Source organism: Pseudomonas sp. AMR01, from assembly GCF_041946035.1.
In the GTDB taxonomy this organism is placed as follows: domain Bacteria; phylum Pseudomonadota; class Gammaproteobacteria; order Pseudomonadales; family Pseudomonadaceae; genus Aquipseudomonas; species Aquipseudomonas antarctica_B.
In genome coordinates this window covers 1-41,525 of record NZ_JAUTYR010000043.1, presented here as the reverse complement: position 1 = coordinate 41,525, position 41,525 = coordinate 1, and the positions used below count along the sequence as shown (strand labels likewise).

At 60.4% G+C, this 41,525-nt stretch carries 38 protein-coding genes and 1 pseudogene; 20 read left to right on the top strand and 19 right to left on the bottom strand.

What is annotated here, in order from left to right; all coding sequences use genetic code 11:
- The first annotated feature begins 230 nt into the window (after positions 1-230).
- Together rhtA and Q7C20_RS23840 are read left to right on the top strand one after the other, a co-directional pair.
- Entirely contained in the window at positions 231-1,118 is an 888-nt protein-coding gene (rhtA, locus tag Q7C20_RS23845; protein WP_375070730.1) for a threonine/homoserine exporter RhtA, read from the top strand.
- Positions 1,119-1,284: 166 nt separating this feature from the next.
- Positions 1,285-1,566, top strand: coding sequence for a hypothetical protein (locus tag Q7C20_RS23840; RefSeq protein WP_348059893.1), 282 nt, complete (start codon positions 1,285-1,287; stop codon positions 1,564-1,566).
- Positions 1,567-1,695: 129 nt separating this feature from the next.
- Here Q7C20_RS23840 and Q7C20_RS23835 read toward each other — a convergent pair whose 3' ends face one another.
- The 3 genes from Q7C20_RS23835 to Q7C20_RS23825 form a co-directional block, all read right to left on the bottom strand.
- Entirely contained in the window at positions 1,696-3,504 is a 1,809-nt protein-coding gene (locus Q7C20_RS23835; RefSeq protein WP_375070729.1) for an aminopeptidase P family protein, read from the bottom strand.
- A gap of 49 nt (positions 3,505-3,553) precedes the next feature.
- A complete protein-coding gene (locus Q7C20_RS23830; protein WP_375070727.1) occupies positions 3,554-4,714 on the bottom strand; it encodes a cysteine desulfurase family protein in 1,161 nt (386 codons plus the stop codon).
- Positions 4,715-4,948: 234 nt separating this feature from the next.
- A complete protein-coding gene (locus Q7C20_RS23825; RefSeq protein ID WP_375070725.1) occupies positions 4,949-5,218 on the bottom strand; it encodes a hypothetical protein in 270 nt (89 codons plus the stop codon).
- A gap of 345 nt (positions 5,219-5,563) precedes the next feature.
- Here Q7C20_RS23825 and ssuD point away from each other — a divergent pair, with 345 nt between their 5' ends.
- From ssuD to Q7C20_RS23810, 3 genes are all read left to right on the top strand, one after another.
- On the top strand, positions 5,564-6,703 hold the full coding sequence (gene ssuD, locus Q7C20_RS23820) for an FMNH2-dependent alkanesulfonate monooxygenase (protein WP_375070723.1): 1,140 nt from the start codon (positions 5,564-5,566) through the stop codon (positions 6,701-6,703).
- A 148-nt stretch (positions 6,704-6,851) separates the two neighbouring features.
- Positions 6,852-7,055 (top strand): hypothetical protein, encoded by a 204-nt coding sequence (locus tag Q7C20_RS23815; protein WP_375070721.1) that lies wholly within the window; start codon positions 6,852-6,854, stop codon positions 7,053-7,055.
- An 11-nt stretch (positions 7,056-7,066) separates the two neighbouring features.
- A complete protein-coding gene (locus Q7C20_RS23810; protein WP_375070719.1) occupies positions 7,067-8,170 on the top strand; it encodes a sigma-54 interaction domain-containing protein in 1,104 nt (367 codons plus the stop codon).
- On the opposite strand, the gene Q7C20_RS23805 is transcribed toward Q7C20_RS23810, so the two are convergent.
- Entirely contained in the window at positions 8,159-8,524 is a 366-nt protein-coding gene (locus Q7C20_RS23805) for an antibiotic biosynthesis monooxygenase (RefSeq protein ID WP_375070717.1), read from the bottom strand. The two genes, Q7C20_RS23810 and Q7C20_RS23805, sit on opposite strands and share 12 nt — an antisense overlap.
- Before the next feature lie 99 nt (positions 8,525-8,623).
- Here Q7C20_RS23805 and soxR point away from each other — a divergent pair, with 99 nt between their 5' ends.
- On the top strand, positions 8,624-9,073 hold the full coding sequence (gene soxR, locus Q7C20_RS23800) for a redox-sensitive transcriptional activator SoxR (RefSeq protein ID WP_375070715.1): 450 nt from the start codon (positions 8,624-8,626) through the stop codon (positions 9,071-9,073).
- A gap of 117 nt (positions 9,074-9,190) precedes the next feature.
- Here soxR and Q7C20_RS23795 read toward each other — a convergent pair.
- Positions 9,191-9,268: pseudogene (locus Q7C20_RS23795) on the bottom strand (methionine ABC transporter substrate-binding protein); the annotation flags it as partial.
- Positions 9,269-9,496: 228 nt separating this feature from the next.
- Between Q7C20_RS23795 and olsB the strand changes: the two are divergent.
- Complete coding sequence (gene olsB / locus Q7C20_RS23790; protein ID WP_375070713.1) at positions 9,497-10,252, top strand: L-ornithine N(alpha)-acyltransferase; 756 nt, start codon at positions 9,497-9,499, stop codon at positions 10,250-10,252.
- Positions 10,252-11,043 carry a lysophospholipid acyltransferase family protein gene (locus Q7C20_RS23785; protein ID WP_348059873.1) on the top strand — a complete coding sequence of 264 codons (792 nt, stop codon included), beginning with the start codon at positions 10,252-10,254 and terminating at the stop codon, positions 11,041-11,043. The genes olsB and Q7C20_RS23785 overlap by 1 nt, the downstream gene beginning before the upstream one ends.
- A 111-nt stretch (positions 11,044-11,154) precedes the next feature.
- Here the strand turns inward: Q7C20_RS23785 and Q7C20_RS23780 are convergent, their stop codons facing one another.
- Positions 11,155-11,739 (bottom strand): ACP phosphodiesterase, encoded by a 585-nt coding sequence (locus Q7C20_RS23780; RefSeq protein WP_375070711.1) that lies wholly within the window; start codon positions 11,737-11,739, stop codon positions 11,155-11,157.
- A gap of 154 nt (positions 11,740-11,893) precedes the next feature.
- Between Q7C20_RS23780 and Q7C20_RS23775 the strand changes: the two genes are divergently transcribed.
- The 3 genes from Q7C20_RS23775 to Q7C20_RS23765 are packed head-to-tail and all read left to right on the top strand — an operon-like array spanning position 11,894 to position 14,487.
- Complete coding sequence (locus Q7C20_RS23775; RefSeq protein WP_375070709.1) at positions 11,894-12,220, top strand: ArsR/SmtB family transcription factor; 327 nt, start codon at positions 11,894-11,896, stop codon at positions 12,218-12,220.
- Between the two features lie 13 nt (positions 12,221-12,233).
- On the top strand, positions 12,234-13,400 hold the full coding sequence (locus tag Q7C20_RS23770; RefSeq protein WP_375070708.1) for an MFS transporter: 1,167 nt from the start codon (positions 12,234-12,236) through the stop codon (positions 13,398-13,400).
- 31 nt (positions 13,401-13,431) lie between these two features.
- The gene (locus Q7C20_RS23765) at positions 13,432-14,487 is read left to right on the top strand and encodes an alkene reductase (protein ID WP_375070706.1); all 1,056 of its coding nucleotides are present in this window, start codon (positions 13,432-13,434) and stop codon (positions 14,485-14,487) included.
- A 295-nt stretch (positions 14,488-14,782) separates the two neighbouring features.
- Here Q7C20_RS23765 and Q7C20_RS23760 read toward each other — a convergent pair whose 3' ends face one another.
- The gene (locus tag Q7C20_RS23760; protein ID WP_348059863.1) at positions 14,783-15,415 is read right to left on the bottom strand and encodes a TetR family transcriptional regulator; all 633 of its coding nucleotides are present in this window, start codon (positions 15,413-15,415) and stop codon (positions 14,783-14,785) included.
- 265 nt (positions 15,416-15,680) lie between these two features.
- On the opposite strand from Q7C20_RS23760, the gene Q7C20_RS23755 reads away from it, so the two are divergent.
- The 7 genes from Q7C20_RS23755 to Q7C20_RS23725 all read left to right on the top strand — a co-directional run bounded on the left by Q7C20_RS23755 (position 15,681) and on the right by Q7C20_RS23725 (position 27,628).
- Complete coding sequence (locus Q7C20_RS23755) at positions 15,681-16,826, top strand: efflux RND transporter periplasmic adaptor subunit (protein WP_375070704.1); 1,146 nt, start codon at positions 15,681-15,683, stop codon at positions 16,824-16,826.
- 3 nt (positions 16,827-16,829) lie between these two features.
- Entirely contained in the window at positions 16,830-19,991 is a 3,162-nt protein-coding gene (locus Q7C20_RS23750) for an efflux RND transporter permease subunit (RefSeq protein ID WP_375070702.1), read from the top strand.
- Positions 19,988-21,445 carry an AdeC/AdeK/OprM family multidrug efflux complex outer membrane factor gene (gene adeC / locus Q7C20_RS23745; RefSeq protein ID WP_375070701.1) on the top strand — a complete coding sequence of 486 codons (1,458 nt, stop codon included), beginning with the start codon at positions 19,988-19,990 and terminating at the stop codon, positions 21,443-21,445. Before Q7C20_RS23750 ends, adeC begins: the two co-directional genes overlap by 4 nt.
- Positions 21,446-21,927: 482 nt before the next feature.
- Positions 21,928-23,625, top strand: a complete 1,698-nt coding sequence (locus tag Q7C20_RS23740) for a molecular chaperone HscC (RefSeq protein WP_375070698.1) — start codon at positions 21,928-21,930, stop codon at positions 23,623-23,625.
- Positions 23,626-23,636: 11 nt separating this feature from the next.
- The gene (locus Q7C20_RS23735; RefSeq protein ID WP_375070697.1) at positions 23,637-25,241 is read left to right on the top strand and encodes a J domain-containing protein; all 1,605 of its coding nucleotides are present in this window, start codon (positions 23,637-23,639) and stop codon (positions 25,239-25,241) included.
- Positions 25,242-25,394: 153 nt separating this feature from the next.
- Entirely contained in the window at positions 25,395-26,645 is a 1,251-nt protein-coding gene (locus Q7C20_RS23730; RefSeq protein ID WP_375070695.1) for an OprD family porin, read from the top strand.
- Positions 26,646-26,728: 83 nt separating this feature from the next.
- Positions 26,729-27,628 (top strand): polysaccharide deacetylase family protein, encoded by a 900-nt coding sequence (locus Q7C20_RS23725; RefSeq protein WP_375070693.1) that lies wholly within the window; start codon positions 26,729-26,731, stop codon positions 27,626-27,628.
- Positions 27,629-27,658: 30 nt separating this feature from the next.
- Here the strand turns inward: Q7C20_RS23725 and pcaC are convergent, their stop codons facing one another.
- From pcaC to pcaR, 11 genes are all read right to left on the bottom strand, one after another.
- Positions 27,659-28,051 carry a 4-carboxymuconolactone decarboxylase gene (pcaC, locus tag Q7C20_RS23720; RefSeq protein ID WP_060753777.1) on the bottom strand — a complete coding sequence of 131 codons (393 nt, stop codon included), beginning with the start codon at positions 28,049-28,051 and terminating at the stop codon, positions 27,659-27,661.
- 324 nt (positions 28,052-28,375) lie between these two features.
- A complete protein-coding gene (gene pcaD / locus Q7C20_RS23715; protein WP_375070691.1) occupies positions 28,376-29,167 on the bottom strand; it encodes a 3-oxoadipate enol-lactonase in 792 nt (263 codons plus the stop codon).
- 10 nt (positions 29,168-29,177) lie between these two features.
- Entirely contained in the window at positions 29,178-30,542 is a 1,365-nt protein-coding gene (locus Q7C20_RS23710; RefSeq protein ID WP_375070689.1) for a 3-carboxy-cis,cis-muconate cycloisomerase, read from the bottom strand.
- A gap of 10 nt (positions 30,543-30,552) precedes the next feature.
- The gene (locus tag Q7C20_RS23705; protein ID WP_375070688.1) at positions 30,553-31,845 is read right to left on the bottom strand and encodes an MFS family transporter; all 1,293 of its coding nucleotides are present in this window, start codon (positions 31,843-31,845) and stop codon (positions 30,553-30,555) included.
- Positions 31,846-32,031: 186 nt separating this feature from the next.
- The gene (pcaG, locus tag Q7C20_RS23700) at positions 32,032-32,598 is read right to left on the bottom strand and encodes a protocatechuate 3,4-dioxygenase subunit alpha (protein WP_375070686.1); all 567 of its coding nucleotides are present in this window, start codon (positions 32,596-32,598) and stop codon (positions 32,032-32,034) included.
- A gap of 1 nt (position 32,599) precedes the next feature.
- Positions 32,600-33,304 carry a protocatechuate 3,4-dioxygenase subunit beta gene (pcaH, locus tag Q7C20_RS23695; RefSeq protein WP_375070684.1) on the bottom strand — a complete coding sequence of 235 codons (705 nt, stop codon included), beginning with the start codon at positions 33,302-33,304 and terminating at the stop codon, positions 32,600-32,602.
- A 17-nt stretch (positions 33,305-33,321) separates the two neighbouring features.
- Positions 33,322-34,524: a 3-oxoadipyl-CoA thiolase gene (gene pcaF / locus Q7C20_RS23690; RefSeq protein WP_375070732.1), complete on the bottom strand. Its 1,203-nt coding sequence runs from the start codon at positions 34,522-34,524 to the stop codon at positions 33,322-33,324.
- Positions 34,521-35,300, bottom strand: coding sequence for a CoA-transferase subunit beta (locus tag Q7C20_RS23685; protein ID WP_375070682.1), 780 nt, complete (start codon positions 35,298-35,300; stop codon positions 34,521-34,523). Before Q7C20_RS23685 ends, pcaF begins: the two co-directional genes overlap by 4 nt.
- Positions 35,300-36,157 carry a CoA transferase subunit A gene (locus Q7C20_RS23680; RefSeq protein ID WP_375070681.1) on the bottom strand — a complete coding sequence of 286 codons (858 nt, stop codon included), beginning with the start codon at positions 36,155-36,157 and terminating at the stop codon, positions 35,300-35,302. Before Q7C20_RS23680 ends, Q7C20_RS23685 begins: the two co-directional genes overlap by 1 nt.
- Before the next feature lie 286 nt (positions 36,158-36,443).
- The gene (locus tag Q7C20_RS23675) at positions 36,444-37,784 is read right to left on the bottom strand and encodes an MFS transporter (RefSeq protein ID WP_375070679.1); all 1,341 of its coding nucleotides are present in this window, start codon (positions 37,782-37,784) and stop codon (positions 36,444-36,446) included.
- Between the two features lie 147 nt (positions 37,785-37,931).
- Positions 37,932-38,774: a pca regulon transcriptional regulator PcaR gene (pcaR, locus tag Q7C20_RS23670; protein WP_145162733.1), complete on the bottom strand. Its 843-nt coding sequence runs from the start codon at positions 38,772-38,774 to the stop codon at positions 37,932-37,934.
- A 550-nt stretch (positions 38,775-39,324) separates the two neighbouring features.
- On the opposite strand from pcaR, the gene Q7C20_RS23665 reads away from it, so the two are divergent.
- Together Q7C20_RS23665 and Q7C20_RS23660 are read left to right on the top strand one after the other, a co-directional pair.
- Complete coding sequence (locus tag Q7C20_RS23665; protein ID WP_003189295.1) at positions 39,325-39,525, top strand: hypothetical protein; 201 nt, start codon at positions 39,325-39,327, stop codon at positions 39,523-39,525.
- A 324-nt stretch (positions 39,526-39,849) separates the two neighbouring features.
- Positions 39,850-41,325, top strand: coding sequence for an inorganic phosphate transporter (locus Q7C20_RS23660; RefSeq protein WP_348060225.1), 1,476 nt, complete (start codon positions 39,850-39,852; stop codon positions 41,323-41,325).
- On the opposite strand, the gene Q7C20_RS23655 is transcribed toward Q7C20_RS23660, so the two are convergent.
- Positions 41,281-41,525, bottom strand: a 245-nt coding sequence (locus Q7C20_RS23655; protein WP_375070676.1) for a hypothetical protein, incomplete at its 5' end; no start/stop codon positions are given. The genes Q7C20_RS23660 and Q7C20_RS23655 overlap by 45 nt on opposite strands.

Here is a 41,525-nt window from a genome sequence, read left to right as displayed (position 1 = left end):
CAAGGAGTTTTCCGTTTCGACTGCGCCGGAAGTGGGGCGAATTATAGACTTCCAGAATCTGCCGTCAACCCTTAATTTGAATTTTCTATCCATCAGACTGAAATGCCGCAATTCCTTCCTATATAGAGAGTAGCGCCTAGACAAATGAGCAATATATTGCCCAAAGGCTAACAGTTAAGCATCATAGCGGCCTCTGCTTCTCTACCATGACTTCGGACGCCCCCCCCCCAATGACCACCACCTCCCGCAGCCTGGCTTCGGCATTATTCCCTGTCGGCCTGCTGCTGATCGCCATGGCGTCCATCCAAACCGGGGCATCACTGGCCAAAAGCATGTTCCCCATCGTCGGCGCTCAAGGCACGACAACCCTGCGCCTGATCTTTGCCAGCGTGATCATGCTGCTTATATTGCGCCCCTGGCGTGCCACGCTGACGGCCAAATCCCTGCGCACCGTGCTCATCTATGGGATGGCGCTGGGTGGCATGAACTTCCTCTTCTATATGTCGTTGCGCACCGTCCCCCTGGGCATTGCGGTAGCGCTGGAATTTACAGGCCCACTCGCCGTCGCCCTCTACGCCTCGCGCCGAGCGGTGGACTTCCTGTGGATCGCGCTCGCGATCACAGGCCTGCTCTTGTTGATTCCGATGGGAGAGGCCAGCAGCGGCATCGACTTGACCGGTGCCGCCTACGCGTTGGGCGCAGGAATATGCTGGGCGCTTTACATCCTGTTCGGCCAAAAGGCTGGCAACGACAACGGCGTGCAAACCGCAGCCCTCGGCGTAATGATCGCCGCTCTGTTCGTTGCCCCTATCGGTATCGTCCACGCGGGAGCGGCGCTACTCACGCCCGCGCTCGTTCCCATCGCGATTGGCGTTGCCGTACTGTCCACGGCCTTGCCCTACACCCTGGAGATGATCGCCCTCACTCGTCTACCTGCCCGCACCTTTGGCACGCTGATGAGTATCGAACCTGCATTCGGCGCCCTGTCCGGCTTGTTCTTCCTGCAGGAACACTTGTCCCTCGCACAATGGCTGGCCATCACCTGCATCATTCTGGCGTCGGTAGGTGCGACGCTGACCATGCGCAACGAATCAAAACCATTGGTACCCGCTGATTAACCCTCTTTAAAGGTAGCTCTGGTATTTGCGGTTCATTTAGGCCATGTTTAGGCCGTGCACGAATGTCATTCATGGAGCGTGTCGACAAGGACAGCATGAACGCTACAATCGAGAGCGAGTAAAGCCGGCTTCGGGCGTTTTTGCGAAGCGGCTATTAAGGATAGGAATGAAACGAATTTTGATACTGTTAATGATCGTGGCCATTGCTGGCTGTGCTGCGACCACCAAGACAGAAGTGAAACGCGGTAAAAAAGGGCTGCACATCAACTGCTCTGGCCTGTCCTCCTCCTGGGACGAGTGCTACACCAGCGCAGTCAATTCCTGCGGCGCCAAGGGCTACCGGGTTATCGCAAAATCCGGTGACAACTCCGAAGAGCCTGGGGATTACCCTTTCGGCCTCAACCCTGCCGGCTACACCAGCCGCAGCATGATCGTCATCTGTAAGTGACGTCCCGAGCAGTCACCCGCGACTGCTCATTAAATTCCAGACTTGCGCCTATGCCTTCGCACCCCTGCGTCCAGCCCCCCGCTCGACAACCGAGCCAATGGAGCTCCCAAGACGCAGAACTGCAGTCGATTAAATAGCCGCCGTTCGCACTTGCAACCACGCTAATGCAGCGCCACTGAGCAACGGGCTCAGACGTTCACGCACCTCGGCGTGGTAGGCGTTGAACCACTCACGCTCGTCAACCGTCAGCAGCGACGGCTCCAGGCAGCGCGTGTCGATGGGGCACAAGGTCAGGGTTTCAAACTTGAGGAACTCGCCAAACTCGGTTTTGCCCGCTTCACGGTTCAGCACCAGGTTCTCGATACGAACCCCCCAACGGCCCGGACGATAAGTACCCGGTTCAATAGACGTAATCATGCCTGGCTGCATCGCGGTCTGCGGCGCGGCAGCAGCCTGGTAGGCAATCACCTGCGGACCTTCGTGCACGTTCAGAAAATAGCCTACGCCGTGACCAGTGCCGTGACCGTAGTCCACGCCTTCAGCCCAGATCGGCGCACGCGCAATCGAATCCAGCAGCGGCGACAGAATACCTTTCGGGAAGTGCGCACGGGACAAGGCAATCACACCCTTAAGCACGCGCGTGCAGTCGCGCTTCTGCTCTTCGCTCGGCGTACCGATTGGCACCATCCGGGTGATGTCCGTGGTGCCGCCCAAGTACTGGCCACCGGAGTCGATCAGCAACAAGCCATCGCCTTCAATCAGCGCGTGCTCTTCTTCGGTGGCGTGGTAATGCGGCATCGCACCATTGGCGTTGAACGCCGCGATGGTATTGAAACTCAGCGACACATAATCCGGACGACGGGTACGCGCAGCAGTCAGGTGCTCATCGATAGTCAGTTCAGTGATGCGCTCGCGGCCCAAAGCACTGTCCAGCCAGGCAAAGAATTCGCACAAGGCCGCACCATCCTGCTCCATGGCTCGGCGGATATGCTCGGCGTCCGCCAGGCTTTTGCGCGATTTGGCCAGTGTGGTCGGGTTCAGCCCTTCGATCAGCTTGACGCCGGCGTCGAGGTTTTCCAGCAGGCCCGCCGTGACGCGCGCCGGATCGATATGCAAATTCGCGCCCGACGGCACGTCACGCAATGCGCCCGCTACTTCGCTGTAATCGCGCAAGGTCACGCCGTCACTTTCAAGCACGGCACGTAGCTCAGCATCGACTTTGCTCAGCGCCACAAACAAGGTGGCCTGTTGTTGATTGATCAAGGCAAAGGACACGAACACCGGGTTGAACGACACGTCACCGCCGCGCAGGTTGAACAACCAGGCGATGTCATCCAGGGTGGCGATGAAGTGCCAGTCGGCGCCCTTGTCTTTCAGGCTGGCGCGCAAGGCAGCGAGTTTTTCGCCACGACTCACGGTCGCCTGTGGCGGCAAGTGTTGATAGATCGGTTGGTTCGGCAAGGTCGGCCGGTCTTGCCAAACTTCATTGAGCAGGTCGATATCGGTACGCAAGCGCGCGCCGCGCTCTTCGAGCTTGCCGCCCAGGGTGCGCGCTGAAGCCACGGCCATCACCGCACCGTCCACCGCCACCACACCGCCTTGCGGCGTTTGCTCGGCCAGCCATTCCAGCGGGCCGGGTTGGCCAGGCTGCAATTTCACCAGCTCGATGCCGCTGCCTTTGAGTTCCTTGGTCGCTTGCTCCCAGTAACGGCTGTCAGCCCACACACCGGCGAAATCTGCGGTGACAATCAGCGTACCCACCGACCCATGAAACCCCGACAACCATTGCCGGCCCTGCCAATAGCCCGGCAAGTATTCGGACAAATGCGGGTCGGCCGACGGCACCAACAGGGCGTGAATGCCCTCGCGGCTCATCAGTTCACGGGTCTGCGCCAGGCGCTGGGGAACCGTTCCATGGGTCAAAGGCTGCGTACTCATCATGTCTCCTGCTAACGGCTAATAATTGTTATGTAACGCAAATAAAAAATCAGACGGCCCAGAACGCTGGTGCGCTGGCAGAAGCCGTTTTGATGAGTCTCACGGCTTCGTCGATATCCTGCTCGGTGGTGAACCGACCCAGGCTCAAACGGATGGTGCGACCGGCGCTGCGGGCATCATGGCCCAACGCCAGAAGGACGTGGGACGGTGCATTACTGGCCGAATTACAGGCAGAGGTCGCCGAAAATGCGATACCCGCGCTCAACGCAACCGAATTGAATTCGCCCTCGCCAAACGTGAGGCTGAGGGTATGGGGAATCCGCTGGGTCTTGCTGCCATTGAGGCGCACGCCCGCAACCGACTCCAGTTGATCCAGCAGACGCTGACGCAAGGCCACAATCCTGGCCTTTTCTTCGGCGAAAGATTCTGCCGCCAAGGCGAACGCCGTGCCCATGCCCGCAATTTGATGCGTTGCCAGGGTGCCGGAACGCAAGCCGCCCTCATGGCCACCGCCATGAATCTGCGCCAACACTTTCTGTTGTGCCCGTGGGCCAACGTACAACGCGCCGATACCTTTGGGGCCATACAGCTTGTGCGCAGAAAACGACATCAGATCCACCGGCCATTCAGCCAGGTTGATCGCGACCTTGCCCGCGCCTTGCGCGGCGTCCACATGCAACAACGCGCCATGCTCACGCACCCGTGCGCCGATGGCGGGGATATCGTTGAGGGTGCCCAGTTCGTTATTCACCAGCATCAGCGACACCAGAAAGGTGTCTTCACGCAAGGCTTCACTGACCGCCTCGGCGCTGATCAAACCGTCGGCATCCGGCACCAGATAGGTCACCGCCACACCGGCTTCCTGCAACTGCCGCGCGGTATCAAGCGTGGCCTTGTGTTCGATCTGGCTGGTGATGATATGGCCGCCCGCCACGCCGCGCGCCTGGGCAACGCCTTTGATAGCGAGGTTGTTGGATTCTGTGGCACCTGAGGTCCAGACGAGTTGCTCGGGGCTCGCACCGACCAGTTCAGCCACCTGACGGCGCGCCTGTTCAACCGTTTGCCGGGCCGCTTGGCCGAACGCATGGGAACTGGACGCCGGGTTACCGAAATTGGCATTGAAGCCCAGGCACTCGACCATCACCTGGATGACCCGCTCATCCACCGGCGTGGTGGCGGCGTAGTCGAAATACAACGGACGTTTATTCATGACGTTAGAGACTCGCAGAGCGTATTCCCGAGAACTGCGTCTCAGGGGGCGTCGACCGGGGCAGAGGTTGTCAGATTTAACCAATCGAAGGCCATTAAAGAAGAACCACTTTATGTAAATGTGCGTAGGAACGCTCCTGAAATTCAGCTTAACAGGCTGAAGTGACGCCATGGCAAACAAAAAGCCCGAGATTCCTTGTGGGAAACCTCGGGCTTTTTGCCACTGAGCGCCGGCTCAACTGGGACGACCATGCAAGACCACGCTGCGTTCGGCGTTCATTTCGCCGTGGTGATCGAAACCGAAGGGCTTCTGTGGCTGCCCGGTCAGCGCGGCACGCTGCTGTTGATACTCATCAAACGACAGCCCGCGACGGCTCAACGCCTCCAGGGCGAGTTGCCTGGTTTCTTCTGCGGTGTAAGGACGCGACTCCGGCGAGGGGTGTGTGGCACATCCGGCAAGGACGGAGCTGACAACTAACAACGAAACAGCGAGAAAACGGTTCATGGCGATGCCCTGCGAAGGAGGTTTCAAGTCAATGAACACAGGCTACTCCCGCCCTTTCAAAGTGAGAAATCACCCCCCGTGATAGTCGCTATCAACCGTTCAGACACCTTCGATAGGCCGGCATTCATATTCATTTATGATCTATAAATATGGAAATACGTTCATTTACGGAATAAATCTTACCCTCTATAAATGACCCCACGGCGAATCGCTACTGTTGGCAGCGCAACAGCCACTCAACAAAACACCGGGCGCGCAACAGCTTCATTTATCAGCAGTGAGCGCGCGGCGCCTTTGTTTGCCGCGCATGCCCCTTCTCTGCTGAAGACCGTATAAGGATTTGTCATGAATGTTTTCTGGTTTCTACCCACCCACGGCGACGGCCATTACCTGGGCACCACCCAAGGTGCACGCCCGGTCACCCTCAATTATCTGAAGCAAGTTGCGCAGGCGGCTGACAGCCTTGGTTACTACGGCGTGTTGATTCCGACCGGGCGCTCGTGCGAAGACTCCTGGGTAATTGCCTCGGCGCTGGTGCCATTGACCGAGCGCTTGCGTTACCTGGTAGCGATTCGTCCGGGCATCATTTCGCCGACAGTTTCCGCGCGCATGGCAGCCACACTGGACCGTCTGTCCAACGGCCGTTTGCTGATCAACGTGGTGACCGGTGGCGACCCCGATGAAAACCGTGGCGATGGCAGTTTCCTCGATCACAGCGAACGCTACGAAGTGTCCGACGAATTCCTGCAGATTTGGCGCCGCGTGTTGCAGGGCGAATCCGTAGATTTCGAAGGCAAACACCTGCGCGTGCAAAACGCCAAGGCGCTTTATCCACCGGTGCAGAAACCTTATCCGCCGCTGTATTTCGGAGGTTCCTCGGACGCTGCCCACGACCTCGCCGCTGAGCAAGTCGATGTGTACCTGACCTGGGGCGAGCCGCCCGCCGCCGTCGCGGAGAAACTCGCGGACGTGCGTGAACGCGCCGCACGCCATGGCCGCACGGTCAAGTTCGGCATTCGCCTGCATGTGATCGTGCGCGAAACCGAAGAAGAGGCCTGGAAAGCCGCCGACAAACTGATCGAGCACATCAGTGATGAAACCATCGCCGCGGCGCAAAAATCCTTCTCGCGTTTTGACTCCGAAGGGCAGCGCCGCATGGCCGCCCTGCATGGCGGGCGCCGCGACAACCTGCAAATCGCCCCCAACCTGTGGGCCGGCGTCGGCCTGGTGCGCGGCGGTGCAGGAACCGCGTTGGTGGGCAACCCGCAACAAGTGGCCGAGCGCATCAAGGAATACGCCGACCTTGGCATCGAAAGCTTCATTTTCTCCGGCTACCCGCATCTGGAAGAGGCGTATCGCTTTGCCGAGCTGGTGTTCCCGCTGCTGCCGGAACCCTATGCGAGCCTCGCAGGGCATGGTGTGACCAACCTCACGGGCCCGTTTGGCGAAATGATTGCCAATGATGTGCTGCCAGCCAAGCCGTGAGAACGATGAGGTCTGCTTTATGTGGGAGCGGGCTTGCTCGCGAAGCCGGTAGATCAGTCACAGCTGTATCAACTGAAACACCGCATTCGCGAGCAAGCCCGCTCCCACATTTGGGCTTCATTGCCAAAAAGACACTGAGGAGCCCCGTGTGACAGCCAAACCCCACAGCGTGATGCCCTTGCCCTTGCAGACCGCCAAACTGCTGGCCGCGGAATTTGCCCTCACCGAGGTCGACAGTTCCAGCGGGCACAGCGGCATCACCTTGCACAACGACTGGAACAATATCGGCCAGCGCCAGACCGACGGCTGGGCGTTGAACCAATCCCTGCCCATTCCGACGTTCTACTCCTGAGAGAGGTGCCCATGCAGCTTTTGACCCTACCGCCCTCGCCCGCCCTCGCGACGTCGATCCGCGCCACGGCCCAGGTCTTCGAAGACCCTAAATCCCAGGCATTGCTCGACCATATCCAGCAAGTGGCGCCCAGCGAAGCCAGCGTGCTGATCATCGGCGAAACAGGTACCGGTAAAGAGCTGGTGGCGCGGCATATCCACAACCTCAGCGCGCGGCGCAACCGGCCGTTCGTGGCGGTGAACTGCGGCGCGTTCTCTGAATCGCTGGTGGAGGCCGAGTTGTTCGGCCACGAAAAAGGCGCGTTTACCGGCGCCCTCAGCGCCAAGCCGGGCTGGTTCGAAGAAGCCGACGGCGGCACTTTGTTCCTCGACGAAATCGGCGATTTGCCGATGGCCATCCAGGTCAAACTGCTGCGCGTCCTGCAGGAGCGCGAAGTGGTGCGCCTGGGGTCGCGCAAGAGCATTGCGATTGATGTGCGGGTACTCGCGGCGACCAATGTGCAGCTGGAAAAAGCCATCAACGCCGGGCATTTCCGTGAAGATCTCTATTACCGTCTCGACGTGGTCAGCCTGGAGCTCAGCCCGCTGCGCGATCGCCCGGGCGATATCCTGCCGCTGACCCGGCACTTCATCCAAGCCTATAGCCAACGCCTGGGTTACGGCCCGATTACCATCAGCCGCGAGGCCGAGCACAAGCTCAAGAGCTACAGTTGGCCGGGCAATATCCGCGAGCTGGAAAACGTGATTCACCACACCCTGCTGATCTGCCGTAACGGTGTGATCGAACGTGATGATTTGCGCCTCTCGAACCTGCGCATCGAGCGCGCGGACGACAGCCAGCACGGCATCGACAACAGCGCCGAAGCCCTGCTGGAGCGCGCCTTTCAGAAGTTATTCGAGGAACAGGCCGGCGCTCTGCATGAGAAGGTCGAGGACGCGTTATTGCGCGCTGCCTACCGCTTCAGTCATTACAACCAGGTGCACACCGCCAACCTGTTGGGCCTGAGCCGCAACGTCACACGCACACGCCTGATCAAGATTGGCGAGCTGGCGGTGAACAAACGTCGTCCCGGGGAAAACGTACAAGGCGAACGCATGCTGCACCTATCCATTTAGGCGGCAGTGCAACGCGTTGTCATGGCTGCGCTCAAAACTGCGCAGCACCTGAAACGAACCGAAGGTCACCGCCGTGGCCCGGTGCGCGCGGATCAGTGTCCAGAAATCTTCCTCGCCCTTCTCAAAGCTCTGGAACGCCGCTTCGCCCTCTTCCCGCGATTGCCACTGCAGGTAATTGAGCACCCGCCGTCCGTCATCGCTGACCTGCACGCTGGCACTCAAAAAACCGCGATGGCCTTGAGCCAGGCGCTCGCTTTGAGTGGACAAGGCCGCCACCAAGGCATCTTGCTGCCGGGGCTCGATCTGAAACTCGATCAATTGAGTGAAACTGCGATTCTTCTCTAATACCTGCATGAACACTCCCCTTTCTCTGTAGGCAAAATCTTGCGATTCAATGCCACGCAGGGTAAAACCTCTAGTTAAGTCAAGGTCAAGCAGTGTTTTGGAGTGTTCATGCTCAATAAAGAACTTACCGTCGGCCAGTTGGCCGCACGCAGTGGCGTCGCGGTCACGGCGCTGCATTTTTACGAATCCAAAGGCTTGATCAACAGCAACCGCAGTGCCGGCAACCAACGGCGCTACCCAAGGGATGTGTTGCGTCGGGTGGTGGTGATCAAAATCGCCCAGCGCTTGGGGATTCCACTGGCGACCATTGGCGAGGCCTTGCAGACATTGCCGCACGGCCGCACACCGACGAAGTCGGACTGGGAGCGTTTGTCGGCGCTGTGGCGAGAGGATCTGGATGACCGCATCAACAAGCTGGTGCTGCTGCGGGACAAGCTGAGTGGCTGTATTGGCTGTGGGTGTTTGTCGCTGGAGGCTTGCCCGTTGCGCAACAGCGGCGACCGGCTCGGCGAGCATGGGCCAGGGGCGCAGCTTCTGGAGCCCACCACACACTCCTGATCTGGCGATACTGCCGAAGTGCTGGCTTGTTTGGGATGCGGGCAACGCGGTGTCTCTACAACACTGAGGTGACGCTATCGCAGGCAAGCCAACTCCCACTTTTGATCCTCGTTAACCTTAGAAGCCTGTGGCGACCTGGCCTTTGTACCGGGTCAGAATGAAACGGCGTACTTCTTTGGAATTCAGCGCCTTGGCGAATGCCGAGCATCCAAATCCAATGCCCGTTTCACAGCGCCCGTACTGGCATGTCGAAAGCTCGTCTGCGCATAAAAGTGATCGGAGCAACGGGTATTCACTCCTGCGCCAAACCCCTGTCATCCAACCGTCACCGTAACTTCATGGAGATGACACCGGGCCTCCATAGCCTGACTTTGCACAACAAAGTCGCCCGCCCGATACGTGGCCGGCACTCGGAGACTCGCCATGACTCAGATCGCCCGCATCAGCGACACCGGCAATGACCGCCGCCTGCAAGCCGAACGCCTGATCGGCGCGAAAGCCTTGCAGGAAGCACAGGCCCTGCGGTTCAACGTGTTCAGCGGCGAATTCAACGCCAAGCTGAAAGGCGCGGAACTGGGCCTGGACATGGATGACTATGATGTTCACTGCAGCCATATCGGCGTGCGGGATTTGAACAGCGGTCGATTGGTAGCCACCACCCGCTTGCTCGACCATCAGGCCGCCAGCACTCTGGGCAAGTTCTACAGCGAAGAAGAATTCAGCCTGCATGGCTTGCTCCACTTGCAGGGCCCGATCCTGGAAATCGGCCGCACCTGCGTCGACCCGGCCTACCGCAACGGCGGCACTATCGCGGTGTTGTGGGGCGAGTTGGCCGAAGTGCTTAACCAGGGTGGCTACAGCTACCTGATGGGCTGCGCGAGTATTCCGATGCATGACGGCGGCATCCAGGCCCACGCGATCATGCAGCGTCTGCGCGAACGCTACCTGTGCAACGAACACTTGCGCGCCGAACCGAAAAAACCACTGCCGGCGCTGGATCTGCCGTCCAACGTGATCGCCGAAATGCCGCCCCTGCTCAAGGCTTATATGCGCCTGGGCGCAAAGATCTGTGGCGAGCCGTGCTGGGATGAAGAATTCCAGGTGGCCGACGTGTTCATCCTGCTCAAGCGCGATCAGTTATGCCCGCGTTACGCGCGCCACTTTAAGGCGGCCATGTGATGAGCCGTCTTCGGGTGTACGGGCGCATTGCCCGCGTGCTGTTGGTGGTGGCGCTTGGGTTGAGCATGGCTACTGTGTTTGGATTGTTTGAACGCATGGGCGTGGCCAACTCGATGGTGCGCCGCCAGCGCTGGTCGCGGTTTTTCATGGCGCGGCTGACCAATGCCCTGCCGTTTCGCGTAACGGTACACGGCGAATTGCCGACGCAGCCGATGCTGTGGGTGAGCAATCACGTGTCCTGGACCGACATTCCTCTGCTGGGTGCGGTGGCGCCGATGTCGTTTCTGTCCAAGGCCGAAGTGCGCACCTGGCCGGTGGCTGGCTGGTTGGCGGCCAAGGCGGGTAGCCTGTTTATCCGCCGGGGTTCGGGCGACAGCCAGTTGATCCGCAAACAGATGACCCGTCATCTGGAGCAAAGGCACCCGATGCTGATGTTCCCGGAAGGCACCACCACCGACGGTCGCAGCCTGCGTACGTTTCACGGGCGTTTGCTGGCCAGTGCGATTGACGCGCAGGTGCCGCTGCAACCGGTGGCGATTCGTTACCTGCGCGACGGGCAAGTGGATCCGCTGGCGCCGTTCATTGGCGATGATGATTTGCTGTCGCACTTGATGCGCTTGTTTGGCAATGATCAGGGCGATGTGGAAATCCATGTGCTCAAACCGATTGCCTGCGCGGGGCAAGAGCGCGCGGCGCTGGCGTATCAGGCGCAGCAGGCGGTTCAGAAGGTGTTGTATGGGCCGTTGCCGGAAACAGAACAAGTGGATGCCAGACCTGCGTTCGCCGCCTGAAATCAAGTGAACACAGTTCAATGTGGGAGCTGGCTTGCCTGCGATAGCGGTGGGTCAGCAACACATGTATCAACTGGCAGACTGCAATCGCAGGCAAGCCAGCTCCCACATTTAAACCTGTGTTGTGAGATGGGCCTGTGCAAATTTCTGCAACTCGGGATAGAACACCCGGAAGTCTTCACTCAGCGGCTCATACAGCTCACGCAACTCCTGCATCGCATACCCCAACTCCTGGGGCTGCGTCAGCCGCCGGGAAATCCCGCGTAACACCTGATCCATCACCGCAAACTCGCGGTAAGACCCCAACCAATCATCAGCCGCCATGTACGGCGCAATCTGCGCCAGTCGCCCGGGCAACTGCGGCTCATCGGCCAGCACGCGGTACACCTGCGCAGTAAAACGTTCCAAAGGCTGCTCGGCATACAACGCCCAGTCCCGCGCCAGGCAGTGATCGAAAAACACATCAAGGACGATCCCCGCGTAGCGCTTGCGGGTCAGGCTAAAGCGCGACAACGCCTCCCCCACCAGCGGATGGCTGTCGGTGAAGCTGTCGATGGCGCGATGCAACTGAATCGCCGACTCGATTTGCGGACTGAACTGGCCCTGCAGGCGGCCTTTGACGAAGTCACCATAAAGGCTGCCCAGCAGTTGCGCAGGTAGTTGGCCGCCCAGGTGCAGATGTGCGAGATAATTCATGGCGCGCAGTCTATCACTGCCGTCAACGTATCGTTATAACCCGATATACCGATTCGGCCTGAATTAAGACCAAAATCATATTGGTATATCGGGATACAACGATTTAAGGTTCGCTTCATCGCGATATAACGTTTCTTGAAACCGAGCACCTGCCATGTCCATTGACCTCGACGAAATAATAAAAGCCCTGGCGCACCCAGTACGACGAGACATCCTCACCTGGCTGAAAGACCCGAAAGTGCAATTTCCCGAACAACTGCACAACCACGAATACGGCATCTGTGCCGGGCAGATCGACCAGCGCTGCGGCTTGTCCCAGTCGACCGTGTCAGCGCACCTGGCCACGTTGCAACGTGCGGGGTTGATCAGCAGCCAGAAAGCCGGGCAGTGGCACTTTTTCAAACGCAACGAGGACACCATCCAGGCCTTCCTCGCCGCGCTCACCACCGAACTCAGCGCTGAACTCAGCGAACCGCTGTAACAAGGAAACGAAAATGCCCCTCTCGCTACTCATACTGGCCCTGAGCGCCTTCGCCATCGGCACCACCGAGTTCGTCATCATGGGCTTGCTACCCGATGTGGCGGCGGACCTCGGCGTGTCGATCCCCGGCGCCGGCTGGCTGGTCACCGGCTACGCCTTGGGCGTGGCCATCGGCGCGCCCTTTATGGCACTGGCCACCGCCAAGCTGCCCCGCAAGGCCGCGCTGGTAGCGTTGATGGGTATCTTTATAGTCGGCAACCTGCTCTGCGCCCTGGCCACTGACTACAACGTGCTGATGTTCGCCCGCGTGGTCACCGCACTGTGCCACGGCGCCTTCTTCGGGATCGGCTCAGTGGTGGCCGCCAACCTGGTACCCGCCAACAAGCGCGCATCGGCCGTGGCGTTGATGTTCACCGGTTTGACCCTGGCCAACGTGCTCGGTGTGCCACTGGGTACCGCACTCGGTCAGGCCGCCGGCTGGCGTTCCACCTTCTGGGCCGTGACGGTGATAGGTGTGGTTGCGCTGATCGGCCTGATCCGCTTCCTGCCGACCAAGCGTGACGAAGAAAAACTCGACATGCGCGCCGAACTGAAAGCCCTCAAGGGCGCCGGCATCTGGTTGTCGCTGACCATGACCGCGCTGTTCGCCGCGTCCATGTTCACCCTCTTTACCTACGTGGCGCCGCTGCTGGGTGATGTCACCGGTGTTTCGCCCAAAGGCGTGACCTGGACCCTGCTGCTGATCGGCCTGGGCCTGACCGTGGGCAACATCATCGGCGGCAAGCTGGCCGACAAACGCCTGGCCGCCACCCTGATCGGTGTATTCATCAGCATGGCGGTGGTGTCCACCGTATTGACCTGGACCAGCGTCGCGCTGATCCCGACTGAAATCACCCTGTTCCTGTGGGCCACCGCGTCGTTCGCCGCCGTGCCTGCGCTGCAAATCAACGTGGTGACCTTCGGCAAGGCGGCGCCGAACCTGGTGTCCACCCTGAACATCGGCGCCTTCAACATCGGCAACGCCCTCGGCGCCTGGGTCGGCGGCAGCGTGATTGCCCACGGCTTCGGCCTGACCAGCGTGCCGCTGGCTGCCGCAGCCCTGGCGATCCTTGCCCTGCTGGTGACCCTGATTACTTTCCGTCAGAGCGGCGATGCCGACCTGGCCCCTGCGACCCACTGATCAATCCACTTAAAGAGAAGGGTGTTATCCCATGACGACTATTTTCGATCCAATCAAACTGGGCGACCTGGAACTGTCCAACCGCATCATCATGGCGCCGCTGACCCGCTGCCGTGCCGACGACGGTCGCGTGCCCAACGCGCTGATGGCCGAGTACTACGTGCAACGCGCTTGCGCCGGGCTGATCCTCAGCGAAGCCACTTCCGTGACGCCGATGGGCGTAGGCTACCCGGACACCCCGGGCATCTGGTCCAACGACCAGGTGCGCGGCTGGGCCAATGTCACCAAGGCTATTCATGGCGCGGGCGGCAAGATCTTCCTGCAACTGTGGCACGTGGGCCGCATCTCCCATGAGTCCTACCTGAACGGCGAAACACCGGTGGCGCCCAGCGCCATCCAGCCTGAAGGCCACGTCAGCCTGGTTCGCCCAATGGCCGACTACCCGACCCCGCGCGCCCTGGAAACGGATGAAATCGCCGACATCGTCGACGCTTACCGCACCGGCGCTGAAAACGCCAAGGCCGCAGGCTTTGACGGCGTGGAAATCCACGGCGCCAACGGTTACCTGCTTGACCAGTTCCTGCAAAGCAGCACCAACCAGCGCACCGACAACTATGGCGGCTCCCTGGAAAACCGCGCGCGCCTGCTGCTGGAAGTGACCGACGCCGCTATCGACGTCTGGGGCGCAGGCCGTGTGGGTGTGCACCTGGCACCGCGCGCTGACTCCCACGACATGGGCGACGACAATTTGGCGGAAACCTTCACCTACGTCGCCACCGAACTGGGCAAACGTGGCATCGCCTTCATTTGCTCGCGCGAAAAGGAAGGCGCCGACAGCCTCGGCCCGCAACTGAAAAAAGCCTTCGGCGGCCCGTACATCGCCAACGAACGCTTCACCAAAGACAGCGCCAACGCCTGGCTGGCGGCGGGCAAAGCTGACGCGGTGGCCTTCGGCGTGCCGTTTATTGCCAACCCGGACCTGCCAGCTCGCTTGAAGGCAGATGCGCCGCTGAACGAAGCGCACCCGGAAACCTTCTACGCCAAGGGCCCGGTCGGCTACATCGACTATCCGACGATGGCGCTGTAATCGCCTGAAAAACAAAAAGCCCCGGTTGGAGATAACCGGGGCTTTTTTACATCGGCTTGAAAACGCGGCAGAGCCAGTGTGGGAGCGGACTTGCCCGCTCCCACAGGTGAATCAGCGTGAGCCAAGAAACACGCCTTCACAGTGTTGCAACAATATTGCTACAAAATACTTAGGCGCCTACCTATCAACCGCCCGCCAGCCCGTATATAAAGTCACCCACGATTCAGGCGAAGGGACGATTGACCGTCTCTGGTGTTTACTGTTGACACAAGTAGACTCAATTACGCATTTTGTCTCAATTGCGCAGGCTGGGGCTCAGGCGCAGCATGTCCAGCCCTGCATCCACCCAACGCTCGGCTTCCTGGTGCAGTTGGAAACTGTCGGGCACCAGCAGCCACTGGCCAATCAGCCCGTTGATATAGGCATGCATACACACCGCTGATCGGGTCGTGTCGAGATTTTCCGGAAGCTGCCCGCGATGGACTGCGTTACGCAATGTCAGGCCGATCCGCAAATTACACTCCAGGCTGTGAGTCTGGCGCTGACGGCGCATGTCACACATTTCATCGGTGAATTCGCACTTATGGAACAAAATCTCATTGATGCGCCGGGTTTTCGGGTCCAGGGCGACTTGGTGAAATAGATGAATCAACAGCTTGCGCATACAGCCCAGCGGGTCGACTTCATCCTCGCTTTCACTCGCCCGGGCCAACTCGTCCAACGGCTCGTGCAGCGTGTCGAGCAGTGCCTGCAACAGGTCGGACTTGTTGCTGAAATGCCAATAAATGGCACCCCGCGTCACGCCGGCCAGCGCGGCAATGTCTGCCAGCGTGGTCCGCGCAACGCCGCGGTCATAGAACGCCTGCTCGGCGGCATCGAGAATCTGGCTGCGCGTTTCCTGAGCTTCCTCTTTGGTGCGACGAACCATGGCAGTAAAACCTCAATCAGGACACTGTGGATGGTGCTTGAGCATCATCTGAATAATTGTGGGACGGCACCGTCAAGGGCACCGAACGTACTAAAATCGAGGCTTCGAGGGCTGCGTTGTCAATACTTCCCGAAGCCTGTCAAGAGTTTACAAACAACCATGAACGTAAGTATATTGCGTAGCAAGCTACTTATCTACTCATGGCTTGTTTTTTACCCTTCCACACTTCTTGTGCGCATTCTGCGCGCCTGACCCGAGGATCTTCATGCAACTTAAGCCAGCTGTTACCGCTCTGGTCACTGCCGTCGCCCTGGCATCGCTGCTCAGCGGATGTAAAAAGGAAGAAGCGGCTCCGCCCGCTCAAACCCCTCAGGTCGGCGTGGTCACCATTCAACCGCAAGCCTTTACCCTGACGACCGAGCTGCCAGGCCGCACCACCGCCTATCGCATCGCGGAAGTTCGCCCTCAGGTCAACGGCATCATTCTCAAGCGCCTGTTCAAGGAAGGCGCCGACGTGAAGGAAGGGCAGCAGCTCTACCAGATCGACCCGTCGGTGTACGAGGCCACGCTGAAAAGCGCCCAGGCCACCCTGACCCAGACCAAGTCAATCACCGACCGCTACAAGCAGTTGGTCGATGAGCAAGCCGTCAGCCGTCAGGAATACGACACCGCCGTCGCCAATCGCATGACCGCCGAAGCCGATGTTCAAACCGCCCAGATCAACGTGCGCTACACCAAGGTGTACGCGCCGATTTCCGGGCGTATTGGCCGCTCCGCCTTTACCGAAGGCGCACTGGTCAGCAATGGCCAGACCGATGCCATGGCCGTGATCCAGCAACTGGACCCGATCTACGTCGACGTCACACAGTCTTCGGCAGAAATGCTGAAACTGCGCCGCGACCTGGAAAGCGGCCAGCTGGAAAAAGCCGGTGCCAACGCGGCCAAGGTCAAACTGACCCTGGAAGACGGCAGCGACTACGGCAAGGACGGCACGCTGGAATTCTCCGAAGTGTCGGTCGACCAGACCACCGGTTCCGTGACCCTGCGCGCCGTGTTCCCCAACCCTGACCACACCCTGCTGCCAGGCATGTTTGTACACGCCCAGTTGCAAGCCGGTGTGAACAGCAAGGCGATCCTTGCACCACAGCAAGGCGTAACCCGCGACCTCAAGGGCACGCCAACCGCGCTGGTCGTCAACGCCGACAACAAGGTCGAGCAGCGTGAACTGGTGGCCAACCGTACGTACGGCGCCTATTGGCTGGTGGAAAAAGGCTTGAACGCCGGTGACCGTGTGATCACCGAAGGCTTGCAGTACGTCAAGCCGGGCGCCCAGGTCAAGGTCAAGGAGGCCGACAACGCCAAGCCTGCCGGTGCTCCTGCTCCAGCTGCCGCTGCTGGCAAAGGGGAGTAATCCATGTCGAAATTTTTTATCGACCGTCCCATTTTCGCCTGGGTTATCGCCCTGGTGATCATGCTGGTCGGGGCACTGTCGATCCTGAAGTTGCCCATCAACCAATACCCGGCCATCGCGCCAACCGCCATCGACATCCAGGTGACCTACCCAGGCGCGTCCGCACAAACCGTGCAGGACACCGTGGTGCAGGTGATCGAGCAACAGCTCAACGGTATCGACAACCTGCGTTATGTTTCCTCGGACAGTAACTCCGACGGCAGCATGACCATCACCGTGACGTTCAACCAGGGTACCAACCCGGACATCGCCCAGGTTCAGGTGCAGAACAAGCTGAACCTGGCGACCCCATTGCTCCCGCAGGAAGTGCAGCAGCAAGGTATCCGCGTCACCAAGTCGGTGAAGAACTTCCTGATGGTCATCGGTCTGGTGTCGGAAGACGGCAGCATGACCAAGGACGACTTGTCCAACTACATCGTGTCCAACATCCAGGACCCGATTTCGCGGACGCCAGGTGTCGGTGACTTCCAGGTATTCGGTTCGCAGTACGCCATGCGTATCTGGCTCGACCCGGCCAAGCTGAACAATTTCCAGCTGACGCCAGTGGACGTGAGTTCGGCGATCTCCGCACAGAACGTGCAGGTGGCCACCGGCCAATTGGGCGGTTTGCCTGCCCTGCCCGGCACCCAGTTGAACGCAACCATCATCGGCAAGACTCGCCTGCAGACCGCAGAGCAGTTCGGCAACATTCTGATGAAGGTCAACACCGACGGTTCGCAGGTTCGCCTCAAAGACGTCGCGCGTATCGAGCTGGGCGGCCAGACCTACAGCATCAGCGCACAGTTCAACGGCAACCCGGCTTCCGGTATGGCGATCAAGCTGGCGTCGGGCGCCAACGCGCTGGACACCGCCAAGGCCATCCGCGCCACGGTTGCGTCTCTGGAACCGTTCTTCCCGCCAGGCATGAAGGCGGTGGTCCCGTATGACACCACTCCGGTGGTGACCGAATCGATCTCCGGTGTGGTTCACACCCTGGTCGAAGCGATCGTGCTGGTGTTCCTGGTGATGTTCCTGTTCCTGCAGAACTTCCGCGCCACCATCATCACCACCATGACCGTACCGGTCGTGTTGCTGGGGACCTTCGGGATCCTCGCGGCGTTCGGTTTCACCATCAACACCCTGACCATGTTCGGCATGATCCTGGCCATCGGCCTGTTGGTGGACGATGCGATCGTGGTGGTGGAAAACGTCGAGCGGGTGATGGCTGAGGAACACTTGTCGCCCAAGGAAGCGACGGTCAAGTCCATGGGCCAGATCCAGGGCGCCCTGGTAGGTATTGCCCTGGTGCTGTCGGCGGTACTGTTGCCGATGGCGTTCTTCGGTGGCTCCACCGGTGTGATCTACAAACAGTTCTCCATCACCATCGTTTCGGCCATGGCGTTGTCGGTACTGGTTGCCCTGATCTTCACCCCGGCCTTGTGCGCCACCATGCTCAAGCCAATCGACCCGGAAAAGCACGGCCAACCCAAGCGTGGTTTCTTCGGCTGGTTCAACCGCACCTTCGACCGTGGCGTACTGAGCTACGAGCGCGGTGTGGGCAACATGATCAAGCACAAGATCCCGGCGTTCCTGGTCTACCTGCTGATCTTCGCCGGCATGATCTGGCTGTTCATGCGCATCCCGGCTGCGTTTCTGCCCGACGAAGACCAGGGCGTGATTTTTGCCCAGGTACAGACGCCGGTCGGCTCGACGGCTGAACGCACGCAAAAAGTCATCGACGACATGCGCATCTTCCTGCTCAACGACAAGGAAGGCGAGCCAGGCGAAGGCAAAGGCGTGAAATCGGTGTTTACCGTGAACGGCTTCAACTTCGCTGGCCGTGGCCAGAGTTCCGGCCTGGCATTTGTGATGCTCAAGCCGTGGGATGAGCGCGACGCGTCCACCTCGGTATTTGAAATTGCCAAGCGTGCCCAAGGCTACTTCATGCAGACCTTCCAGGACGCCATGGTGTTTGCCATCGTGCCGCCGTCCGTACTGGAATTGGGTAACGCCACCGGTTTCGACGTGTTCCTGCAAGACCAGGGCGGCGTCGGCCATGAGAAGTTGATGGCTGCACGTAACCAGTTCCTGGGCATGGCCGCACAGAGCAAGATCCTCGCGGGTGTGCGCCCTAACGGCGTGAACGATGAGCCGCAATACGAGCTCACCGTCGACGACGAGAAGGCCAGCGCCCAGGGCATCACGCTGTCGAACATCAATCAGACCCTGGCGATTGCACTGGGTGGCAGCTACGTCAACGACTTCATCGACCGTGGTCGCGTGAAGAAAGTCTACGTGCAAGGTGACGCCGCCAGCCGCATGTCGCCCGAAGACCTGAACAAATGGTACGTGCGCAGCGACTCCGGGAAGATGGTGCCGTTGTCGGCCATCGCTTCGGGCAAGTGGATCTACGGTTCGCCGAAGCTCTCGCGTTATAACGGTGTGGCGGCGATGGAAATCCTTGGCACACCGGCACCGGGCTACAGCACCGGTGATGCAATGACCGAAGTCGAGCGCCTCGTCAAGCAACTGCCGGCCGGTATTGGCTATGCCTGGACAGGCCTGTCGTATGAAGAACGCTTGTCCGGTTCACAGGCGCCTGCGCTGTACGCGCTGTCGTTGCTGGTCGTGTTCCTGTGCCTGGCAGCCCTGTACGAAAGCTGGTCGATCCCGATCGCAGTGGTGTTGGTAGTGCCGCTGGGCGTGGTGGGTGCGTTGATTGCGACCAGCATGCGCGGGTTGTCCAACGACGTGTTCTTCCAGGTGGGCCTATTGGTGACGGTGGGTCTGGCGGCGAAAAACGCCATCTTGATCGTGGAGTTCGCCAAAGAACTTCACGAACAAGGCAAAGGCGTCGTCGAGGCGGCCATCGAGGCGTCCCGCATGCGTCTGCGGCCGATCATCATGACCTCCATGGCGTTCATCCTCGGCGTATTGCCGCTGGCGATCTCCTCGGGTGCAGGCTCAGGCAGCCAGCATGCAATCGGTACCGGCGTGATTGGCGGTATGATCACGGCCACCGTGTTGGCGATCTTCTGGGTGCCGTTGTTCTTCGCAACGGTGTCCGCCATCGGCGACCGTAAAAAGACTGACACTACTGAAACTCCTAAAGAGGCTGGCCAATGAGCAAGTCGCTACTTTCCCTAGCCGTCACGGCATTCGTGCTCAGTGGCTGCTCGCTGATACCTGACTATCAGCGTCCCGAAGCGCCAGTGGCCGCGCAATACCCGCAGGGGCCGGCGTATTCGTCGGCCCAGGCGCCGGGCCAGGCCGCTGCCGAGCAGGGCTGGAAGCAGTTTTTCCATGACCCCGCCCTGCAACAGCTGATCCAGACCGCGCTGGTGAACAACCGTGACCTGCGCGTTGCGGCACTGAATATCGACGCTTTCGCGGCGCAGTACCAGATCCAGCGTGCCGACCTGTTCCCGGCCATCTCGGCCACCGGCAGCGGCACCCGTTCACGCACCCCGGCCAAGCTGTCGCAGACCGGCGAAGCTGGCATTACCAGCCAATACTCGGCCGGCCTGGGTATCAGTTCGTATGAGCTGGACCTGTTCGGTCGCGTGCGCAGCCTGAGTGAAGAAGCACTGCAAAAGTACTTCGCCACTGAAGAAGCGCGGCGCACCACCCAGATCAGCCTGGTGGCCAGCGTGGCTAACGCCTACCTGACCTGGCAGGCCGACAAGGAATTGCTCAAGCTGACCCAGGACACCCTCGGCGCGTTCGAGCAGAGCTTCAAACTGACCTCGCGCAGCAATGAAGTCGGCGTGGCTTCGGCCCTCGACCTCAGCCAGGCACGCACCTCGGTGGAAAACGCCCGCGTTCAACTGGCGCGCTACACGCGTCAGGTGGCTCAGGACGAAAACAGCCTGACGCTGCTGCTGGGCACTGGTTTGCCGGCGAATATCACCAGCAAGCCGCTGTCGGATGACCTGCTCAGCGAAGTGCCGGCCGGGTTGCCGTCCGACCTGCTGCAACGTCGTCCCGATATTGTGCAGGCCGAGTACAACCTCAAGGCAGCCAACGCCAATATCGGCGCGGCTCGTGCGGCGTTCTTCCCGAGTATCAGCCTGACGGCGAGTGCCGGTACTGCCAGCCCGACGTTGGGTGGGCTGTTCAAGGGTGGCTCGGGTACCTGGTCGTTTGCCCCGCAGATCAATATCCCGATCTTCAATGCCGGTAGCCTGCGCGCTAGCCTGGACTATTCGAAGATTCAGAAAGATATCAACGTGGCCAACTACGAGAAGGCTATTCAGACTGGCTTCCAGGAAGTGTCCGACGGTCTCGCCGCCCGTGAGACTTACAAGCAGCAGCTGGACGCCCAACGTGGGTTTGTTGCGGCCAACCAGGATTACTACCGCTTGGCTGAGCGTCGGTACCGGATTGGTGTGGACAGTAACCTGACGTTCCTTGATGCGCAGCGTCAGTTGTTCAGTGCTCAGCAATCGTTGATTACTGATCGTTTGGCGCAGCTTAATAGTGAGGTCAATTTGTACAAGGCCCTTGGTGGTGGCTGGAATGAGCAGACCGCGAAGAACGAGCCGGTGAAAGAAGAAGCACCGCCGCTGAAGTTGTTCTGATAGCAGCGTTGTAGACAAGACCGCTTCCCTCACAGGAAGCGGTTTTTTTGTGGGTGTACATATCCGTTATTTGGGTAACGGCTGAAATTGGTTCCGCTCTTACAGCCACCTCTTTCAAGGTCTTTGGAAATCTATCTGACAGGGCGAACACTATCCCTGTGGCGAGCGGGCTTGCCCCGCGTTGGGCTGCGAAGCGGCCCCAAACCAGCGGCCGGAGATTGTCTGAATCACCGCATTCTTCCTTTTTAGGGTCGCTGCGCAACCCAACGCGGGGCAAGCCCGCTCGCCACGGGGTACTTATCGTCTGTTCTGCCTAAAGACCTTGAAAGGGCTGGCTGTAGGCGCTGAACCCAAAGCCGCCGCTACCGCAGCAACGGATACGTACCCAGCAATTCCCGCGCCCCCAAACCTTGCCTTCCCTTCAACCTTTCAGGCTAAAATTAGTAACAGATTCTTACAAACCACAAAGGGAGCTTGTCGTCATGATCGTAGGAATCGACCTGGGCACTACCAACAGCCTCGCGGCTGTCTGGCGCGGCGATGCCACGGAATTGGTGCCCAATGCCCTTGGCCAGTTGCTGACCCCAAGCGTAGTCGGCCTGGATGATCAAGGCCGCGTGCTGGTCGGCCAAGCCGCCAAGGAACGCTTGCACACCCACCCGCACCTGACCACCTCGCTGTTCAAGCGCTACATGGGCAGCGCCACGGAAGTGCGTCTCGGCGACCGTTCGTTTCGCCCCGAAGAGCTTTCGGCACTGGTGCTCAAAAGCCTGAAAGAAGACATCGAGCGCACCTACGGCCAGACCGTCACCGAAGCGGTGATCAGCGTGCCCGCTTACTTCAGCGACGGCCAACGCAAAGCCACGCGCATTGCTGGTGAGCTGGCGGGGCTCAACGTCGAAAAACTGATCAACGAGCCCACCGCTGCTGCGCTGGCCTACGGGCTGCACCAGCGCGACAAGGAGACCTCGTTTTTGGTGTTCGACCTCGGCGGCGGCACCTTTGATGTGTCGATCATCGAGCTGTTCGACGGGGTCATGGAAGTGCGCGCCAGCGCCGGCGATAACTTCCTCGGTGGCGAAGACTTCGACACCTTGCTGCTCGAACACTTCGTCGACAGCCAGCGCAACGTCCAGGGTTTCCCGCCCACCAGCAGCGTGCTGCAAGCCCTGCGCCGCGAAGCCGAGCGTGTGCGCAAAGCCGTGGGCCAGGACGACAGCGCCGAGTTCGCCTTGCGCGTCGACGGCCAGCAATGGGTAACAACCATCACCCAGCAGGACATGGTCAAGCTCTACACGCCATTGCTGGAACGCCTGCGCGCGCCGATCGAACGCGCCCTGCGCGATGCGCGGATTCGCGTGGGTGACCTTGATGAAATCCTGCTGGTGGGCGGTACCACGCGCATGCCGCTGGTGCGCAAACTCGCCGCTGGCTTGTTCGGGCGTTTCCCCTCTATCAGCCTCGACCCGGACCAAGTCGTCGCCCACGGCGCCGCCATCCAGGCCGCGCTCAAGGCTCGTTCGGCGGCGCTGGAAGAAGTAGTGCTGACCGACGTGTGCCCCTACACCCTGGGCATCGAAACCGCCAACCAGTACGGCGGCCACATCGAAAGCGGCCATTACCTGCCGCTGATCGAGCGCAACAGCAGCGTGCCTGTGAGCCGGGTCAAAAGCGTGGTCACCCTTTCCGACGACCAGACCCGCGTGCTGTTGAAAATCTACCAGGGCGAAAGCCGTCTGGTGAAAGACAACATTGAGTTGGGCCAACTGGAAATTCCGGTGCCCAAGCGCAAGGCCGGCGAAGTTTCGCTGGACGTGCGCTTCACCTACGACAACAACGGGTTGCTCGAAGCCCAAGTGAACATCCCGTTGACCGGCGAGCAACATTCACTGGTGATCGAGAACAACCCTGGCGTGCTGAGCCCGGAGGAAATTCAACAACGTCTGCAAGCCTTGGCGCTGTTGAAGGTTCACCCGCGCGACCAGCAGGTCAACACCGTATTGACCGCCCGCCTCGAGCGCCTCTACCAGGAAAGCCTGGGCGAGATGCGCGAAAGATTCGGGCACTTGGCCGCACAATTCCAGCTGGTGCTCGACACCCAGGACGAGCGGCGCATCCGCGAGGCCCGCAGCGAACTCACCCGTCAACTTGAGCAACTCGACAACGGGTTCTGGCACTAAGGGAACACAACATGGACTGTTGGACAGTGTTGCAACTGGCGGACGACGTCGACGAACGCACGATCAAACGCACCTATGCGCGACTGCTGAAAAGTTGCCGCCCGGACGATGACCCTGAGGGTTTCCAGCGCCTGCGCGAAGCTTATGAGCAGGCCTTAAGCGAAGCGCGCTGGCGGGCGGACGACGAGGAGCAAGCGCACGACGTAGTCGTCGATCAGGCCTGCGCCAACCTCAACAACCTGGATGAACAGATGGTTGTTCGCCCTGTCAGCCCGGCGCCGTTCGACGCGCCCGCGCCGAACCCGGCCCAAGCACTGATCAGCGGCCTCAACGCCAGCAATCTGGATGAACGCTGGGCCCAGGCCCAACAGCAGCACTGCGCCGATGCGTTCCAGGCCGCCCTGCTGCGCCATTGCTTTGAAACACCAGCCGAGCGCGGCGCGATTGCAGCATGGGCGGTTCAACATCTTGAATGGCTGACACCCTGGCAACAGGTGTCGATGACGCCCTGGCAGCACGAAGCACTGGCGGGGGAATTGCTCCAGCAATATCGAGGCGAGTTGCAGGCGCTACTGGAACAAAAAGCCGAGCGCGAATTCGTCACCCAGCTCACGCGTTGCAACACTCAACCCTGGTTGCGGGTCTTCGACCTGCAACAGCAATGGCAACGCATGCTCCTGCAATTGCTTCACGACACCCAATGGAGCGTGCCGTTGTTTGAGCGCGTGTGTCAGGTATTTGGCTGGGACGATCAGAAAGGCGTGTACCCCGAACCCGCCTGGATGTGGCGCAGCCTGGTGTCTCGCTGCGAACAGGAAAGCTTCTTCGCCAACCTGCAGGAAAAGGCGCTGAACGGACCGCGCAACTCGCCCGACACGTTGCCTGCGCGGTTGCTGCTAACTCCCATGTCTGCCACCGAACAGGTTCGTCTGCTCGCCAAGTTTGGCGACGACCAATGGAAGGCGTGCCAGCAATTGTCCGAAAAATTCGCATGGCGCTATCCATCGTTGCTCGATCGTCTGCCTCAACCCGATGTGTTTTTTTGGCGCAAGTTCCTGCCACGCAGGGTCAGCGATCAAACCTGGGGCAGGGTATGGGGCGGCTTGGCCATCGCTACTGCCCTGGCGTCCATTCACCTGAAAAAAAGCCCTGCCCCCGTCGAGCTCATCATTTTCATGCTGATGACGTTTTTACCCACCGTGATCGCCATACGCGTCACCCAGGCCTGGGCAGTCATCACTGCGCACCTGATCGTCGTCGATTTGTGGCTAAGCGAGCGACTGCTATCCAAACGTTTCAACCCGCGCCAGTACTGGCTGGTGCTGCGCCACGGTGTTCCGCAGGTAGGAATGCTGTTGATGTTCGGCTTCGTGCTGGGCCTGATGGGTATGCTGACTTACGTGGGCATGATCCTGATCAACCTGTTCACCAGCCGTCGCATCGGTGAGGTCAGCGAATCCTTTAACGAAAAATGGCCATGGGTCTGCGGACTGCACTGGGGTTACTGGAGCCCGCTGCAAGTGGCTTTTCTGGTGGTCATGGTGGTCGTGACCCTCGCCTGCCAACTGTACCTGCCCACCTTCCCTTTGACCCGCCTGGTAGAGTACCGAATGTAAACGTCGCGCAGGCGGGCTGCCCCGTATCGGGCGGCCCGCCAACTTACGTTCGATCATCGCCCACAACCCGCACTCCCCCACTTTCATCGCCCCCACACCGCCAAGCACCATGGCCGGCACCTGCATAACCCCAATAACAACAGGTCCCTCGCCATGAGCACTTTGCATCCGCGCCAGCTGTTGCTGGCCACTGCTGTCGCCAGTTTTGCCTTGCCAGTCGTCGCCGAAGAACACGGCTTTCTCGAAGACGCCAGCGCCAACCTCAACCTGCGCAATTTCTTCTTCAACCGCAATTACACAAACCCGTCCAAAACCCAGGGCGGCGCGCAGGAGTGGACACAGAGTTTCATCCTCGACGCCAAGTCCGGCTTCACCCAAGGCACGGTGGGTTTTGGGTTGGATGTGTTGGGGTTGTATTCCGAAAAGCTGGATGGCGGGCGCGGCACCGGCGGCACTCAGTTGCTGCCACTGGACCGCGATGGGCGCCCGGCGGATAACTTCGGGCGCCTGGGTGTGGCGTTCAAGGCGCGGATCTCCAAGACCGAGCTGAAAGTCGGCGAGTGGATGCCGGTGCTGCCGATCCTGCGTTCAGACGACGGCCGCTCCCTGCCGCAAACCCTGCGCGGCGGGCAGATCACGTCAAAGGAAATCGACGGCCTGACCCTCTACGGCGGCCAGTTCCGCGCCAACAGCCCGCGCGACGACAGCAGCATGACGGACCTGTCGATGTTCGGTAAAACCGCCTTCACCTCCGACCGCTTCAACTTCCAGGGTGCTGAGTACGCCTTCAACGACAAACGCACACAGGTCGGCGTCTGGAATGCCCAGCTCAAAGACATCTACCGCCAGCAGTTCGTCAATGTGATCCACAGCCAACCACTGGGCGACTGGACCCTGGGCGCCAACCTCGGCTTCTTCTATGGCAAGGATGACGGCAGTGCCCGCGCCGGTGAGTTGGACAACACGACCTGGTCCGGCCTGTTCTCGGCCAAATACGGCGGCAACACCTTCTACGTCGGCCTGCAAAAACTCACCGGCAACAGCGCCTGGATGCGCGTCAATGGCACCAGCGGAGGCACGCTGGCCAACGATAGCTACAACGCCAGCTACGACAACGCCCGGGAGAAATCCTGGCAGGTGCGCCACGACTTCAACTTCGTGGTACTGGGCTTGCCCGGCTTAACCTTGATGAACCGCTACATCAGCGGCAGCAACGTGCACACAGGCTTGATTACCGACGGCAAGGAATGGGGACGCGAGAGCGAATTGGGCTACACCGTGCAGAGCGGCACCCTCAAAAACCTCAACATGCGCTGGCGCAATTCGAGCATGCGGCGCGACTACAGCAACAATGAGTTTGATGAAAACCGGTTGATCGTCAGTTACCCGATCAGCCTGCTGTAACCCGCCGCTGAACTTGCGGTATGGTGCGCGCCTGCCGCTGCTGATCCGCCCAGCAGCGGCCTTCATTCGAGCCCGCGCCCACCATGAAATCCTTCGCGAATACCTGTGCACTGCTTGCCCTGGCTTTGAGCCTCAGCGGCTGCATCGGCGCGCCCATCGCCTTGACGCCGCAGACCGAACAGCGTTTGCAGGCGCAGGCGCCGATCCGATTCCTGCTGACCTTTGATGATGGCCCCAGCGCCTCGGGCTACAACAACCCGAGCCGCTCGGTGGTGGCTGACCTGGCGAACAACCCGGTATTGCCGGGCATCAAGGCGGTGTTCTTCGTGCAGACCGAGGCCTCTCGCTCCGGCGGCAGTTCACGGGGTCGCAAGACCATGGAGCGCGAATACGCGGCCGGGCATATCCTGGGCTTTCACACCGCCACCGCGTTTCATACCAACCACCGTTGGCTGAACGATGCCGAGCTGGAAAGCACCCTCACCCAGGGCGCCGCCGATATTGCGTCAATCACCGGCGCTTCGCCCTTGCTGGTGCGCCCGCCCTTCTGGAACTACGACAAACGCACCTTCGCCGCCTACACGCGTCACGGCATGCGGGTGTTGTTGACCGACCTGAGTGCCAATGACGGCAAGATCTGGGGCTTCAATGGCAGCCCGCGCCGCCGCGCCAACCTGTACCGGCAATTGTCGGTAGTGCGCGAGCGCATTGCCTTGGGCGAACTGCCGACGGTGGACGGCGTGATACCGGTGGTAGTGACCTTCCACGACATCAACCGCTACACCGCGCGGCACCTGCAGGAATACCTGCAGATCCTGATGGACAGCGCGCGCATCAACGGCATGAAAACAGCCGCCGAGCCGTTCTACACCGACCACGCCACCCTTGAGCGCGCGGCGCTGGCGCGCACGGTTAACGATGTGAATGAACAGGTGCATTTGCCCGGCGTGTGGAACTGGGTGTGGGACGCAGATTCCCACTGATGATCATCCCTACGCTGCGCGTGGCAACCATCATTGCCGGGATTCGACGCCCAGTTCATCCCACACTGACTCTGCCAGATGAAACGTCGCATTCGCGGCGGGAATTCCGCAGTAGATCGCGCTCTGCATCAGCACTTCCTTGATCTCGGCGCGGGTTACTCCATTGCTCGCGGCGGCGCGCAGGTGCAGCTTGAGTTCTTCGCTGCGGTTCATGCCGATCAACATGGCGATGGTGATCAGGCTGCGGGTATGCCGAGGCAGCCCCGGACGGGTCCAGATATCACCCCAGGCATGACGGGTGATCATCTCCTGAAACTCGCTGTTGAACTCGGTCAAGGCATTCAGGCTACGATCGACATGCGCGTCGCCCAGCACTTCGCGACGCACCTGCAGGCCGTCGGCGTAACGTTGTTTCTCGTCCACAAAAAACTCCTAATTCGCGTTAATGATGAGTGAGCGGGATTGTTGTGGCATTCAGGCTAGATATGGCGAGCGGGCTCGTTGTGGCGAGCGGGCTTGCCCCGCGTTGGGCTGCGAAGCGGCCCTGATTGGTCACCGCGTTCTTCCAGATGAAACTGGTCCGCTGGTTTTGGGGCTGCTTCGCAGCCCAACGCGGGGCAAGCCCGCTCGCCACAACAAGCCCGCTTGCCATATCTAGCCTGCTCACCACAACAAGCCCGTTTGCCATAAAAAGCCTGCATGCCACAACTAGCCCACTCACCACCATCAGCCTCACCCGCCACAGATTCAGCGGGCCAGCAAAAATTCCAGCACGCGGTCACTGAACGCAGCGCCGGCCTGGACGTTGGACAAGTGCGCCGCATAGAACTCGGCGTACTCCGCGCCCCTCACGTGGGTCTGGATAAAATGGCTGCCAGCAGGCGGTGTAACCGCGTCTTCACTGCCGGCAATCACCAGCGTCGGTACGCTGATTGAACCCAGTTGCCCACGCAAGTCCGCATCACGCACCGCCGCGCAGTTGGCGGCGTAACCCTCAGGCGAGGTGGCGGCGAGCATGTCGGTGATCAGCCTGGCCTGGTCGGGATGAGCCTCGGCAAAATCGGGTGTAAACCACCGCGCAATCGAAGCGTCGCGCAGCGCGACCATGGCTGCGGCGCCGTCACGCAACACCGTCTCAATACGCGTGTTCCACACCTCGGGCGTGCCGATTTTGGCGGCGGTATTGCACACCACCAAGCGGCGCAAGCGCTCGCCCGCGTGGATACCCAACCACTGGCCAATCAGGCCGCCCATGGACAGGCCGCAAAAATGCGCGCGGGGGATTTCCAACGCATCAAGCAAAGCGATGACGTCTTGGCCCAACTGCTCAATGCTGTAAGGGCCTTCGGTCACCAGGGATTTGCCGTGGCCACGGGTGTCGAAACGCAGCACCCGGAAATGCCTGGTGAAGGCCTGCATCTGGATGTCCCACATATGCAGGTCGGTGCCCAACGAGTTGGACAGCACCAGCACCGGCGCATCGACGGGGCCGTCGAGTTGATAATGCAGTTCACCCTCAGCGAGTCTTACAAAAGCCACGGCAATCTCCTTATGCGTTCAATGAGAAGTGGTCGCTGACAGCGCGAGTGACCCACGTGTGGGCCTGCCCCAGGTACTGGGCCGGGTCGAGCAAGCGGTCCAGTTCAGCCGCCGACAACTCGGCAGTGACGCGCGGTTCATCGACCAATACCGCGCGCAGATGGCGACCCTCGGCGACCGCACGTTTGCAGCATTGCTCCAGCAGATGGTGCGCAGTTTCGCGACCCAAGCGTTGAGCCAGCACGATGCTGACCGCTTCGGCCAGCACCAGGCCACGGGTCAGATCCAGGTTGTGGGCCATGCGTGCGGCGTCGACTTCCAACCCTTCGCTCACTAGCACTGCCTGCTTCAAGGCACCCGACACCAACCGGCAAATTTCCGGCAGGGTTTCCCACTCGGCATGCCACAGGCCCAGGCTGCGCTCGTGCTCCTGAGGCATGGCGCTGAACATGGTCGCCACTAACCCCGGCACGCGGGTGGCGGCGCTGATCAGCACGGCGGCGCCCACCGGGTTGCGTTTGTGCGGCATGGTCGAGGAACCGCCTTTGCCGGGTGCGGACGGTTCGAACACTTCGGCCGCTTCGGTCTGCATCAGCAGGCTGATGTCGCGGCCAAGCTTGCCGAGGCTGCCGGCGATCAGGCCGAGGGCGCTGGCAAATTCGACCAGACGATCGCGTTGGGTGTGCCAGGGTTGTTCGGGCAAACTCAGTTGCAACTCGCCAGCCAAGGCTTCGGCCACCGGCATTGCCTGTTCGCCGAGCGCGGCCAGCGTGCCGGAGGCACCACCGAATTGCAGCACCAGCAGGCGCGGTTTCAGTTCGGCAAGACGTTGGCGACTGCGCGTCACGGCCCCCAGCCAGCCGGCGATTTTCATCCCCAGCGTGACCGGCGTTGCGTGCTGCAACCAGGTACGCCCGGCCAGTGGCACGCCCGCGTAACGCTGCGCTTGCGCCGCAAGAATCCCGCCCAACTGCGCAAGATCCGCTTCGATCAAGGCCACTGCACTGCGCAATTGCAGGACCAGCCCAGTGTCCATCACATCCTGGCTGGTCGCACCCAGGTGCACATACCGTTCGGCGCCAGCGTCTTCACTGGCGATCAACGTGCCCAGCGCCTTCACCAGCGGAATCGCCGAGTTCCCCGCCGTGGCAATCGCCACGCCGAGGGCATCCACGTCGTACAGTGACGCCAGGCAGACCTGGGCAATCGGTGCGACGGCGGCCTGCGGAATCAGCCCGACCTTCGCCTGAGCCCGAGCCAGGCCGGCTTCAAAATCCAGCATGCCCTGCAGGCGCCCGCTGTCGCAGAACACCTCGGCCATGCTGTCAGCGGTGAAGTAAGCGTCGAACAGTTGATTGCTCGTGCGCAGTGTCATAACTCATCCCTTACAGATCGTGGTGCAAATAAGCCGCCTGCTTCGGCAGACGCAAGCTGAACAGGAACGCCACAGCCATCATTGCGGTGACGTACCAATAGAAGGCGTTTTCCATGCCCATGGTTTTCAAGCCCAGGGCTACGTATTCCGCCGAGCCGCCGAAAATCGCGTTGGCCACTGCATAGGCTAGGCCCACGCCGAGTGCGCGTATTTGTGGCGGGAACATTTCGGCTTTCACCAAGCCGCTGATCGAGGTGTAGAAGCTCACAATAGCCAAGGCCACGGTGATTAACACAAACGCCAGAAACGGGCTGGTCACGGTTTTCAGGCTCAACAGAATCGGTACCGTGCACAGGGTGCCCAACGCGCCGAACCAGAGCATGGAATTACGGCGACCGATCTTGTCTGCCAGCATGCCGAACAGCGGCTGCATGCACATGTAGAGGAACAGCGCGCCTGTCATGATGTAGCTGGCGGTCTTAGCGTGCATGCCGGCGGTGTTCACCAGGTATTTCTGCATGTATGTGGTGAATGTGTAGAAAATCAGCGAGCCGCCGGCGGTGTAGCCGAGCACCGTGATAAACGCCGCTTTGTGATCGCGAAACAGTGCAGCGATGCTGCCGGCGTCCTTGTCTTCACGCATTTCCTTGCTGGTGGTTTCCTTGAGGGTGCGACGCAGCAGCAGGGAAATCACCGCCGCGATGGCGCCGATCACGAACGGAATACGCCAGCCCCAGGCGCGTAATTCTTCTTCGGTGAGCAGTTGTTGCAGAATCACCACCACCAGCACCGCCAGCAGTTGCCCGCCGATCAGGGTCACGTACTGGAACGAGGCAAAGAAACCACGCTGGCCCTTGAGCGCGACTTCACTCATGTAGGTCGCGGTGGTGCCGTACTCGCCACCCACCGACAACCCCTGAAACAACCGCGCCACCAGCAGCAAGGCCGGGGCCCAGGCGCCGATGTCTTTGTAGGTAGGCAAAAAGGCGATGACCAGCGAGCCGGCGCACATCATCAGCACCGAGATCATCATCGAATTTTTGCGACCGTGTTTGTCGGCGACCCGGCCAAACAGCCAGCCGCCGATAGGCCGCATCAGGAACCCGGCGGCGAACACGCCGGCAGTGTTGAGCAGTTGGACGGTAGGGTCGTCAGACGGGAAAAAGGCCGGGGCAAAGTAGATGGCGCAGAAGGCGTAGACGTAGAAGTCGAACCATTCGACGAGGTTGCCGGAGGACGCACCGACAATCGCAAAAATCCGTTTGCTGCGTTCTTCTCCGGTGTAGTGACTCGTTGTTGTCATGTGTTTTCACTCAGTGGGAACGGTTATAGCCTAGACATACTTTGCAACATCCGTGTTCCGCAAGCAGACTTTTGGCTAGGGGTCGTTTGAGCCGGCCTCATCGGGAGCAAGCCCCCTCCCACATTTGAACGTATTCGCAGATCAAAATGTGGGAGCGGGCTTGCTCGCGAAGGGTCTCAAGCCAACTCAATAATCGAAGAACACCGTTTCCTTATCTGTCCCCTGCAAAATCACATTCCACTGATACACACCCGCCCCATCCCTCTCTGCAATCAACGTGCTACGCCGTTCGGCCGGCACACACGCCAGCAACGGGTCGTCCCCATTCAGCGCTTCCCCGTCAAAATAAATCCGCGTCAGCAAGTGCTTCACCAACCCACGGGCGAACACCAGCACCACCAAATGCGGCGCCTGCGTCGTACCGTTCAGCCCCGGCACGGCGCCCGGCTTGATGGTGGTAAAGCGAAACCGCCCTTCGGCGTCCACCGGCACCCGGCCAAAGCCTTCGAAGTTCGGGTCTACGGCTTTGTCCTGCTCATCCTCAGGATGGTCGTACTTGCCGGCGGCGTTGGCTTGCCAGACTTCGAGCATGGCGTCGTTGACGACATCACCGTTGCCATCCACCACTTGCCCACTGATCGCCACGCGCTCGCCAAGGGTGGCGGGCACGGTCAGGTCTTCGCGGTTCAGCCAGGTCAGGCCGATGTGGTAATACGGCCCGACGGTGTGGGACGTAGTCGCGTTGAGTGTCATCTCATTTCTCCATCGGCGTGGCGTCGCGGCCGCGCAGGACGATGTCCCAGCGGTAGCCGAGGGCATAGGAAGGAATGGTTTTTTCCAGGTCGAAGCTGGCGATCAGGCGTTGCTTGGCCGAGGTGTCGGGCACGCAGTTGTAGATCGGGTCGTATTCGAGCAGCGGGTCGCCAGGGAAATACATCTGCGTCACCAACCGCGTCAGCACACTGGGGCCGAACAGCGAGAAGTGGATATGCGCCGGGCGCCACGCGTTGTGGTGGTTGCCCCACGGGTAGGCGCCGGGCTTGATGGTCTGGAATTGATACCAGCCCTCGGCGTCGGTGACGGTGCGGCCGGTGCCGGTGAAATTCGGGTCCAGCGGCGCGTCGTGCAGGTCGCGCTTGTGGTTGTAGCGGCCGGCGGCGTTGGCCTGCCAGATTTCCACGAGGATGCCCGGCACCGGTAGAGCATTTTCATCCAGCACCCGGCCATGAATGATGATGCGTTCGCCCTGAGGCTCGCCGTCATGCTGAGTCGTCAGGTCATTGTCCTTCTCGCCTACTCGCTCGGCGCCAATGGTCGGGCCGGTAATTTCCGATAAGGAATGGGGCAGAAACACCAACGGCTGGGACGGCGAACGCAGGTTCGTCGACTGATAGGCCGGGTGCAGGTAATCAGGTTGAGTGCCCGCTTGCGGGCGCCGATAACCGGGCTTGTCACTCATGCAGCAATCCTCTCTTGTTAGATGCGTTCAATCGCCAGGGCCAGGCCTTGGCCGACGCCCACGCACATAGTCGCCAGGCCTTTGCGGCCGCCGGTTTTTTCCAGTTGGTGCAACGCCGTCAATACCAACCGCGCGCCGCTCATGCCCAGCGGATGGCCGAGGGCGATGGCGCCGCCGTTCGGATTGACTTGCGGCGCATCGTCGGCGATACCGAGTTCACGCAGCACCGCCAGGCCTTGGCTGGCGAAGGCTTCGTTGAGTTCGATCACGTCAAAGTCGGTGACGGCCAGGCCCAGACGCTCTACCAGTTTGCGCACGGCGGGCACCGGGCCAATGCCCATCACACGCGGGGCGACACCGGCACTGGCCATGCCCAATACGCGGGCGCGGGCAGTCAGGCCGTGTTTTTTCACCGCCTCGGCAGAGGCCAGGATCAGCGCGGCGGCACCGTCGTTGACGCCCGAGGCGTTGCCCGCCGTGACCGTCTTGTCGGGACCATTCACCGGCTTGAGTTTGGCCAGGGCTTCCAGGCTGGTGTCCCGTGGATGTTCATCGTGTTCCACCACGGTCTCGCCTTTTTTATGGGCGACCCGCACCGGCACGATCTCTTCAGCGAAGAAGCCGGCAGCCTGAGCCGCTGCCGTGCGTTGCTGGCTGCGCAGGGCGAAAGCGTCCTGGTCAGCGCGTGAGACGTTGTAGTCGTCGGCCACGTTGTCGGCGGTCTGCGGCATCGCATCCACGCCATACTGGGCTTTCATCAACGGGTTGATAAAACGCCAGCCGATGGTGGTGTCTTCCAGCTTCATGTTTCGCGAAAACGCCGCGTCAGCCTTGCCCATCACGAATGGCGCGCGGGACATCGACTCTACGCCGCCAGCAATCGCCAGCTCCATTTCGCCGCTGGCAATGGCGCGAAACGCCGTGCCGATGGCGTCCATGCCCGAGGCGCACAAACGGTTGAGGGTCACGCCGGGAATGCTTTCCGGCAGGCCGGCGAGCAACAGCGCCATGCGCGCGACGTTGCGGTTGTCTTCACCGGCCTGGTTGGCGCAGCCGAGGAACACCTCATCGACTGCGCTCCAGTCTACTGATGGGTTGCGCTCGATCAGCGCCTTGATCGGCAATGAAGCCAGGTCATCGGCACGCACGGTCGACAGGCCACCGCCGAAACGGCCGATAGGGGTGCGAATGGCATCGCAGATAAACACGTCACGCATCAGGCTTCTCCCGGCGCTTGGCCGTGGGCGGCAGCGGTGCGTGCTTCAAGATCACGCAGGGCGGTCAGTTCTACCTCGGTGGGTTCGGCAGTGGTGGCGACCTGATCCGCAAAACGGATCGCCCAGCCGGTAGCCGCGACGACTTGCTCACGGGTCACGCCCGGGTGCAGTGCGGTGACCACGAATTCATGGGTGCCCTCTTCCGGTTCCATGGTGCACAGGTCGGTAATAATGCCCACCGGACCGGCGCCTGGCAGGCCCAGACGCTTGCGTGAATCGCCGCCTTCGCCGTGACCGACCGAGGTGATGAAATCCAGCTTGTCGACGAACGAGCGTGCCGACTGCTTGAGGATGATCAGCACGCTTTTGGCCGAACCTGCAATTTCCGGCGCGCCACCGGCACCCGGCAGGCGCACTTTGGGCTGGTGGTAGTCACCGACCACGGTGGTGTTGATATTGCCAAAACGGTCGACTTGGGCAGCGCCGAGAAAGCCGACGTCGATGCGCCCGCCTTGCAGCCAATAGCGAAAAATCTCACCGGTCGGCACCACGGTGTCAGCGGTTTCAGCCAGTTCGCCATCACCGATCGACAGCGGCAGTACCGAGGGCTTGGCGCCGATCGGGCCGGACTCGTAAATCAGCACCACGTCGGGCGACGAGGTCAGGCGTGCGAGGTTGGCGGCCTTGGAGGGCAGGCCGATGCCGACAAAACACACGGTGCCATTTTTGAGACGGCGCGCGGCGGCGACGGTCATCATTTCATTGGTCGAGTAAGTCATTAATGGGCCTCCTGCGCGGTGGCCAGCCTGGCCTGAAATTCACTGAAGTCGGCAGTGCCGTGGATGTAGTTGTCGATCCAGGCGGTAAAGGTCCCACGGTCGCGGGCGATTGGGTCCCACGCCTGATAGAAACGGTTATCGCGCTCGTTGTAGCCGTGGGCGTAGGACGGATGTGCACCGCCAGGAACATGACAGACCGCCGTCAGGGCCCAGGTCGGCAGCACGCAGCTGTTCATCGGTGCGTTCAAGTCGTCGACGATTTCTTCAACCGTGACGATGCAACGCTTGGCCGCCAGGGCTGCTTCTTTCTGCACGCCGAGAATGCCCCAGAGCAAAACGTTGCCCTTGCGGTCGGCCTTTTGTGCGTGGATCACGGTGACGTCCGGGCGCACCGACGGCACGGCTGCCAGCACTTCGCCGGTGAACGGGCAGGTCACGGTCTTGATCAGCGGGTTGACCTTGGGCAAATCGGAACCGGCGTAGGCACGCAGCACCGCGAACGGTAGGCCCGAAGCACCCGCAACGTAGGCATTGGCCAGGTCGGCGTGGCTGTGTTCTTCAATCTCCAGCGGCTGTGGCCACTGCTTCTCAACGGCGTCGCGCAGGCGATGCAAGGAGCCCACACCGGGGTTGCCGCCCCAGGAGAAAATCAACTTGCGGGCGCAACCGGCGCCGATCAACTGGTCGTAGATCAGGTCAGGCGTCATACGCACCAGCGTCAGGTCTTTCTTGCCCTGACGAATGATTTCATGCCCCGCCGCTGTAGGGATCAAATGGGTAAAGCCTTCGAGCGCGACGGTATCGCCGTCGTTCACAAAGCGCTTTACCGCATCTCGCAGGGTAAGGATTTCAGCCATGGGGTTGGGCTCCCGGTATGGATCGAAAGAGACGCTGGGGTCGCGCCGAAGTGCTTGAAGATTAAGCCGGGGATAAGGCCCGAACAATCCGATAATCGACACAGCGTTCGATTATCGAACGGATTGTTACCTTGCTAACCTTAGGCCCAAACCCACCTCGGTCAATGTGGGAGCGGGCTTGCTCGCGAATGCTTTGGGTCAGTTATAGATGAGTTAACTGACCCACCGCTTTCGCGAGCAAGCCCGCTCCCACATAAGCTCTATAGCAAACAGAACCGGGTGGCCCTCAGGTGGCGTCGGCGTGGCTGACCATGCCTTTGATCAGCACCGCAGCGGTAGCCAATGCGGCCGGGATCACCAGCGCAGTGAGCACCTGCTCGAAGTTCCAACCCAGGCCAAGCAAGGTCGCGCCCATCCACGCGCCAAGAATCGCGCCGAAACGGCCGATGCCAAGCATCCACGACACGCCGGTGGCGCGGCCCTGAGTCGGGTAAAAGCGCGCGGCCAGGGACGGCATCGCCGATTGCGCGCCGTTGACGCACATCCCGGCCACCAACACCAACGTCGCCAGCACGGTGATATTGCCCAGGCTCTGCCCCACCGCGTAGGCAAACACCCCGGCCAACAGGTAGAAAGTGCCGATGACTTTGTGGGGGTTGAACCGGTCCATCGCCCAGCCCACCCCGACTGCGCTCAGCACACCACCAAACTGGAACAAGGCGCCGATGAATGCGGCCTGCTCCATGCTCGCGCCGCTGTCACGCATCAGGGTCGGCAGCCAACTGGTGAGCAAATACACAATCACCAGGCCCATAAAGTAGGTGAGCCACAACAACAAGGTGCCGGCGCTGTAGGTGCCGGAGAAGATCACCGCGAATACGTTGCGCGCCTTGACGGTTTTCTGCTCGGGCACGCTGAAGCTGGTGGCTTGGGCGACGAGGTTGGGCTCGATGGGTGACAGGGTTTTGCGCACTTTGTCGGTGCCGAGATTACGCACCACCAGATAGCGCGCCGACTCGGGCAGCCACACCATCAGCACCGCCGCGAGGATCAACGGCAGGATCCCGCCGATCATCAACAGCGCATGCCAGCCGAATGCCGGGATCAGCTTGGCCGAGATAAAGCCGCCACCGGCCATGCCGAGGTTGAAGCCACAGAACATGCTCGTCACCAGCAGCGACTTGTGACGTTCCGGGGTGTATTCGGAGAGCAGCGTGGTGGCGTTCGGCATTCCCGCGCCCAGGCCAAGCCCGGTGAGAAAGCGCAGTACAAGCAATTGATCGACGTTGGCGCTGTAGGCCGAGGCCAGGCTGAAAGCGCCGAACACCAGCACCGCGCCGACCAATACCCCTTTGCGGCCGAAGCGGTCGGCCAGTGGGCCGGAGCCCAGCGCGCCGAACACCATGCCAATCAACGCGGCGCTCATCACTGGGCCGAGGCTGGCGCGGTCAATGCCCCAATCCTGGGACAGCGCCGGCGCAATAAAGCCCATGGCGGCCGTGTCGAGGCCATCAAGGAACACAATCAGGAAACACAGGATCACCACGCGCCACTGATAGCGTGACAGTGGCTGGGTGTTGATGAAGGACTGCACGTCCAGGTTCGTACCGAGAGAAGGCTGATTCATTATTGTTATTTCCACACCGATGGGCGGGCTGGCGACCTGTGGCCGTCATTATTATTGGGGGCAGCGTTGAGAGCGCTGCCGCACATTAATAAGCCAGGGCAAACCCCGTCAATTCACCCGGCGGGTAACTGTGCGGTCACCGAACACTTAGGCAAATAGCTGAGCACTCAGCTCACGGCTGGCACTGAGCATGCTCGGCAGGAAACGCTGTTCCAGTTCGCTGCGGCTGACCCGCCCGGCGTGGGTGCTCACGTTCAGCGCCGCCAACACCTGGCCCGACGCGTCGTAGACCGGCACGGCGATGGAACGCAGGCCCTGCTCCAGTTCCTGGTCGACAATGCACCAACCTTGCTGACGCACTTGTTGCAGGCATTCGAACAAGGCGTCGGGGGTGGTCAGGGTGCGGCTGGTCTTGGTCTGCAGGTCGGCGTGATCGAGGTAGTCCTGGAGGGACGCATCGTCGAGCGCCGCGAGCAGGATGCGGCCCATGGACGTGCAATACGCCGGCAAACGGCCGCCCACCGACAGGTCCACGGAAATCAAACGCTGGGTGGTGGCAGAACGGGCGATATAAAGGATGTCGTCGCCTTCGAGGGTCGCCATGTTGCAGGCTTCATGCAGCTGCTCGCTCATGCGGTCCAGGTAGGGCTGGGCCGATACCGCCAGCGGCGTGGACGACAAATAGGCATGGCCCAGGGTCAACACTTTAGGCAGCAGCGAATAGGTTCGCCCGTCTGTGGTGGCGTAGCCGAGTTTGATCAAGGTGTGCAAGCAACGGCGCACAGCGGCGCGGGGGATTTCCGTGCGGTGGCTGATCTGAGCGATGGTCAGGTGGCGTTTGCGCTCCTGGAACGCCTGCACCACGGCCAAGCCGCGAGCCAGGGAGGTCATGAAATCCGGATCACCGGTAAACGCCTGAATGCGCTTGGCCGGTGACGCCACGATCGGCGGCGCCACTGACGCGAAGGAGTTGCGCAATTGATCGTTCATTTCAAGGGTCCTTTTTCTTGTTTTCAACCGCTGGGAGGGTTGGCCGCTATTACAAGCCGCGCCGGACGGGATGCACAAGGCAGCCCTGGCAACATTGGGCGATTATCGGACGATCATTCGATTATCGCAATTTTCGCCGCCAGACCCCACCCGGCACTCGATGGACGAGTTCACACAGTGGATAAATTTATGCCGCTATGTCGATACAGTGCGAACTATATGACACGCAAGATTGACGAAAACTGACGCGCGCATGTAACAAAACCCTCATACAACGTTGACGCTTTTTAACTTCACGGTGATAGTGTTATTCAAACGCGCCGCTATAATGAGCCCAGTGCAGAGGTCAGCCCGGTATTCCTGCCGGGATTGGAGCTCGCCAGGCGTTGCGAGGTGCGAGCATCGCCAGTTATACGTATCGGCTTAAACGAATTACCGTGTGCCCGCTTTCAAACTTGAACGGTTGCATTGTTCAACTTGAAATAACCCGAGCACGATTTTCAGGCGTGACGCTGCACATTAAATACACTCAACTTAATTAGGTAACACTGTGACGAAAGACGAACTGCGCGCGGAACTTGAGCGCCAGGAGCAACGTTACAAGGACGTTTACGGCGGGGAAGTCACCACCTACGCCGCCCAGCCTGAGCCGGAGCGCAAACCATGGCGCAAACGCGCCAGTTTGCTGGATCAGGCATTTGCCCAGGAAATCCAAAAGATTGAACAGGAACTCAAAACCGAAGAACCATAAACGCTTGGGTTTGAGCTTCATGGTTTTGCCACCACTGCTGGCGCATTGCCAGTGGTGGGCAGCCTGATTCATGACAGGTGCCTGATCGCCTCCAGCAAAATTTCGTACAAATGTTTCAGGCATGACAGTTGGATGACGAAAATTGTCATTTTCAGCCTCGCGCTTTATAAATCAAAGACTTGCCAAAGCCCCTAAAACCTTGGGATGCGCGCCCGTGCGTCGATTTTTTCCAATGAAGATTGTTACCGATCAACAGCTAGTGCATCGATTACCGAGGTTTTCTGGCATAATCGCGCCCCCTTACGACCGGGTCAGAAAACCTTCATGATCGATTTATTCAGCGGACTGGATGCTTGGGTTCTCGTGAGCCTGTTGCTCGCCCTGGCCTTTGTCCTCGCCTTCGAGTTCATCAATGGCTTTCATGACACCGCTAACGCGGTGGCCACAGTCATCTATACCAAAGCCATGCCGCCACATCTGGCCGTGTTCTTCTCCGGGGTGTTCAACTTCCTCGGCGTGTTGCTCGGTGGTGTGGGTGTCGCCTACGCCATCGTGCACTTGCTGCCGGTTGAGCTGCTGATCAATGTGAACACCGGCCATGGTCTGGCGATGGTCTTCTCGTTGTTGGCCGCCGCGATCACATGGAACCTGGGCACCTGGTACTTCGGTATCCCGGCGTCCAGCTCCCACACCCTGATCGGCTCGATCCTCGGTGTCGGCCTGGCCAATGCCTTGATCAACGACATCCCGCTGGCTGACGGTGTGAACTGGCAGAAAGCGATCGATATCGGCGCGTCCCTGGTGTTCTCGCCGATGGCCGGTTTTGTGGTCGCAGCCCTGGTGCTGCTTGGTCTGAAATGGTGGCGCCCGCTGTCGAAGATGCACAAGACGCCGGATCAGCGCCGCAAGCTCGACGACAAGAAGCACCCGCCGTTCTGGAACCGCCTGGTGCTGGTGATTTCCGCCATGGCCGTAAGCTTCGTGCACGGCTCCAATGACGGTCAGAAAGGTATCGGCCTGATCATGCTCGTGCTGATCGGCATCGTGCCGGCGCAGTTCGTACTCGACCTGGGCAGCACCACTTACCAGATCGAGCGTACCCGCGACGCGACCTCGCACTTAAGCCAGTTCTACCAGCGCAATCATGAAACCCTCGGTGAGTTCCTCGCCTTGGGTAAAAGCGTGAAGGACGACCTGCCCGGCAAGTTCCAGTGCAACCCGCAGCAGACCGAGCCCACCATCAGCGCGCTGCTGGGGACGTTGAAAGGTGTCTCCGACTACCATTCGCTGACCGCCGAGCACCGCATTGAAGTGCGCCGCTACCTGCTCTGCCTGGACGACACCGCGAAGAAGGTCGGCAAGCTGCCGAACCTGCCCGCGCGTGACAAGGCCGACCTGGACAAGCTGCGCAAAGACCTGACCGCCACCACCGAATATGCACCGTTCTGGGTGATCCTCGCGGTGGCACTGGCCCTGGGCCTGGGCACCATGGTGGGCTGGAAGCGTGTGGTACTGACCATTGGTGAGAAGATTGGCAAGCAGGGCATGACCTATGCCCAGGGCATGTCGGCGCAGATTACCACCGCCAGCATGATTGGCCTGGCCAACATCTTCAGCCTGCCGGTGTCCACGACCCACGTGCTGTCTTCCGGTGTTGCCGGGACCATGGTTGCGAACAAAAGCGGCCTGCAGGGCGGGACGGTGAAGACCATTCTGATGGCTTGGGTGTTGACCTTGCCGGCGACCGTCGGGCTGTCAGCCGGGTTGTTTTGGCTGGCTTCCAAGGCGTTGGGTAGCTGATAGCTTGTTGGTTTTGAAGGAGGCGTGATCCGTGAGGGTTGCGCCTTTTTTGCTTTTTGGGGCTTTGGGGTTTGTGTACATATCCGTTGCTGCGGTAACGGCTGAGATGGGTTCCGCTTTTATAGCCAGCCCTTTCAAGGTCTTTGGGAATCTGTCTGAAAGGGCGAACACTATCCCTGTGGCGAGCGGGCTTGCCCCGC

Bases quoted from the DNA above. Each gene is read 5' to 3' on its own strand.
- rhtA (WP_375070730.1), top strand. From the start codon at position 231: ATGACCACCACCTCCCGCAGCCTGGCTTCGGCATTATTCCCTGTCGGC.
- Q7C20_RS23840 (WP_348059893.1), top strand. From the start codon at position 1,285: ATGAAACGAATTTTGATACTGTTAATGATCGTGGCCATTGCTGGCTGT.
- Q7C20_RS23835 (WP_375070729.1), bottom strand. From the start codon at position 3,504: ATGAGTACGCAGCCTTTGACCCATGGAACGGTTCCCCAGCGCCTGGCG.
- Q7C20_RS23830 (WP_375070727.1), bottom strand. From the start codon at position 4,714: ATGAATAAACGTCCGTTGTATTTCGACTACGCCGCCACCACGCCGGTG.
- Q7C20_RS23825 (WP_375070725.1), bottom strand. From the start codon at position 5,218: ATGAACCGTTTTCTCGCTGTTTCGTTGTTAGTTGTCAGCTCCGTCCTT.
- ssuD (WP_375070723.1), top strand. From the start codon at position 5,564: ATGAATGTTTTCTGGTTTCTACCCACCCACGGCGACGGCCATTACCTG.
- Q7C20_RS23810 (WP_375070719.1), top strand. From the start codon at position 7,067: ATGCAGCTTTTGACCCTACCGCCCTCGCCCGCCCTCGCGACGTCGATC.
- Q7C20_RS23805 (WP_375070717.1), bottom strand. From the start codon at position 8,524: ATGCAGGTATTAGAGAAGAATCGCAGTTTCACTCAATTGATCGAGTTT.
- soxR (WP_375070715.1), top strand. From the start codon at position 8,624: ATGCTCAATAAAGAACTTACCGTCGGCCAGTTGGCCGCACGCAGTGGC.
- olsB (WP_375070713.1), top strand. From the start codon at position 9,497: ATGACTCAGATCGCCCGCATCAGCGACACCGGCAATGACCGCCGCCTG.
- Q7C20_RS23785 (WP_348059873.1), top strand. From the start codon at position 10,252: ATGAGCCGTCTTCGGGTGTACGGGCGCATTGCCCGCGTGCTGTTGGTG.
- Q7C20_RS23780 (WP_375070711.1), bottom strand. From the start codon at position 11,739: ATGAATTATCTCGCACATCTGCACCTGGGCGGCCAACTACCTGCGCAA.
- Q7C20_RS23775 (WP_375070709.1), top strand. From the start codon at position 11,894: ATGTCCATTGACCTCGACGAAATAATAAAAGCCCTGGCGCACCCAGTA.
- Q7C20_RS23770 (WP_375070708.1), top strand. From the start codon at position 12,234: ATGCCCCTCTCGCTACTCATACTGGCCCTGAGCGCCTTCGCCATCGGC.
- Q7C20_RS23765 (WP_375070706.1), top strand. From the start codon at position 13,432: ATGACGACTATTTTCGATCCAATCAAACTGGGCGACCTGGAACTGTCC.
- Q7C20_RS23760 (WP_348059863.1), bottom strand. From the start codon at position 15,415: ATGGTTCGTCGCACCAAAGAGGAAGCTCAGGAAACGCGCAGCCAGATT.
- Q7C20_RS23755 (WP_375070704.1), top strand. From the start codon at position 15,681: ATGCAACTTAAGCCAGCTGTTACCGCTCTGGTCACTGCCGTCGCCCTG.
- Q7C20_RS23750 (WP_375070702.1), top strand. From the start codon at position 16,830: ATGTCGAAATTTTTTATCGACCGTCCCATTTTCGCCTGGGTTATCGCC.
- adeC (WP_375070701.1), top strand. From the start codon at position 19,988: ATGAGCAAGTCGCTACTTTCCCTAGCCGTCACGGCATTCGTGCTCAGT.
- Q7C20_RS23740 (WP_375070698.1), top strand. From the start codon at position 21,928: ATGATCGTAGGAATCGACCTGGGCACTACCAACAGCCTCGCGGCTGTC.
- Q7C20_RS23735 (WP_375070697.1), top strand. From the start codon at position 23,637: ATGGACTGTTGGACAGTGTTGCAACTGGCGGACGACGTCGACGAACGC.
- Q7C20_RS23730 (WP_375070695.1), top strand. From the start codon at position 25,395: ATGAGCACTTTGCATCCGCGCCAGCTGTTGCTGGCCACTGCTGTCGCC.
- Q7C20_RS23725 (WP_375070693.1), top strand. From the start codon at position 26,729: ATGAAATCCTTCGCGAATACCTGTGCACTGCTTGCCCTGGCTTTGAGC.
- Q7C20_RS23710 (WP_375070689.1), bottom strand. From the start codon at position 30,542: ATGACACTGCGCACGAGCAATCAACTGTTCGACGCTTACTTCACCGCT.
- Q7C20_RS23705 (WP_375070688.1), bottom strand. From the start codon at position 31,845: ATGACAACAACGAGTCACTACACCGGAGAAGAACGCAGCAAACGGATT.
- pcaG (WP_375070686.1), bottom strand. From the start codon at position 32,598: ATGACACTCAACGCGACTACGTCCCACACCGTCGGGCCGTATTACCAC.
- pcaH (WP_375070684.1), bottom strand. From the start codon at position 33,304: ATGAGTGACAAGCCCGGTTATCGGCGCCCGCAAGCGGGCACTCAACCT.
- Q7C20_RS23685 (WP_375070682.1), bottom strand. From the start codon at position 35,300: ATGACTTACTCGACCAATGAAATGATGACCGTCGCCGCCGCGCGCCGT.
- Q7C20_RS23680 (WP_375070681.1), bottom strand. From the start codon at position 36,157: ATGGCTGAAATCCTTACCCTGCGAGATGCGGTAAAGCGCTTTGTGAAC.
- Q7C20_RS23675 (WP_375070679.1), bottom strand. From the start codon at position 37,784: ATGAATCAGCCTTCTCTCGGTACGAACCTGGACGTGCAGTCCTTCATC.
- pcaR (WP_145162733.1), bottom strand. From the start codon at position 38,774: ATGAACGATCAATTGCGCAACTCCTTCGCGTCAGTGGCGCCGCCGATC.
- Q7C20_RS23660 (WP_348060225.1), top strand. From the start codon at position 39,850: ATGATCGATTTATTCAGCGGACTGGATGCTTGGGTTCTCGTGAGCCTG.